The sequence below is a fragment of the Aeromonas lacus genome, from assembly GCF_000764665.1.
In the GTDB taxonomy this organism is placed as follows: domain Bacteria; phylum Pseudomonadota; class Gammaproteobacteria; order Enterobacterales; family Aeromonadaceae; genus Aeromonas; species Aeromonas lacus.
In genome coordinates, this window is the sequence record NZ_JRGM01000141.1 from 1 (window position 1) to 52,617 (window position 52,617).

Annotated in this window: 55 protein-coding genes and 1 pseudogene; 30 read left to right on the top strand and 26 right to left on the bottom strand. The window is 58.9% G+C overall.

The window, feature by feature from the left end; genetic code table 11:
* The first annotated feature begins 237 nt into the window (after positions 1–237).
* The 6 genes and pseudogenes from LG31_RS0113855 to LG31_RS0113880 all read left to right on the top strand — a co-directional run bounded on the left by LG31_RS0113855 (position 238) and on the right by LG31_RS0113880 (position 5,474).
* Complete coding sequence (locus tag LG31_RS0113855; RefSeq protein ID WP_033115049.1) at positions 238–1,926, top strand: DUF927 domain-containing protein; 1,689 nt, start codon at positions 238–240, stop codon at positions 1,924–1,926.
* A 62-nt stretch (positions 1,927–1,988) separates the two neighbouring features.
* Positions 1,989–2,237 carry a pyocin activator PrtN family protein gene (locus LG31_RS0113860; RefSeq protein ID WP_238567522.1) on the top strand — a complete coding sequence of 83 codons (249 nt, stop codon included), beginning with the start codon at positions 1,989–1,991 and terminating at the stop codon, positions 2,235–2,237.
* A gap of 133 nt (positions 2,238–2,370) precedes the next feature.
* Positions 2,371–3,755 (top strand): annotated as a pseudogene (locus LG31_RS0113865) (IS4 family transposase).
* Between the two features lie 573 nt (positions 3,756–4,328).
* On the top strand, positions 4,329–4,787 hold the full coding sequence (zur, locus tag LG31_RS20515; protein WP_041209211.1) for a zinc uptake transcriptional repressor Zur: 459 nt from the start codon (positions 4,329–4,331) through the stop codon (positions 4,785–4,787).
* Positions 4,777–5,238: a chemotaxis protein CheX gene (locus LG31_RS0113875; protein WP_033115052.1), complete on the top strand. Its 462-nt coding sequence runs from the start codon at positions 4,777–4,779 to the stop codon at positions 5,236–5,238. Before zur ends, LG31_RS0113875 begins: the two co-directional genes overlap by 11 nt.
* A 5-nt stretch (positions 5,239–5,243) precedes the next feature.
* A complete protein-coding gene (locus LG31_RS0113880; protein WP_033115053.1) occupies positions 5,244–5,474 on the top strand; it encodes a hypothetical protein in 231 nt (76 codons plus the stop codon).
* Between the two features lie 78 nt (positions 5,475–5,552).
* Here the strand turns inward: LG31_RS0113880 and brnQ (LG31_RS0113885) are convergent, their stop codons facing one another.
* The 3 genes from brnQ (LG31_RS0113885) to LG31_RS0113895 form a co-directional block, all read right to left on the bottom strand.
* Positions 5,553–6,830 (bottom strand): branched-chain amino acid transport system II carrier protein, encoded by a 1,278-nt coding sequence (gene brnQ / locus LG31_RS0113885; RefSeq protein WP_050513468.1) that lies wholly within the window; start codon positions 6,828–6,830, stop codon positions 5,553–5,555.
* A 379-nt stretch (positions 6,831–7,209) separates the two neighbouring features.
* The gene (brnQ, locus tag LG31_RS0113890) at positions 7,210–8,517 is read right to left on the bottom strand and encodes a branched-chain amino acid transport system II carrier protein (RefSeq protein ID WP_033115055.1); all 1,308 of its coding nucleotides are present in this window, start codon (positions 8,515–8,517) and stop codon (positions 7,210–7,212) included.
* Between the two features lie 190 nt (positions 8,518–8,707).
* On the bottom strand, positions 8,708–9,418 hold the full coding sequence (locus LG31_RS0113895; RefSeq protein ID WP_033115056.1) for a tRNA1(Val) (adenine(37)-N6)-methyltransferase: 711 nt from the start codon (positions 9,416–9,418) through the stop codon (positions 8,708–8,710).
* A gap of 118 nt (positions 9,419–9,536) precedes the next feature.
* On the opposite strand from LG31_RS0113895, the gene srmB reads away from it, so the two are divergent.
* Positions 9,537–10,760 (top strand): ATP-dependent RNA helicase SrmB, encoded by a 1,224-nt coding sequence (srmB, locus tag LG31_RS0113900; RefSeq protein WP_033115057.1) that lies wholly within the window; start codon positions 9,537–9,539, stop codon positions 10,758–10,760.
* Positions 10,761–11,046: 286 nt separating this feature from the next.
* Here srmB and LG31_RS0113905 read toward each other — a convergent pair whose 3' ends face one another.
* The 4 genes from LG31_RS0113905 to rnr form a co-directional block, all read right to left on the bottom strand.
* Positions 11,047–11,502, bottom strand: a complete 456-nt coding sequence (locus LG31_RS0113905; protein WP_033115058.1) for a GNAT family N-acetyltransferase — start codon at positions 11,500–11,502, stop codon at positions 11,047–11,049.
* Positions 11,503–11,691: 189 nt separating this feature from the next.
* Positions 11,692–12,264: a Crp/Fnr family transcriptional regulator gene (locus tag LG31_RS0113910; RefSeq protein ID WP_033115059.1), complete on the bottom strand. Its 573-nt coding sequence runs from the start codon at positions 12,262–12,264 to the stop codon at positions 11,692–11,694.
* A gap of 2 nt (positions 12,265–12,266) precedes the next feature.
* Positions 12,267–13,016, bottom strand: coding sequence for a 23S rRNA (guanosine(2251)-2'-O)-methyltransferase RlmB (gene rlmB, locus LG31_RS0113915; protein ID WP_033115060.1), 750 nt, complete (start codon positions 13,014–13,016; stop codon positions 12,267–12,269).
* Entirely contained in the window at positions 13,013–15,412 is a 2,400-nt protein-coding gene (gene rnr, locus LG31_RS0113920) for a ribonuclease R (RefSeq protein ID WP_033115061.1), read from the bottom strand. The genes rlmB and rnr overlap by 4 nt, the downstream gene beginning before the upstream one ends.
* Before the next feature lie 134 nt (positions 15,413–15,546).
* On the opposite strand from rnr, the gene LG31_RS0113925 reads away from it, so the two are divergent.
* On the top strand, positions 15,547–16,569 hold the full coding sequence (locus tag LG31_RS0113925; protein ID WP_033115062.1) for a GGDEF domain-containing protein: 1,023 nt from the start codon (positions 15,547–15,549) through the stop codon (positions 16,567–16,569).
* 121 nt (positions 16,570–16,690) lie between these two features.
* On the opposite strand, the gene ompA is transcribed toward LG31_RS0113925, so the two are convergent.
* Positions 16,691–17,734: a porin OmpA gene (gene ompA / locus LG31_RS0113930; RefSeq protein WP_033115063.1), complete on the bottom strand. Its 1,044-nt coding sequence runs from the start codon at positions 17,732–17,734 to the stop codon at positions 16,691–16,693.
* A 254-nt stretch (positions 17,735–17,988) separates the two neighbouring features.
* Positions 17,989–19,011: an SGNH/GDSL hydrolase family protein gene (locus LG31_RS0113935; RefSeq protein ID WP_033115064.1), complete on the bottom strand. Its 1,023-nt coding sequence runs from the start codon at positions 19,009–19,011 to the stop codon at positions 17,989–17,991.
* Between the two features lie 335 nt (positions 19,012–19,346).
* Between LG31_RS0113935 and LG31_RS0113940 the strand changes: the two genes are divergently transcribed.
* Positions 19,347–19,733 carry a YgiW/YdeI family stress tolerance OB fold protein gene (locus LG31_RS0113940; protein WP_033115065.1) on the top strand — a complete coding sequence of 129 codons (387 nt, stop codon included), beginning with the start codon at positions 19,347–19,349 and terminating at the stop codon, positions 19,731–19,733.
* An 88-nt stretch (positions 19,734–19,821) separates the two neighbouring features.
* Here LG31_RS0113940 and mltC read toward each other — a convergent pair whose 3' ends face one another.
* The 3 genes from mltC to mutY form a co-directional block, all read right to left on the bottom strand.
* Positions 19,822–20,925 carry a membrane-bound lytic murein transglycosylase MltC gene (gene mltC / locus LG31_RS0113945; RefSeq protein WP_033115098.1) on the bottom strand — a complete coding sequence of 368 codons (1,104 nt, stop codon included), beginning with the start codon at positions 20,923–20,925 and terminating at the stop codon, positions 19,822–19,824.
* A 115-nt stretch (positions 20,926–21,040) separates the two neighbouring features.
* Positions 21,041–21,313 (bottom strand): oxidative damage protection protein, encoded by a 273-nt coding sequence (locus LG31_RS0113950; protein ID WP_005343152.1) that lies wholly within the window; start codon positions 21,311–21,313, stop codon positions 21,041–21,043.
* A gap of 8 nt (positions 21,314–21,321) precedes the next feature.
* Positions 21,322–22,374, bottom strand: a complete 1,053-nt coding sequence (mutY, locus tag LG31_RS0113955; RefSeq protein ID WP_033115066.1) for an A/G-specific adenine glycosylase — start codon at positions 22,372–22,374, stop codon at positions 21,322–21,324.
* A gap of 248 nt (positions 22,375–22,622) precedes the next feature.
* On the opposite strand from mutY, the gene LG31_RS0113960 reads away from it, so the two are divergent.
* A complete protein-coding gene (locus LG31_RS0113960; protein WP_033115067.1) occupies positions 22,623–23,861 on the top strand; it encodes a multifunctional CCA addition/repair protein in 1,239 nt (412 codons plus the stop codon).
* 119 nt (positions 23,862–23,980) lie between these two features.
* On the opposite strand, the gene LG31_RS0113965 is transcribed toward LG31_RS0113960, so the two are convergent.
* Together LG31_RS0113965 and LG31_RS0113970 are read right to left on the bottom strand one after the other, a co-directional pair.
* Positions 23,981–25,579: a BCCT family transporter gene (locus LG31_RS0113965; RefSeq protein WP_033115068.1), complete on the bottom strand. Its 1,599-nt coding sequence runs from the start codon at positions 25,577–25,579 to the stop codon at positions 23,981–23,983.
* 9 nt (positions 25,580–25,588) lie between these two features.
* Positions 25,589–26,116, bottom strand: coding sequence for a hypothetical protein (locus LG31_RS0113970; RefSeq protein ID WP_033115069.1), 528 nt, complete (start codon positions 26,114–26,116; stop codon positions 25,589–25,591).
* A 158-nt stretch (positions 26,117–26,274) separates the two neighbouring features.
* Here LG31_RS0113970 and LG31_RS0113975 point away from each other — a divergent pair, with 158 nt between their 5' ends.
* Positions 26,275–26,754: a MarR family winged helix-turn-helix transcriptional regulator gene (locus LG31_RS0113975; RefSeq protein ID WP_033115099.1), complete on the top strand. Its 480-nt coding sequence runs from the start codon at positions 26,275–26,277 to the stop codon at positions 26,752–26,754.
* Between the two features lie 46 nt (positions 26,755–26,800).
* Here the strand turns inward: LG31_RS0113975 and LG31_RS0113980 are convergent, their stop codons facing one another.
* On the bottom strand, positions 26,801–27,382 hold the full coding sequence (locus LG31_RS0113980) for a YjaG family protein (protein WP_033115070.1): 582 nt from the start codon (positions 27,380–27,382) through the stop codon (positions 26,801–26,803).
* 162 nt (positions 27,383–27,544) lie between these two features.
* Here LG31_RS0113980 and LG31_RS0113985 point away from each other — a divergent pair, with 162 nt between their 5' ends.
* The gene (locus LG31_RS0113985) at positions 27,545–28,489 is read left to right on the top strand and encodes a D-2-hydroxyacid dehydrogenase (protein WP_033115071.1); all 945 of its coding nucleotides are present in this window, start codon (positions 27,545–27,547) and stop codon (positions 28,487–28,489) included.
* Between the two features lie 73 nt (positions 28,490–28,562).
* Here the strand turns inward: LG31_RS0113985 and mepM are convergent, their stop codons facing one another.
* On the bottom strand, positions 28,563–29,900 hold the full coding sequence (gene mepM, locus LG31_RS0113990) for a murein DD-endopeptidase MepM (RefSeq protein ID WP_033115072.1): 1,338 nt from the start codon (positions 29,898–29,900) through the stop codon (positions 28,563–28,565).
* A 259-nt stretch (positions 29,901–30,159) separates the two neighbouring features.
* On the opposite strand from mepM, the gene LG31_RS0113995 reads away from it, so the two are divergent.
* Positions 30,160–31,455, top strand: coding sequence for a LapD/MoxY N-terminal periplasmic domain-containing protein (locus LG31_RS0113995; protein WP_033115073.1), 1,296 nt, complete (start codon positions 30,160–30,162; stop codon positions 31,453–31,455).
* Positions 31,452–32,393, top strand: a complete 942-nt coding sequence (locus LG31_RS0114000) for a TAXI family TRAP transporter solute-binding subunit (protein ID WP_033115074.1) — start codon at positions 31,452–31,454, stop codon at positions 32,391–32,393. Before LG31_RS0113995 ends, LG31_RS0114000 begins: the two co-directional genes overlap by 4 nt.
* On the opposite strand, the gene LG31_RS0114005 is transcribed toward LG31_RS0114000, so the two are convergent.
* Together LG31_RS0114005 and znuA are read right to left on the bottom strand one after the other, a co-directional pair.
* Positions 32,388–33,062, bottom strand: coding sequence for a transglutaminase-like cysteine peptidase (locus tag LG31_RS0114005; protein WP_033115075.1), 675 nt, complete (start codon positions 33,060–33,062; stop codon positions 32,388–32,390). The two genes, LG31_RS0114000 and LG31_RS0114005, sit on opposite strands and share 6 nt — an antisense overlap.
* A 76-nt stretch (positions 33,063–33,138) precedes the next feature.
* Positions 33,139–34,059, bottom strand: coding sequence for a zinc ABC transporter substrate-binding protein ZnuA (gene znuA, locus LG31_RS0114010; protein ID WP_033115076.1), 921 nt, complete (start codon positions 34,057–34,059; stop codon positions 33,139–33,141).
* A 96-nt stretch (positions 34,060–34,155) separates the two neighbouring features.
* Between znuA and znuC the strand changes: the two genes are divergently transcribed.
* Entirely contained in the window at positions 34,156–34,932 is a 777-nt protein-coding gene (gene znuC, locus LG31_RS0114015; RefSeq protein WP_033115077.1) for a zinc ABC transporter ATP-binding protein ZnuC, read from the top strand.
* A 21-nt stretch (positions 34,933–34,953) separates the two neighbouring features.
* Positions 34,954–35,733, top strand: a complete 780-nt coding sequence (gene znuB, locus LG31_RS0114020) for a zinc ABC transporter permease subunit ZnuB (RefSeq protein WP_033115078.1) — start codon at positions 34,954–34,956, stop codon at positions 35,731–35,733.
* Between the two features lie 7 nt (positions 35,734–35,740).
* On the opposite strand, the gene LG31_RS0114025 is transcribed toward znuB, so the two are convergent.
* Positions 35,741–36,631, bottom strand: a complete 891-nt coding sequence (locus tag LG31_RS0114025) for a LysR substrate-binding domain-containing protein (RefSeq protein WP_033115079.1) — start codon at positions 36,629–36,631, stop codon at positions 35,741–35,743.
* A gap of 91 nt (positions 36,632–36,722) precedes the next feature.
* On the opposite strand from LG31_RS0114025, the gene LG31_RS0114030 reads away from it, so the two are divergent.
* On the top strand, positions 36,723–37,580 hold the full coding sequence (locus tag LG31_RS0114030; RefSeq protein ID WP_033115080.1) for a DMT family transporter: 858 nt from the start codon (positions 36,723–36,725) through the stop codon (positions 37,578–37,580).
* Between the two features lie 3 nt (positions 37,581–37,583).
* Here LG31_RS0114030 and LG31_RS0114035 read toward each other — a convergent pair whose 3' ends face one another.
* Positions 37,584–38,171 carry a uracil-DNA glycosylase family protein gene (locus tag LG31_RS0114035; protein ID WP_033115081.1) on the bottom strand — a complete coding sequence of 196 codons (588 nt, stop codon included), beginning with the start codon at positions 38,169–38,171 and terminating at the stop codon, positions 37,584–37,586.
* A 102-nt stretch (positions 38,172–38,273) separates the two neighbouring features.
* On the opposite strand from LG31_RS0114035, the gene rarD reads away from it, so the two are divergent.
* Positions 38,274–39,164, top strand: coding sequence for an EamA family transporter RarD (gene rarD / locus LG31_RS0114040; RefSeq protein ID WP_033115082.1), 891 nt, complete (start codon positions 38,274–38,276; stop codon positions 39,162–39,164).
* Here the strand turns inward: rarD and LG31_RS0114045 are convergent.
* The gene (locus LG31_RS0114045) at positions 39,146–39,886 is read right to left on the bottom strand and encodes a substrate-binding periplasmic protein (protein WP_033115083.1); all 741 of its coding nucleotides are present in this window, start codon (positions 39,884–39,886) and stop codon (positions 39,146–39,148) included. The two genes, rarD and LG31_RS0114045, sit on opposite strands and share 19 nt — an antisense overlap.
* A gap of 44 nt (positions 39,887–39,930) precedes the next feature.
* Here LG31_RS0114045 and LG31_RS0114050 point away from each other — a divergent pair, with 44 nt between their 5' ends.
* On the top strand, positions 39,931–40,278 hold the full coding sequence (locus tag LG31_RS0114050) for a GIY-YIG nuclease family protein (RefSeq protein WP_033115084.1): 348 nt from the start codon (positions 39,931–39,933) through the stop codon (positions 40,276–40,278).
* An 84-nt stretch (positions 40,279–40,362) separates the two neighbouring features.
* On the opposite strand, the gene pspG is transcribed toward LG31_RS0114050, so the two are convergent.
* The 4 genes from pspG to LG31_RS0114075 all read right to left on the bottom strand — a co-directional run bounded on the left by pspG (position 40,363) and on the right by LG31_RS0114075 (position 42,437).
* A complete protein-coding gene (gene pspG, locus LG31_RS0114055) occupies positions 40,363–40,581 on the bottom strand; it encodes an envelope stress response protein PspG (RefSeq protein ID WP_033115085.1) in 219 nt (72 codons plus the stop codon).
* Between the two features lie 45 nt (positions 40,582–40,626).
* On the bottom strand, positions 40,627–40,833 hold the full coding sequence (locus tag LG31_RS0114060) for a PspC domain-containing protein (protein WP_033115086.1): 207 nt from the start codon (positions 40,831–40,833) through the stop codon (positions 40,627–40,629).
* 2 nt (positions 40,834–40,835) lie between these two features.
* The gene (pspA, locus tag LG31_RS0114065; RefSeq protein WP_033115087.1) at positions 40,836–41,498 is read right to left on the bottom strand and encodes a phage shock protein PspA; all 663 of its coding nucleotides are present in this window, start codon (positions 41,496–41,498) and stop codon (positions 40,836–40,838) included.
* Between the two features lie 210 nt (positions 41,499–41,708).
* On the bottom strand, positions 41,709–42,437 hold the full coding sequence (locus LG31_RS0114075; protein WP_033115089.1) for a 1-acylglycerol-3-phosphate O-acyltransferase: 729 nt from the start codon (positions 42,435–42,437) through the stop codon (positions 41,709–41,711).
* 186 nt (positions 42,438–42,623) lie between these two features.
* Here LG31_RS0114075 and LG31_RS0114080 point away from each other — a divergent pair, with 186 nt between their 5' ends.
* Genes LG31_RS0114080 through LG31_RS0114095 form a run of 4 tightly spaced genes read left to right on the top strand, consistent with a single transcriptional unit; the run spans position 42,624 to position 46,367 of the window.
* On the top strand, positions 42,624–43,001 hold the full coding sequence (locus LG31_RS0114080) for a hypothetical protein (RefSeq protein ID WP_033115100.1): 378 nt from the start codon (positions 42,624–42,626) through the stop codon (positions 42,999–43,001).
* A 51-nt stretch (positions 43,002–43,052) separates the two neighbouring features.
* Positions 43,053–45,095: a protein-disulfide reductase DsbD family protein gene (locus LG31_RS0114085; protein WP_033115090.1), complete on the top strand. Its 2,043-nt coding sequence runs from the start codon at positions 43,053–43,055 to the stop codon at positions 45,093–45,095.
* 9 nt (positions 45,096–45,104) lie between these two features.
* On the top strand, positions 45,105–45,848 hold the full coding sequence (locus LG31_RS0114090; protein ID WP_033115091.1) for a DsbA family protein: 744 nt from the start codon (positions 45,105–45,107) through the stop codon (positions 45,846–45,848).
* A gap of 3 nt (positions 45,849–45,851) precedes the next feature.
* The gene (locus LG31_RS0114095; protein ID WP_033115092.1) at positions 45,852–46,367 is read left to right on the top strand and encodes a protein disulfide oxidoreductase; all 516 of its coding nucleotides are present in this window, start codon (positions 45,852–45,854) and stop codon (positions 46,365–46,367) included.
* Positions 46,368–46,429: 62 nt separating this feature from the next.
* On the opposite strand, the gene LG31_RS0114100 is transcribed toward LG31_RS0114095, so the two are convergent.
* Positions 46,430–47,254: a LysR family transcriptional regulator gene (locus LG31_RS0114100; RefSeq protein ID WP_033115093.1), complete on the bottom strand. Its 825-nt coding sequence runs from the start codon at positions 47,252–47,254 to the stop codon at positions 46,430–46,432.
* Positions 47,255–47,384: 130 nt separating this feature from the next.
* Here LG31_RS0114100 and LG31_RS0114105 point away from each other — a divergent pair, with 130 nt between their 5' ends.
* The 7 genes from LG31_RS0114105 (at position 47,385) to LG31_RS20520 (ending at position 52,436) form a co-directional block, all read left to right on the top strand.
* Entirely contained in the window at positions 47,385–48,263 is an 879-nt protein-coding gene (locus LG31_RS0114105; RefSeq protein ID WP_033115094.1) for an NAD(P)-dependent oxidoreductase, read from the top strand.
* Entirely contained in the window at positions 48,260–49,012 is a 753-nt protein-coding gene (locus LG31_RS0114110; RefSeq protein WP_033115095.1) for an SDR family NAD(P)-dependent oxidoreductase, read from the top strand. The genes LG31_RS0114105 and LG31_RS0114110 overlap by 4 nt, the downstream gene beginning before the upstream one ends.
* A 280-nt stretch (positions 49,013–49,292) precedes the next feature.
* Complete coding sequence (gene atcJ, locus LG31_RS0114115) at positions 49,293–49,577, top strand: cold adaptation protein ActJcold adaptation protein ActJ (protein WP_005343121.1); 285 nt, start codon at positions 49,293–49,295, stop codon at positions 49,575–49,577.
* A 23-nt stretch (positions 49,578–49,600) separates the two neighbouring features.
* Complete coding sequence (atcA, locus tag LG31_RS0114120; RefSeq protein ID WP_033115096.1) at positions 49,601–50,143, top strand: cold adaptation protein AtcA; 543 nt, start codon at positions 49,601–49,603, stop codon at positions 50,141–50,143.
* 12 nt (positions 50,144–50,155) lie between these two features.
* Positions 50,156–50,923, top strand: coding sequence for a cold adaptation protein AtcB (gene atcB, locus LG31_RS0114125; RefSeq protein ID WP_005335887.1), 768 nt, complete (start codon positions 50,156–50,158; stop codon positions 50,921–50,923).
* 11 nt (positions 50,924–50,934) lie between these two features.
* The gene (gene atcC / locus LG31_RS0114130; RefSeq protein WP_033115097.1) at positions 50,935–51,837 is read left to right on the top strand and encodes a cold adaptation protein AtcC; all 903 of its coding nucleotides are present in this window, start codon (positions 50,935–50,937) and stop codon (positions 51,835–51,837) included.
* Between the two features lie 215 nt (positions 51,838–52,052).
* Complete coding sequence (locus tag LG31_RS20520) at positions 52,053–52,436, top strand: hypothetical protein (protein WP_084059633.1); 384 nt, start codon at positions 52,053–52,055, stop codon at positions 52,434–52,436.
* Positions 52,437–52,617 lie beyond the last annotated feature (181 nt).

Consider the following 52,617-nt stretch of genomic DNA (forward strand, 5'->3'; position numbering starts at 1 on the left):
GAATACATCTGCCTACACATGAAAAGTCCGGAGGATGTATGACTGAAACAAACAATAGAAAATTTCCCGCGAGAGCTAAGTTCGCTGAACAGCCCCCCCTTTCATATTCGACAGTACATCGACGTGTAAAACCAGGAATCCTCCCAGCCACCATCAGATTATGTCTCACCGGACATTCAATAAGATTCACGTTGCTTAGCATTCAACTACACCTGAAAAACATTTGAGGAGGGGGATATGGAATTTCGATTACTGCCGGATGGATTGGAGTTCAAGGAATCGGAGCGCTGGGTCAAACTCGGGGGTTATATCAACGTACTGGCTCGAACCAGCTCTTCAGATCATAGACACAGCTACGGAATTTTACTCGAGTGGAAGAACCGAGATGATGTTCAGTTGCAAGATATCGCCCTCATTCGAGACCTGCAGGGTGATAAAAGCAGTCAGGTTCTGGAAATGTTGCTCGATTCTGGCTATCAACTGGAGCAGAGCCCCCTTGCTTGGCCACGTATACGGCGCTATCTATTCAATGAAACCCAACGTGCAGAACCAGCAACATGCGCTGAACGAACCGGCTGGTATGCTGAAGCCTTTGTTACCCCTGGCTGGAGTACCCCTAGGAGTAACGCAAAATTGTATTTTGCGTGCAGAGGATTAAATATGGGTCTGCGGCAATCTGGTACACATGAACAGTGGAAGGAGGAGATTGGCAAACTTTGTATTGGTAATCCGATGTTAATTTTTTGCTGTGGCGTGGCTCTAAGTGCTCCACTGCTGAACAGCTCTGGAGTTGAGAACCTAATATTCCATCTCTATAACCACTCGGAATCGGGCAAACCAATAGCTCTGAATGTTGCTGCATCGCTTTTAGGCGATGAGTCGCTAATCCGGACTTGGCAGAGGGCTGCTCACAGCCTATCTGCAGCCGCAGTAATGCACCACGATATTCCACTACTCCTGAATGAACTATCTCAGGCCAAGGCAGAAGATGTAGGTACTGCCGTTAACTCGATTTGTAGCGGTAGCCCCAAGCCAAGAGTAAACGAAGAATCAGACAGTTTTGCCATAGGTGAGCATTGGCGGACCATAGCTTTATCCAGTGGAGATGTGACTTTGACTGAGCACATGGCCCAGCTAGTTACAGCTCCATTTTCTGGACAACGAAACCGAGTGGTTGAGATCCCTGTAACAGGTCCGCTCGGTATATTTGATCGACTCCATGGATTCAAACACCCAAGCCTCTTGGCTGATGAGTTGCAACGACGCTGCAAGAAATACCACGGCTCGTTATTCCAGTTATGGGTAGATAGATTGGTCAGCTACGAAGAGCTTGAGCTGGAGCGCAAGGTATCACAACATCTTTCATATCGTTGTGACCAAATTAGAAAAGATGCAGAGCGGCTACTTGGCTACCCCGTCAGTCCGCAAGTTATGCGAGTAATTCAGCAGTTTGCCTTAGTTCAGGCAGCGCTGATCACGGCCAATCATTTCGAGCTGTTGCCCTGGCAAGAACATCACTCCGAGGATGCAGTTAACTATTGTTTCAATCTCTGGCTAAAAAACCGTGGTCATGGCCTAGATACTGAAGATTATCGGTTGTTTAGCATGTTGAAAATGGCCATACCTGACTGGGGACCATACATTAGGACACTGGATAGTCGACTGAACTCTAGTGTTGGCTACAGCAGAACATATCAGGGAGAGTTGCAATGGTTGATCAAACCTGATGTGCTGAAACAAGTATTAGATTTGCGCCCTCATTATCGCTCACAGATACAGCGCCTAATAACAAAAAACTGGTTTCAATTCAACGACTTTGAAAGGTTCACTCTCAATATTGTTCGCGAGAAAAAAACAGCTCCCTATTTTGCCATCTGGCCAGAACGAATCAAAAAAGACCTAGCTGCATTGGGGGTGATTGAATGAATGTTCCTGTTTTCCCTGCACCACTAACCCTGTTGTGAGGTAGCAGCATGCAGACTGTTTTTATGCTTTTAGCACAATACGAGAAACCCATCGTACCGCTTAAAGAGATCTGTAGTGAGTACTTTGGTCTGTCATATCAAACAGCCAGACAGCGGGCAAATGCCGGGATGCTCCCCATTCCAACGTTCCGAACGAGCCAAAAGAGCGACTATCTTGTGCACCTGAATGACCTGGCCAGCTATATAGATCAGCAGAGAGAGAAAGAAGTTCGCAGGTTAACCGCGATCACAAAGATGGAGGCTCGAAGATAATCTTCTGGATGGGAAAGCCCGCTAGTCGCCTGTCTCTTATACAAAAATCCCCAAGCATCGCTTGGGGATTTTTTTGAACTTCTCTCCCATTCTGTGATCTGAACCTTTCATCGCTCTCTTCCCTGGTTCTAACATGCCCTTCACTCAACCGGCTCTCTGGGCGCAGGCACAGTTTGGTCACGCCAACCTTAACGACCCAAGACGCACCAGAAGACTGGTTGCCCTCGCCACTGCCCTTGCTCACCAACCAGGAGATTGCGTGTCACACCTTCCCCTCTCACCTGCTGATATGGAAGGCGCATACCGCTTCATTCGCAGCCCACATGTCAGTGCCGAGGCCATTGCCAACGCTGGCTTTGCCGTCACCGCCGCCCATGCCAGAGACCATTCCCTCTTGTTGGCACTGGAAGACACCACCGCTCTCACCTTCCATCATACCAGCGTCAAAGACCAGCTGGGCCACACCAACCAGGGCAGCAGTCGCGCCCTGCTGGCTCACTCCGTACTGCTGTTCGCGCCGCACGAGCGCAAGGTGGTGGGTTTGGCCGCCCGGCAAATCTGGACCCGGGATGTCAGCAAGCGAGGGCAGAGTCGACAACACGCCACCCGCCCCTATCAGGAGAAAGAGAGCTACAAATGGGAGCAAACCGCCAAAACACTCGCCACCCGGCTTGGCAGCACCCTGGCCAACGTTATCTCGGTCTGTGACCAGGAAGCGGATATCTACGAATATCTGCACTACAAGCAGAAAAATAATCAGCGCTTCGTGGTGCGCTCGATGCAAAGCTGCTGTATCAACGAGCACGACAACAAGCTCTACGACTATGCCAGGCAGTGCCAATCCGCGGGCTCCCGGGTGGTCAAGATACCCCAGCGGGTTGGCAGAAAAGCCAGAGAGGCCGTGCTCGACATCAAGTTTGCCAGGGTCACCCTGAAGGCCCGGCCAACAAGCGTAGCGAGCCGGATATTCCGCTCTACTACGTGGGATGCATCGAGCAGAGCGATGCAGCAGACCGGCTGGAGTGGCATCTGCTGACCAGTGAAGCGGTGACAAGCCCCGAGCAGGCCAGCGAGATTATCGGCTACTACGAGCGGCGCTGGCTCATCGAGGATTATCACAAGGTGTGGAAGAGTGCGGGCACGCGGGTCGAGGCGTTGAGGATGCAGAGCCGGGAGAACCTGACGCGTATGAGCGTCATCCTGGCCTTTATCGCGGTACGGTTGCTGCAGTTGCGATTTATCAAAGAGGAGCCTGCTGCGCAGGGAGAGAGCTGCAAAGGACTGCTGGGCACAAAGAGCTGGCAGCTGCTGTGGTTGAAGATGGAGAAGAGAGCCCTGCCGAATGAAGCCCCCGACATGGCGTGGGCGTACAAGAGCCTGGCGATACTGGGGGGCTGGAAGGACACCAAGCGCACGGGGCGAGCCTCGATAGCGGTGTTATGGGAGGGCTGGTTTAGGTTACAGGCTCTCCTTGAAGGCTATGAGCTGGCACTGTCTCTTGAGCATCAACAGTTGTGATCAAGAGACAGCCAAATTGGTCCCTTTTTTCATTCTGCTCTTTGTCTGTGGTCTGGGTCAGTTTATAGATGCTCCTACCTGCACAGCAAACAGCTCAAGAAAGACATATAGGCAGCACATTATGAGGATACAGCAACCCATGCTTCCTCCTCTTCACCCTTAAGGGCTGGATTGAGTATACTCAAATAGTCACCACTACCAACATAACATGTTGATAAAAGTGACTTTTGTATTTAAAGAACAATGTTGTTGGGACATATTCGCAAAGTAGACGAGAAGAGCAGAAAGACTTGAGAACAACACCTGTTTAAAGCCATTTTGGCAACCGCCTGCCCCATATCTGCCCCATGGAAATTGAAGCCCACGCCTGATAAGGGCTAGAAAAAGAATCTCACCAATCCAGCATGGGGGCGATGGAAAAACGCTGCGCCTGCATAAAAATCATCCGGGTTGGCTAAAGAAAGGGGCGGATTTTATCACAACGTGAAGCAGCCCCAGAAAATGAATTTTGTCGCCGCGCCATGCGAGGCCCTGTGATAGTATCCAGCTAATAGAAAGGGCAATTGCGCGATCATGAATCAAGACCAACTTTTACAACGAGCCGAGCGACTCTGTGTACAGCGAGGGATCCGCTTCACCCCGACCCGACGTCAGGTATTTCGCCTGCTGGCGGCACATGGCAACGCCATCAGCGCCTATGATTTGTTGGCCCAACTGCAGCAAACGGAAGCCAACGCCAAGCCGCCAACCGTCTACCGGGCACTCGATTTTCTGCTCGAACAGGGCTTTGCCCACAAGGTGGAATCGCTGAACGCATTTATCTTCTGCTGCCACTTCGATCACGCTCACCCGATGCAGTTGCTCATCTGCGATGACTGCGGCGAGGTGGTCGAGCTGCACGACACTGCGATCGATAGCGCGTTTTCCGAGCAGGCCCATCTGCATGGTTTTACTATTACCAATAAGACGATAGAGGCACATGGCCAATGTGCTCGCTGTACGCCCACTGTAGGAAGTCATCATGAAGGCTGATTTTGTAAATCCGTTCCTGCTCTCTCTGCTCAATGTGCTCTCTACCATGGCACAGCTGGAACTCAAACCGGGCAAACCGAAACGCAAGATGGACGAGCTGGCTCGCGGCGATGTCTCAGGCCTGATCGGCATGGTCGGCCCGCAGACCCGTGGCTCGCTCTCCATCAGCTTCGAAAAAGGGCTGGCGCTGGAGATCATGCGCCGCATGCTGGGGGAAGCTCCTGCCACCATCAATGAAGAGGTGACCGACATGGTGGGCGAGATCACCAACATGGTGACCGGCGGCGCCAAGCGGATGCTGGGCGAGAAGGGCTATGAATTTGACATGGCCACTCCGGTCATCGTCTCCGGCCCCAACCACACCATCACTCACCGCGCCGATGGCACCAAGATCATGATGCCTTTCGAATCTGATTTTGGTCGTGCCACCATCGAAATCTGCTTCGAGTAGTCACGATGTGGACTGCCTTGAAGTGGTTCTTTATCTGCTGGGCGTTGCTGCTGATCCTCTCTGATATCCATATCAGCACCTCCCTCTACAAATACGAAGACAATCGGGTGGTCATCAACTTCCCCCGCTGGCAAGCCAAAGCGCCGTGGGGCACCTTCGAATGGCACGCCGGGCGCGTTCAGACCCACTGGTACGGTCTGGATGGCAAACCCAAGCCGGAAGGTCCGCGCATCTAGTTCGCCTGCTCGAAGACCAATACTAAGAGGCCAGCATCAGCTGGCCTCTTTTGTTATGCGGACGGGTGAGTCACCTGTTTACGCTGCCTCGGCAGCCAGACCTCCGGCCGGCCGCACCAGCATGCCAAGCACACAGGCCAGCAGGGTTGGCATCAGCCAGGCGAGCCCCTTGTCAAACAGCGGCAGGAAGGCAAACGCCTCCATCTTCATGCCGGCAGCACCCAGCCCATCGAGACAGCCAAACAGGAAGGCCACCGCCAGCACGCAGCGAAACGTCAGGCGAGGACGACCAAAATAGCCCTTGAGGAAGGTGACCAGCACCAGCGCGATAGCGACCGGATAGATGGCCACCAGCACCGGAATGGAGAGACCGATCAACTCGCTCAAACCCACATTGGCCACCAGCGCGCAGAGCGCCCCCAGCAGCATGACCCAGTTGCGATAGGCCCAGCCCGTCAGGCCGTGGAAGTAGTCGGCACCAGCACAGAGCAGGCCAACCGCGCTGGTAAAGCAGGCCAGGGTGATGATGGCGGCCAGAATGAACTGACCCGGCTGGCCAAACAGGCTCAACACATAGGCGTTGACGATGGTGCCGCCATTGCTGATATCACTAGCGACGCCTTCAGCACTGTTGCCCAGATGAAAGAGCGAGATATAGACAGCCGACAGCCCGACCGCCGAGATCAAACCCGCGATGGTCAGATATTTGAACTGGCTGCGGTAATCCTCAATCCCCTTCTGGCGTAGCAAACCGATGATGAGGGCACCGAACATCAGGGATGCCAGGGTATCCATGGTGTTGTACCCCTCCAGCATGCCTTTGGTCAGGGCAGCGTCTATGTACTCGCCGCTGGCATCGGGCATGGAGCCCTGCGGCGCCATAAAGACCCCGACCGCCAGAATGAGCAGCATCACCATCAGCGCCGGCGTCAGGTACTTGCCGACCGCATCGAGCAGCTTGCCGCGATCGAGCGCCACCAGGATTACCAGCGCAAAGAAGCTCAGGGTATAGAGCAGCAGCCCCGCATGGCCGGCATCGCCGAGCCAGGGCTTGAGCCCCATCTCGTAGGCAACCAGACCGGTGCGGGGAATGGCGAACGCGGGCCCCATGATGATGTAGATGGCGATGGCCAGCGCAGTGGCGACGCCTGCCGGCAAATAGCGGGTCAGCTCGGTCCAGCCACCGGCACCACGCCCGGAGCTGCCCTTGGCCACCGCAATCAGAGTGATCAGCGGCAGCCCCACCGCCGTCAGCAGAAAACCGCACATGGCGGCGACCAGATGCTCACCGGCCATAAAACCGGCCAGCGGCGGAAAAATGATATTGCCTGCCCCCAAGTAGAAGGCGAACGTCATAAACCCCAATCCGAATACGTCGGACAACTTCAATGATTTCGTCAAACCCAACCTCATCTGCCTTATCAGCTTGTTCTTGTTGATTACACCCACTGCCTGGCAGATAACCTGACAACCATATGCTCGCTTCCCGCTCTCCCCGAGAATCGGATGAGGAGCGCCATCCTGAGCATAAAGAAGAGATATTTGATCTCAATCACACATTAATATCTTGAAACAATTTACTTGGCCAGAATTAATCACTGAATGGTCATCGCAGGGAAGTCGCAAAAGAGCGGGAGAGAGAAAGGAGGCCGCAGAGCATCCGGCATAAGTGCAGGAATTAACAAACAAAAGAGCCTGCACAAGGCAGGCTCTTTGGTCAGAGAGAGGGAAACTATCAGGCAGCTTCGGCGGCCAGCTTCTCGGCCGGGCGAACCACCATCCCTACCACGCAGGCCAGCAGGGTCGGCATCAGCCAGGCAAGGCCCTTGTCAAACAGCGGCAGGAAGGCAAACGCATCCATCTTCATGCCGGCAGCACCCAGACCATCCAGGCAGCCGAACAGGAAAGCCACCACCAGCACGGCGCGGAACACCAGACGCGGGCGACCGAAGTAACCCTTCAGGAAGGTGACCAGCACCAGCGCCACGGCAACCGGATAGATGGCAACCAGCACCGGAATGGAGAGGCTGATGAGCTGGCTCAGACCCACGTTGGCCACCACGGCGCAGATAACGCCCAGCAGCACGACCAGCTTCTTGTAAGCCATGCCGGTCAGATTGTGGAAGAAGTCGGAGCAGGCAGAGATCAGACCCACGGCAGTGGTGAAGCAAGCCAGAGTAATGATGGCTGCCAGAATGAACTGACCCGGCTGACCAAACAGGCTCAGCACATAGGCGTTGACGATGGCGCCGCCATTGCTGACATCGGTCGCCACGCCTGCAGCAGTGTTGCCCAGCTCGAACAGGGAGATGTAGACCACGGAGAGACCGATGGCCGAGATCAGGCCGGCAATGGCCAGATACTTGAACTGGCTCTGGTAGTCATTAATCCCTTTCTGGCGCAGCAGGTCGACGATCAGGGCACCGAACATCAGGGAAGCCAGGGTATCCATGGTGTTGTAGCCTTCCAGGATCCCTTTCACAAACGGGCTGTTCTGATAGTCACCGGCAGACTCCGGCATGGTGCCCTGCGGCGCCACGAATACCCCGATCGCCAGGGTCAGCAGCAGCAGCATCAGCACCGGAGTCAGGTATTTGCCGATGGCGTCCATCAGCTTGCCCTGATTCATGGAGACCAGCACGGCCACCCCGAAGAAGAGCACAGTGTAGGCAGCCAGACCCGCCTGACCCATATCGCCGATAAAGGGCTTGAGACCCATCTCGTAGGCCACCAGACCGGTACGGGGAGCCGCAAAGGCCGGGCCGATGATGATGTAGATGGCAACCGCCAGTGCAGTGGCTACGCCCGCAGGCAGCAGCTTGGTCATGCCAGCCCAGCCGTTACCGGCCTTGGCGACAGCAATGATGGTGATGAGCGGCAGGCCCACAGCGGTAACCAGAAAACCCAGCATCGCCAGAGAGAGGTGTTCGCCAGCCATGTAACCAGCGAGCGGCGGGAAGATGATGTTACCGGCGCCCAGGTAGAAGGCGAAGGTCATGAACCCCAATCCGAGAACGTCGGACAACGTGAGTGATTTCTTCAAGTTCAACCTCGTCTGTCTTGTAAATTATTGCTTGTTATAGTTTTTATCGGTCATTGACCAGTTTGTTCATATGGGTAAAAAAAAGAGCCCCGCTTGATTTTTCATCGCGACCAGTGGTTTTGGCTGGTCTGGAGCGGGTGCTCGATCTGGAACCAGCATAATGGCATGAAAAAATAGTTCAAGACGAAATTTACATCTTCAAATAGAAGGGGCTGGTCAGTTGGATATATCTGTCGGAATAGGCTCCATCAGCAGAATGGATCACAATATCCCCCCTTTCACACCTGTTTAATCCTCTGCCAAGTCGCAATAAAACACGATTTGCCTCTTTACCCTCTCTGGTGATAACAGCTGTATAACAAATGCCATGCAGATCATAATCCGCCGAGATGCATAAAATTTCATCAGCCATTGCCGTCGGCAGCACCAGTGCCACCTCGCCATTCGGAGCCAGCAGTCGGTCGCAGGCAGCCAGCAGCGCATGGCTGTCGAGGGCGCCGGTATGGCGAGCCATCGCCCGAGCCGGGTCGCTGAATGACTGGCCTGCCACGAAGTAAGGGGGATTGGAGACAATCAGATCGTAAGGGTCGGCCTGATACCCCTGCACCGCGCTTTCGATGATGGCCACGCGATCAGCCCAGGGGGAGGCAGCGACGTTCTCTCTGGCCTGGATCACTGCATCACTATCCAGCTCCACCCCGTCGATCTGGCAGTCAGATCTGCTGCGCTGGGCCAGCATCAGGGCGATGAGGCCGCTGCCGGAGCCGATATCGAGCACCCGTCGCGCCTGTTCGACCGGGGCCCAGGCACCGAGCAGGATGCCGTCGGTGCCCACCTTCATGGCGCAGCGATCGTGATTGATATGGAACTGTTTGAAGGTAAAACCGCGACTACGCCCCATCTGGCCCCCGTCATCTGCAAAAATGGTTGGCGATTATAGCGACTAAGCCACACTCGCCATAGGAGCCGACGAGATAATCGCCTATAATCTGCCGTTTCCTTAATGACCGAGTATTGCCATGAGCCAGTCCTTTGATGATTTCGACCTGCACCCTGCCCTCAACCGGGCTTTGGCCGAGATGGGATTCACCCGCCCCACTACCATCCAGCAGATGGTACTGGAGCCAGCCCTGGACGGCCGCGATATTCTGGCATCCGCTCCGACCGGTACCGGCAAGACCGCCTCTTTCCTGCTGCCGGCGCTCCAGCACCTGCTGGACTTCCCGCGCCGCAAGCCGGGCCCCTGCCGCATGCTGATCCTGACCCCGACCCGCGAGCTGGCGCTGCAGGTCACAGCCCACGCCAAGGCGCTGGCGGCCCACACCAACCTCAGCATCGAAACCATCATCGGCGGCGTCAGCCATGAAGAGCAGCTGCCTGCCCTGACCAAAACCACCGACATCGTGGTGGCCACCCCGGGCCGTCTGCTCGAGTACATCGAGAAAGAGGAGTTCGAGAGCCACGACATCGAGGTGCTGGTGCTGGATGAAGCGGACCGCATGCTGGACATGGGCTTCATCAAGGATGTGAACCGCATCGTGGCAGAGGCGCGCTACCGCAAGCACACCATGCTCTTCTCCGCCACTCTGGAAGGGGCTGGCCTTGAGAAGTTCGCCAGCGAAATCCTCAACGATCCGGTGGAGCTGCACGCCGAGCCGCCGCGCAGCGAGCGTCGCCCCATCACCCAGTGGATCCATCTGGCCGATGACGCCACCCACAAGCTGGCGCTGCTGACCCATATCCTGAAAAACCCGGAGACCCAGAAGGCGATCATCTTCGTCAAGACCCGCGAGCGTCTGGCGGAGCTCTCCGGCCAGCTGCAGGCGGCAGGCATCTCCTGCGCCTGGATCCGTGGCGAGATGGAGCAGAGCAAGCGTATCGAGTCGATCCGCAAGTTCCACGAAGGTGAAGTGCCCTTCCTGATCGCCACCGACGTCGCCGCCCGCGGCATCGACCTGCCGAACGTCAGCCATGTCATCAACTACGACATGCCCTACGGCGCCGATGTCTACGTCCACCGGATCGGCCGTACCGGTCGCGCCGGCAACCGTGGCTGCGCCATCAGCCTGGTGGAAGCCCACGACATGGCGATGGTCGCCAAGATCGAACGCTACACCGAGGAGCGCCTCAAGCGCCGGGTGATCGACGAGCTGCGCCCGAAACACAAAGAAGCGCGGGTACCGGTGAAGAAGAAAAAGCCGGTCGACAAGAAGAAGTCCGCCAAGAAGAAAAAGAAGAAGTGATCGCCTAGCGATAAAGAGAAGGGCCATCCCGCGGGATGGCCCTTCTGCATTCTATGTATCTGGCCAATCGGAGCTGTATTGCTCCGGGCTCGCCACCGCCGTTGCAGGGCTATTTGCAGCCAGAACGACTCACTATAAATTTAATTTATGGGTTTTAGCTGAATGACCTAACCAAAACTTATAGTGAACCTCATCCGATCATCAGGGCATCAATCTGCCCGTCAGACGCCCTGTCGGGCCATCGCCCGATCCGGGCAACGAATCCCCCCTGAATGCAGCCGGCCTGTCAGGCCACCGTCTTGCGCATACCGATATGGGGGATATCGTCCTCGACATATCCCTCCCCTTCAGCCACAAAACCGTGCTGGCCATAGAAGCCCTGCAGATGGGCCTGCGCCCCCAGCCAGATGCTGTGGGTCGGCCAGCGTGCCTCGCACGCCTTGACCGCCTCGCCGATCAGCTGGTGACCGAGACCACCGCCGCGCGCCTTGGGTGAAGTCACCACCCGACCGATGGCGGCACCGCTCTCATCGCCGATGCCGGGCGCCATGATCCGCGCATAGGCGGCCAGCAGCTCGCCCTGATAGCCGAGCAGGTGCCAGACCCCTTCGCGGCGATCGAGCCCGTCCAGATCCTGAAAGGGGCAGGTCTGCTCCACCACGAACACCTCGGCCCGCAGCGCCAGCAACTCATACAACTCGTCAGTGGTCAGTTCAGACCAGGGTTTCAGGATCCAGTTCATCGGCAACTCCTTATCAGTTCGGCCTGCCAGCATAATCGTGGCGCCAGTGCCCTGCATTAACCTTTGTTAAGTTCTTTCAGCCGTTTGCGAATGCGGCTCAGGCTGACTGGCTGGCGTGATGCCGAGATGGACTGTATGAAAGGTCTGAAATCTGGTGGCCACACTGCCCCTCATGGCGCATCGGCGACACTACTCCTTGTTAAGCGCTTTCAACCGCTTGCGAATGCGACTAAGACTGATGGGAGTAATGCCGAGATAGGCGGCGATCTGGTGGTCGGGCACTCTGGCATCGAGTGCGGGAAAGCTGTCGAGAAAGTGCTGGTAGCGCGCCTGCGGGCTGCCGGTCAGCAGCAACTGCTCCTTCTCCTCCTTGATACGCAGCTGCACCTCCAGCAGGTGCTGGTACCAGCGCGGCCAGCCGGGCAGCTGGCGCAAGTCGGCCAGACTGAACAGCTGCAGACGGCAGGGCTCCAGCGCCTCCACGCTGTAGCGGGCAGGCTCGCCACTGAGCAGGTGGTGAAAGTCGAGAAACTCGTCCCCCTCCCAGTAGAACTCCTTGATGTACTCGCGGCCATCCTCCAGCACCAGCTTGGCCCGCAGCAGCCCCTGCTCCACCCTGACCAGCAGATCCGGGCTGTCGCCGGCGTGCCATAGGCAGCTTTTCGGGCTGAGGGTCAGCGGGCGGGCAAAAGAGAGGAGGCGCGCGGCCTCCTCTCTATCTGCAACCTGCGCCCAATCGAAGGGGGGTCTGTCAGTCAGCATGATTAACCGCGACGCTGACGCACGGCTTCAAACAGGCAGACGCCGGTCGCTACCGAGACGTTGAGGCTGGATACCGCCCCCGCCATCGGGATGCTCACCAGCTCGTCGCAGTGCTCGCGGGTCAGACGGCGCATCCCCTTGCCCTCGGCGCCCATCACCAGCGCCATCGGGCCGGTCAGTTTGGCCTGATAGAGGTCGTGATCGGCCTCGCCAGCAGTGCCGACGATCCAGACGCCGCGTTCCTGCAGCTCGCGCAGGGTGCGAGCCAGGTTGGTAACCTGGATCAGCGGCACCACTTCAGCGGCGCCACAAGCGACCTTGCGCACGATCGGGGTCAGGCCGGTGGCCTTGTCCCGCGGCACGATCACCGCGTGCACCCCGGCGGCATCGGCGCTGCGCAGGCAGGCGCCGAGGTTGTGCGGGTCAGTCACGCCATCCAGCACCAGCAGGAAGGGCTGGCTCTGTTGTGCCGCCAGCTCGTCCAGCAGGCTGGCCAGATCGTGCTCGGCGAGCTTCGGCGCTTCGATCACCTTGGCCATGATGCCCTGATGATTGTTGCCTTCCGCTTTGTCATCAAGGGTCTTGCGGTTCACGTTCTGCACCTTGAGGCCGAGGGATTCCAGCTCGGCCAGCAGGGGTTGCAGCCGGTCGTCATCCCGCCCCTTGAGGGCCCACACTTCGATGAAACGCTCGGGAGTGCGCTCCAGCAGCGCGGTAACAGCGTGAATGCCGTAGATCAGTTCAGTACTCATTTAGTGCTCTTGGCCTTATCGCGAGCTTTTTTGCCCGGTCGTCTGTTGCTGGGTTTGGCACGGCCACCCTTGGCGGGTTTGCCGCTATCCTTGCCATCTTTCTCTTTGCGCTTTTCGTGGCGCTCGGCGCTCTTGGCCTTCTCTTTCTTGATCTCGGCCTGCTTGCGCGCCATCTCTTTGGCGTTCTTGCCGGTGGCCTTGAGGGGCTCTTCCACCATCACGAAGTCGATCTTGCGATCGTCCAGATTGACGCCCATCACCTTGACCCGCACCTTGTCACCCAGACGGTAACGGCGGCGGAAGTTCTCGCCAATCAGCTGCTGGTGCAGCGGGTCGAACTGGTAGTAGTCGTTGGTGAGGGTACTGACGTGCACCAGACCGTCGATGTGGATCTCGGCCAGACGCACGAAGAAGCCAAAGCCGGTGACGCTGGCGATGACGCCGTCGAACTCGTCACCCACGTGATCCAGCATGTACTCGCACTTGAGCCAGTCGGCCACATCGCGAGTGGCATCGTCGGCACGGCGCTCGGTCATGGAGCAGTGCTCGCCCATCGGATCCACTTCTTCCAGCTGGTAGTGGTAACCACCGCTCGGAGTCCACTTGTGGCGCAGGTTGGCCTGCTGCTCTTTGGCGGTCTGATACTTGATCGCGCGGTGCAGGATCAGGTCGGGGTAGCGACGGATCGGCGAGGTGAAGTGAGCGTAGGACTTCAGGGCCAGACCGAAGTGACCGATGTTGTCGGCCTGATAGATGGCCTGACGCATGGAGCGCAGCAGCATGGTGGAGAGCAGCTCCGCATCGGGGCGCCCTTCAAACTTGGCAGCCAGCTCGGCGAAGTCCTTCGGCTCGGGCTCAAGACCGCCCTTGAGCTCCAGACCGAGTTCGGCCAGGAAGTCACGGAAACCGGTCAGACGCTCTTCACCCGGACGGTCGTGCACCCGGAACAGGGCGGCAGCTTCGTTCTTCTCGATGTAACGGGCGGCAGCCACGTTCGCCTGGATCATGCACTCTTCGATGATCTTGTGGGCGTCGTTGCGCACCAGCGGCACGATGCGGTCGATCTTGCGCTGGGCGTTGAAGATGAAGCGGGTCTCCTCGCTCTCGAACTCCACCGCGCCGCGCTGATGACGGGCATGCTTGAGCGCCTTGTAGAGGTTGTTGAGCTCCTCGATATGGCCCACCAGCGGGTCATACTGCTGACGCAGCTTGGGATCCCCGTCGAGGATCGCCGCCACCTTGGTGTAGGTCAGACGGGCGTGGGAGTTCATTACCGCTTCGTAGAACTTGTAGCCGGACATACGGCCAGAGGCGGAGATGGTCATCTCGCACACCATGCAGAGGCGGTCAACCTGCGGGTTGAGCGAGCAGAGGCCGTTGGAGAGCACCTCCGGCAGCATGGGCACCACGAACTCGGGGAAGTAGACCGAGTTGCCACGCTGATAGGCTTCGGTGTCGAGGGCTGTGCCCGGCTTCACATAGGCGGAAACGTCGGCAATGGCAACCCACAGGCGCCAGCCACCGCCACGTTTGGCTTCGCAGAAAACGGCGTCATCGAAGTCGCGGGCATCTTCCCCGTCGATGGTGACCAGCGGCAGAGCACGCAGGTCGATACGACCCTCTTTCGCCTTCTCCGGCACCTGCTCGCCGAGACCGGCAACCTCTTTGGTCACCTCTTCCGGCCAGGTGTGCGGAATGCCGTGGGTACGCAGGGCGATTTCGATCTCCATGCCGGGCGCCATGTTCTCACCCAGCACCTCCAGCACGGTACCGACCGCGTTGAAGCGGGCAGTGGCGCGCTGGTTAATGCGCACGACCACGACCTGGCTCTGGCGAGCCCCCTTGTTCTCCCCTTCCGGGATGATGATGTCCTGACCAATGCGGCTGTCATCCGGCACCACGAAACCGACGCCGTTCTCGACGAAGTAACGGCCGACGATATCCGCCTCGCGGGATTTGAGCAGACGCACCAGACGCGCTTCCTGACGCCCCTTGCGGTCGATTTCGGTCGGCTGCACCAGCGCATAGTCGCCGTGCATCAGACGCTGCATTTCACGGTTGTTCAGATACAGATCCGGGCCACCACCCTCGGGACGCAGGAAACCGAAGCCATCCTTGTGGCCGAGTACATAGCCTTTCACCAGATTCAAGCGATCCGGCAGGGCGTAACACTGGTTGCGCGTGAAGACCAGCTGTCCATCGCGCTCCATGGCACGCAGACGGCGACGCAGGGCTTCCAGTGGCTCTTCATCGGTCAGCTTGAGAACCTGGGCCAGCTCTTCCCGTGACATGGGTTTTTCGTGGCCCTTGATGAGGTCGAGGATCATCTCGCGACTGGCGATGGGATTCTCGTATTTTTCGGCCTCGCGTTCGAGGAAAGGATCTTTTTGAGACATAAGCAGGCCTTAGGGTAGGTGGTAACGGTGCCATTATATCGGAGGGGGGGGCGAATGGCATCCATCGACTGCCTTTTGGCCAATCTCTCTGTCATACTATCTTCAGTTCGCTGGCATGATGAGACACAGAACTCATGAGTAAGGACACATTTGCCCAATCTGCCGCCTATCTCAAGCAGGCAGTTCCCCTGATGATCAAGTACCAGATCCCCACGACGCCGGATAACTATCACCTCTGGTACAACTACGTTGCGGCCAGCATGCCCGAGCTCAATCAGGCGATCGATCAGGCGGTCAAGCTGCAGGGCACCTGCTCCCTCACCACCTGCGAGCGCCTCTATCACCAATATCTGGCGGCTCAGGACGAGAAGCAGATGGAGGCGATGAAGCTCAACCTCGCCGCCATGGCAAACGAGCTGGGCCACTCCATGCAGGATGCCATCTCGGATACCGGCATGTTTCAGGAGATGCTCGACAAGAGCTTCGACAAGCTGAGCCGTATCGACGACGAAGGCTTCAGTCTGGAAGACACCATGGGGATCCTGCGTGATCTGGTGCGCGAGTCGCGGGATGTGCGCATGTCGACCATGCACTTTCGCAACCAGCTCAGCAATGCCGAGAAGGAGATCAAGGAGTTGCGGGCTGCACTCAACGAGACCCGCAAACTGGCCAACGAGGATGCCCTCACCAGCCTGCTCAACCGACGTGCCTTTGATCTCGAACTGGAGAGCCTGATCCGCAGCCAGCAGCCCTTCTCACTGATCCTTGCCGACATCGACCGCTTCAAGAACTTCAACGACGAATATGGTCACCTGCTTGGCGATCAGGTGCTGCGCGCCTTCAGCAAGCGGCTGCGCGATGCCTGCAAGGAGGGCGTGACTGCCTATCGGCTGGGTGGCGAAGAGTTCGCCATGCTGGTGCCCCATCGCAATCTGGCGCTGACCAGACAGATGGCTGAGAGCATGCGCCGCGCCATCGAACGGATGTCGATTCTGGATCGCAAGTCAGGCCGACGCATCGATCACATCACCGCCTCGTTCGGCGTGGGCGAGTTCAACGGTCAGGAGAGTGCCGACTGTCTGGTCGAACGAACCGACAAGCTGCTCTACAAGGCCAAAGAGCTGGGCCGTAACAGGGTCATGCCACTCCCCTCCTGAGAGCCGTCGAATTGCCGGATCTTCCCCAATAGAAAAGCCAGTCAGGTCACTGACTGGCTTTTCTTCATCCCTTCCCAGTGCCGCCAGGGTTTCCGGAACCAAGGCGGCACCAATCAGACGATTACTGTTGGGCCTCTGTGACCCCTTCCACTTTCACTTCGACACGGCGATCCGGAGCCAGGCAGACGATCAGCTCGCGCTTGGACTTGCTGACGCAGCTGTCGCCGGTAACCGGGGAAGCCTTGCCACGCCCTTCCACATTGACCTTGCTGGCCGGGATCCCTTTGCCAACCAGATAGTTGGCAACGGTCTGGGCACGCTGCTCGGAGAGCTTCTGGTTGTAGGAGTCAGAGCCAATGCGGTCGGTGTAACCGATCACGGTAGCGACGCCATCCTTCGGACGCGCAGACTCAATCTGGCTGTAGAGGTTGTCCAGAGCCTCGCTGGCTTTCGGTTTCAGCGTTGCCTTGTTGAAGTCAAACAGCACGTCGGAGCTCAGGGTGAACTGCTTCTCGACAATAACAGGCTCGGGTGCTGGTGCCGGCGCAGGAGCAGGTGCGGCAACCACAGGAGCAACCTGACCGAAGCGATAGACAGCACCCAGCGAGAGCAGGCCGTTGTCCATACGCAGACCGGTGTCGTCACGGCTGCCATACGGAGTGGAATATTGATACTCGAGGCGAGCAGCCCAGTCGCGGTTGAAGGCATATTCAGCACCCAGAGCACCTACGACAACAAAGCGGCTGTCATCCTTGAAGACATCGCTCTTGGCATCCGCCCAGCCATAACCACCACCAACGCGGCCATAGAGATCCAAGCTATCGGTCACCGGGAAGCCCAGTTTGAGGGTCAACTGCGCCAGCTGTGCAGTGACTTCATCACTGAATGCTGCCCCGCTTTTCACCGCATCGTATTTATATTTACCCAGGTAGTCATAGCCCAGCTCGATCCCCAAGTTCTTGTTGACCTGATAGCCACCAAACACACCGGCGCCCAGAGCATCATTGGTCTCATTGCCAAGAGTCAAAGCGTTGCTTTCATCAATGCCATAGAAGTTAGACCAGCCCAGTTTGGCACCGCCATACCAGGTGTTGTCCTGACCGGCCGCCTGTGCGTTGGCAGCGAGCAAACCGGTAACCAGTAAGGTAATCAATGATTTTTTCATGTCTTAGCCTCTGCAACTTTATGTAGGAGGAGGTTGATTGATATCACCTCGTCTTATAGGCGCAATCGCACAAACACGATCGCAGCATATCAACGTTAGCCTATTTTCAAGTATCTGATATCAATTAACAAATAACACTTTAACTCAATGACATCACAAAAACAGCAACAAATGTCTGTTATTTGACCAAGAAAGGGATGAATGCATCATTCTGCGGGGAAACGGGCCAGCCTGTCGCTGGCCCGGAAGGGGTGTTACTGACGGATGAACTCGTAGTTCTGCTCGATAAAATCGGCCACACGCTGACCCAGAACTTTATGCACGGTACGAGTCGGGTGCACCTGATCCCAAAACATGTTGCCCTCGCAATTGGCCGTCATTGCCGCCCGCATCAACTCGGGGCTGACAACTGCCTGCGCCAGGATCGGGTTGCTCACAATGGCAAGCTGCTCCGGCAGCGTCAGCGCCGCCGCTTTCGGCATCTTGGCAAAGGGCTTCCAGACATAGCCACCGCCGTAGCAGGCATGTTCGATATCGCTGAGCCCGAACTGCTGCGGGTCGCGCACCATCTCGTCAAACTGCTTGTCTACTTCGAACAGCTTCACGATGCCAAGAGGGGCAAGCTCGTTGGTGAGCGCCTGCAAACGCTGGTTATGGTATTTGGCCACATGACGCACCTTGTCGACCACCTTCATGCTGTGAGCCGACGGGGTCTGCCCCAGATCAGGAATGTTGAACAGCAGTATCTGTTTGGCCCCATTTAAAACCAGATTATTCGCGGCGGCCTGAATGGTGGCGACCACCCGATCCGCATCCTTCTCCTTGTTCCAGCCATAGGCCAGATAGTCGTTGGCCCCTACCCAAATCACCACCAGATCATCGGGGCGGAACTTGTCTTTTTTCAGAAACTGTTTGATCTCGTACTCAAGGTTGTTGATCACCTGATACTTGGGATCCCAGGACCAGAAGCCAAGCCAGCCATTCAGGGGGCCAAGGTGGTTATAGGCCACCGCAGTGGCACCGCCTTCAGCCTCGTTGGCCAGCTTAAGCCCCAGGAAATGCTCTTGTTGCAACACTTCCAGCCAGACTGGCCCATTACTGAAACGCCCCTTGAAATAGGGGGGACTGGAGGGTAGATACCCTTTCATCTTCTGGTACATTTTGCCGGTATCGGAGAGGCTGTCGCCAAACATCACGATACGGGAAAAGGCAGGACGCTCGACCGCCTGAACGGTCAATGCCATCAACCCCAATAAACAAACAAGCCACTTTTTCATTTTGTTATTCTCATTGTTCGGCAAGGGTTACCCCTGCTCGCTTTCCTCGAACGGAGATCTCTTTGGGAAGAGACAGATCTCCACTGACGCCTGATCAAGACGACAGATTAGCGATCTGGCTAAACCTTCACCTACCCTTTCGCGCAATAGAATCGATTGCGCTCACAAAACATGTGCTCTCTTCTCCCATTTTTAACCCGCTTCGAGTCCGGTCGCTGTCGAAAAAAGCGCGCATTTTTTGATTTATCACCTTCTCGCAAATAAAACGGATGCTTTCACGCTTGTTTCACGCCCCCCTCTGCACAATGCCCCCATCCCAACGACAGGAGTATGAAATGAACAAAGCAAGCGCAGCCATTATCGGAATGTTGACCCTGATGTCCGTATCCTCTTTCGCCATGGCGGCCTACACGGGCCCGATGGAGCAGAACAAGGTCTCCGTGGCGCAACTCAAGGATCTGGCCGATGACAGCTGGGCCACGCTGGAGGGCAAGCTGGTCAAGCACCTCGGCGGTGAAAACTACCTGTTCCGCGACGAGAGCGGCGAAGTAGAGGTCGAAGTGGACGAGAAGGTATGGCGCGGCACCGAGGTCGGACCGGACGACCTGATCCGCATCCGTGGCGAGGTGGACCACAGCTGGAACAAGACCGAGCTTGATGTGGAAAGCCTGGAGAAGGTGGGCGCGGCGCCCAAGGCCAAAGGTGGCTTCATCGCCAAGTAAGGCCGGGATTACCCCTGACTGACCAGACGTAAAAAAGGGCGCTGTTGAAAGCGCCCTTTTTCATTTTCCGTTCTACCGCTGCGACCCGTTAACCGGAACGGCTGGCAAATGTTCGCTTGAACCCCTTCTCGGCCTGATTGACCTTGTAGAGATAGCGACGCGCCTCCGCCTTGGGATGCTGCTCGGTCAGCACCTGATACACCGCCTCGGGTGAGAGCTGGTTGATCATGCCGGGCGCCGCCTTGCGATCGCTGGAGAAGGTGTTGAGCACCCCGCCAGCCCCGCCGTTATAGGCGGAGATCACCGCATAGCGACGAGATTGGGGATCCTGAATATCCGACAGATAGACGGTCTGCAGCAGATGCAGATAAGCCGTCCCGACATCGATGTTGTAGGCCGGATTGAACAGGTCTTCCCGGGTCGGTTGACCGCTCTTGCCCTTGACCCGCACGTAGACATCACGCCCAGCCGTCGCCGGGATCACCTGCATCAGGCCGTAGGCATTGGCATGGCTCACCGCATAGGGGTTGAAACTGCTCTCGGTCTTGATCACCGCATAGATCAGACTTTCAGAGACCCCGTATTTGCGGGAGGCTTCACGGATCAGGCTGGCGTACTTGTAGCCCCGTCTGTCTTCGTGGTTGGCCACCATGGGGATATCAACGAAAAAGATGGTGCGAATACCAAGGGTACGCTTCTTCATCGCCGTGTTGAGCAGGTAGTCGGCGTAACGTTCGGCACGCCAGGATGCCCGAATGGGCTGACGCTGATTGTCCACCACCTGGCCATAAAGAAAAGGCTCACCGCCGGGCATGATCTCGCGGTCGGAGTAAAGATCCACTTCGGCCGGATCGTCCGGTGTCAGCAGGGTCTCGACAATGGCGCGACGCAGGTGAGCACGGGGATCTATGCCAGATACCGTCTCGACCATGATATGGCCACTGGAGAAGTCGATGTGGGCACGGCTCTTGTACTGATCCGTGTATTTGACGTAGTCATACTTGCCCGCAAACAGCGCCTCTCGTCCCCATATTTCGTTCACGTTATGGGAGAGCGCACTGATCATGTGTTCGAAGCCGCGGATGTCCTTGCCGTTGACGAGATCGTCATCCTCATTCCCGCTGGGCTTGGGAGAAGATGAACAGGCAGAGAGAAACAGCAGGGTGCACAGCAGCCAGAAAATTCGGCCCATAGGATCCTCAAACAGGGCGGCAGTGCCGCCCATCATTCATATGCCGCGAGTAAACAAGGGGAGGCTGACCACCTTTGGCTCCACTCCCCGCTCACAGGTACTACAGCTCGATTGCTTACTGGCTGGGAGGGGTATAACCCTCGATCTGCACTTCACCCGCGTCAAACAGGTAGCTGACCATCTCTTTTTCCAGCAACTGACGATGCTCAAGATTCATCATATTGAGCTTTTTTTCGTTGATCAGCATCACCTGCTTCTTCTGCCACTCGGCCCAGGCTTCCTTGCTGATGTTGTCAAAAATCCGCTTGCCGAGTTCACCCGGGTAGAGTTGAAAATCCAGGCCCGGGCCCTCTTTTTTCAGGCGTTGGCAAAATACAGTACGGCTCATGTTGACCTCTATGGTTGTAGCTCCGGATAGGCGAGCAGACGGGCCGTGGCGGCCGCCAGCCCCACCTCGGCAGGATGGCGTAAGTTATACCAGAGTCGGTTATCTGCTTCCATGAGGCGCAGCGCTGGCGCCGCCTCAATCTCGATCAGCAGCGGCTGGATATCGAGGTGGAAGTGACTGAATGTATGGCGAAAACCGGCCAGTTCCCGATAACCGTGATGACTCAGGCCAAGGGACGCCAGCAGACCCTCCACTTCCGCCTGCGAGGCGACCTGCGGGAAGCAGTAGAGCCCACCCCAGATCCCCTGCGGCGGTCGCTTCTCCAACAGCAGTTCGTCGCCATGACGGATCAGCAGCATGATGCCATCTCGGGCCGGAATGCTCTTCTTCGGCTTGCTGTTGGGATAGGCAGTCGGGTTGCCTTGCGACAGCCCCTGGCAATCGGCCCGCACCGGGCAACGCTCGCAAGCAGGCTTGCTGCGGGTGCAGATCGTTGCCCCGATATCCATCATCGCCTGATTGTATTGCGCCACACCCAGCTTGGGCGTGAGCCGGATGGCGATCTCCCACAGCTCGTTCTCCACCTGTTTTTGGCCGGGCCAGCCCGGTAGCGCCAGCCAGCGGGTGAGTACCCGCTTTACGTTGCCATCAAGAATGGCGTGAGGCTGACCGAGGGAGAGCGACAGCACAGCACCGGCGGTTGAACGACCAATGCCCGGCAGCGCCATCACCTCGTCAAAGCGCTCGGGAAAGAGGCCGTGATGGTGATCGCGGATCTGCTGGGCCGCCTTGTGCAGGTTGCGGGCACGGGCGTAGTAGCCAAGCCCGGTCCAGTGGTGCAGCACCTCATCGACGGGGGCATCGGCCAGCGCCACCACATCGGGAAAGCACGCCATAAAACGCTGGTAATAGGGGATCACGGTAGCGACCTGAGTCTGCTGCAGCATTATCTCCGAGACCCAGACCCGGTAAGGAGTCTTCGCCTGCTGCCAGGGCAGGCTCTTGCGGCCATGAAGCTCGTACCACTCCAGAACCCGGCTTGCGAAGGTTGATTGATTCACGTTGTTCTCATGTCGTTGATATAAAGGGAACTCTGCGGTTCCTTCGGCTCATTTTGGCTGTTCGGTAGTAAAGCAATTGCGCAATACAGAGCCAGCCATCTGGAGCGGCAGGGTACGGCCTCGTCACGCCCAAGTCAAAGCTCTGCTGACACACTCGATTACCCCACATTTTCCCGGTCACGGCCGGGCAGCAATGCAGTAACAAAGACGATATACTCGGCCCCACGATTGTTGATGGGAGAGATGGTTTGCAGACTTATCTGGTTGGGGGCGCAGTGCGGGATCGCCTGCTGGGATTGCCGCAGGGCGACAGGGATTATCTGGTGGTCGGCGCCACCGTGGAGCAGATGCTGGCGCTGGGCTTTACCCAGGTCGGTCGCGACTTTCCTGTCTTCCTCCACCCCAAAACCCAGCAGGAGTACGCCCTCGCCCGCACCGAACGCAAACAGGGTCAGGGCTACACCGGTTTTGTCTGCCATGCCGCCCCCGACGTGACGCTGGAGCAGGATCTGTTGCGCCGGGATCTCACCATCAACGCCATCGCCGAGGATGATCAGGGCCAGCTCCATGATCCCTACGGTGGCATCAAGGATTTGGAAAAACGGCTGCTGCGCCACGTCTCCCCCGCCTTTGCCGAAGACCCGCTGCGCATCCTGCGGGTCGCCCGCTTCGCCGCCCGCTTCCACGCCCAGGGCTTTGTCATCGCGCCAGAGACCCTCGCCCTGATGAGCAAAATGACAGCGGCTGGCGAGCTGGCCCACCTCACGCCGGAGCGAGTCTGGAAGGAGCTGGAAAAAGTGCTGCTGGGGCCAACCCCACAGATCTTCTTCGAGGTGCTGCGCCAGTGTGGCGCCCTCAAGGCACTCTTCCCCGAGATCGATGCCCTGTTCGGCGTCCCCGCCCCGGCCAAGTGGCACCCGGAGATCGACACCGGCATCCACACCCTGATGGTACTGGAGCAGGCGTGCCGGATCTCCCCGGAATTGACCGTCCGCTTTGCCGCCCTCTGCCACGACCTTGGCAAGGGAGTAACCCCCAAGGAGTTCTGGCCCAGCCATCACGGACACGGCCAGAAGGGGCTGCCGCTTATTCGCGCCCTGTGCGAGCGGTTCAGGGTACCCAATGAGTGCCGGGATCTGGCGCTGCTGGTGAGCGATTTGCACACCCACATCCACATCGCCTTTGAGCTCAAGCCCGCTACCCTGCTCAAGGTGTTCGACAAGGCTGATGCCTGGCGCCGCCCCGAGCGCTTTGCCCAGCTGCTGGATGCCTGCCGCGCCGACTTCCATGGCCGCACCGGTTTCGAGGAGAGGGTCTACGCCGAGCCGGACTACGTGGCCGAAGCGTTGGCAGCCGCCCAGGCAGTGCCGGTAAAAGAGATAGTGGCTGCCGGTTACAAGGGGGAAGAGATCAAGGAGCAGCTCGCCAAAAAGCGGACCGATGCCATCAGCCGCATCAAGGATGAGTGGACCTTTATCGAAGAGTAACCTCGGCCCCATAACAGACGGCCGCCCTGATGATGAGCTCCGCAAGGAGGGCATCGCCAGGGCGGCCGTTTTGCATCCAGGTTTACCTGTGACAGGGCGTTAACCCCCTGCTGATACCGTTATGCCGGACCAATTCGCTCCATCAGGCTCATATGGGATGAGCCATCGTGGCGCTTGAGGTTCTGGCGATACTCGAACTGGCGCTGGCTCTCCTGCTTGAGCCCCAGCATCAGCGAATAGCACATCGCCAGCATGATCACCGAGAAGGGCAGCGCGGCTATGATGCTGGCAGCCTGCAAGGCTGCCAAGCCGCCTGAGACCAGCAGGATGGCGGCAACCAGCCCCTGTCCCAGCCCCCATACGGCACGGTGCAGTACCGGCGGCTCCTGATCACCGATGGAGAGCAGGGTCGTAATCACCAGCGTGCCCGAGTCACTGGAGGTGATGAAATAGGTGCAGATAAGCAGGGTCAGCACGGCCTTGGCAATCCAGCCGAAGGTCTCCCAGTGCAGCAGCTCGACCGTCTTGTAGAGGGCCAGCGTCACATCCTGATTGACCGCCGCGACCACGCCGCCACCGCCAAACAGCTCCAGATTCATCGCCGTACCGCCAAACACGGTCAGCCAGAACATGCCGAGCAGCGAGGGAACCAACAAGACACCGAGCACGAACTCGCGGATGGTGCGCCCCTTGGAGATGCGGGCGATAAACATGCCGACAAACGGCGCCCAGGCAATCCACCAGCCCCAGTAAAACGCCGTCCAGCTCGACTGCCAGGCCGAGGTGCCATTGGCTTCGGTGTTGGTCCAGAAGCTCAGCTTGACGATGTTCTGCAGGTAATCACCGATGTTCTGCACGTAGGCGTTGAGGATATAGGTGGTCGGCCCCAGCACCAGAAAGAGCGCGAGCACGAACACGCTCAACCAGATATTGAGCTCGGAGAGGATCTTCACCCCGCGCCCGACCCCGGAGACCGCCGAGAGGGTGGCGATCAGGCTGATGCCACCAATCAGCCAAAGCTGGTTCGTTTGCGATACTTCCATGCCAAACATCTGGTTGAGGCCGGTGTTCATCTGGGAGACCCCTAGACCGAGGGAAGTCGCCACCCCGAACACGGTGCCGAACACCGCCAGTACATCGGCCGCATGGCCCCAAAAACCGTAGATGCGCTCGCCGAGGATGGGGTAAAGCACAGAGCGGATCGCCAGCGGCAACTTGCGGCGATAACTGAAAAAGGCCAGCGACAGGCCGACGATCACATAGATTGCCCAGGGGTGCAGACCCCAATGGAAGAAGGTAAGGCGCATGGCGATCTGGGCCGCTTCCGGGGTCATCCCTTCGGTAATAAAAGGGTTGCCCTGCAGGTGGTTCATCGGCTCGGCGATGCTCCAGAACACCAGCCCGATCCCCATGCCCGCGCTAAAGAGCATGGCGAACCAGGCAAAGTAGCCGAACTCCGGTACCTGGTCGTCGTCGCCCAGCCGGATGTTGCCGAAGCGGCTGAACATCAGGTAGACGGCGAAGAACAGGAACAGGGCGACCACCAGAATGTAGTACCACTTGAACCCGGCAATAATCTGATCCTTGGCTCCGACAAACCAGCTGGCGGCGGTCTCGGGGACAAAGACCCCGAACAGCAGAAACAGGGTGATGACGGTCAACGCCGTCATGGCCATGGTGGGGTTGAGGCCTTTAAATAGCCCTTTGCTTGCTCTCATCCAGCCTCCTTAGTCGTTGTTGAAAAACTCTTCGCCCACGTGATCACCGGCGCCACCGATGGCGCGATAGACCAGCTTGCCGGCCGCTTGTTCACGGTGATCCACCAGAGTGACCGAAGGCTGACCGTTCACTGCATGGCGCTTGCCGAGGAAGATGGCCATGGGCACCCCCAGATTGGAGACACCGCTGGTGATCCAGAGGCGATTGAAGTCGTAGGAGCCGCCGATGAACTCCAGCTGAGCCAGACCGGTATCGAGGCCGGTCAGATAGAAGTTCATGGCGCTTTCGTCAGGAAAGAGGTGCACCAGCACATAGGCGTAGCGCAATTCGTTTACCAACTCCTTTAGGTTGAAAGTACCTGTCTCGCTACAGGAGAGCGGCAGTTCGCCATCGTAGTGGTGAACCTTGAGGTTGTTCGGGTCTTCATCGTAGGCGGGCTGATAGCGGACAAAGGCTGATGTATCAGGCAGTTCATAGCGAACTCGCACGACTTTCAGGCCGCTGGCCAGGGTCTTGATATCCAGTTCATTGGTCATGTTTACTCCTCTCTTGTCAGGTTAAACAGCGCAAAGAGGGGCTAAACTAACACAAAATTAATTTGAACATAAACCATTTGAGCAATAACTATATTGACCTTTTTATCTGCCGGGAGCAGAATTTCCCCCCTTTCAACCCGACTTCCTACTCCGAAACCATGGAAAAACATGATGAAGTGCTGGTAGCGCTGCGCCAGATCATTCGTGCCATCGACATGCACTCCAAGCGCTTGATCAAGGAGGCGGGTCTCACCTCGCCACAACTCTTGCTGCTCAAAGGAATTGATGAGCTGGGCCAGATCTCCATGCGCCAGCTAGCCGACCACACCAACATGAGTCAGGCCACCGCCACCACCATCATGGATCGCCTCGAGAGCCGCCAGCTGGTGCAGCGCGTTCGCAGCGAGACCGACAAGCGCAAGGTACACGCGACTCTGACCGATGCCGGACGCGCCCTGCTGGCCGAGGCGCCGACGCCACTACAAGAGAGCTTTATCCAGCGTTTTCAATCTCTTGAAACCTGGGAGCAAACCCTGCTGCTCTCTTCCCTGCAGCGTATCTCCGCCATGATGAATGCCGATGGAATCGATGCCGCCCCGGTGTTGAGCGTCCGCCCCCTGACCGCCGAGCAGGCATAAAAAAAGCTCCCGAAACGGGAGCTTTTTTAGTGATGGGCGCCAGCGATTACTCTTCCAGGCTGATCCCGATGTTGGAGACGCCATCCTGAGCGGCAAAGGCCTTGATGGCCAGAATGCGGTCGCTGTCGCGCTCATGGGCAACCCGCTTGAGCAGCTCGACCTGAAACTCCAGCTCGGCTTCCATGTATTCGTGCTCGTAGAGCTCCTCTTCGGTCAGATCCCGCTCTTCCATCATCTCGATAAAACCGGCAACGGTACCGACGGAGGCATGACTGGCATCGTTGGCTTCTTCGCCGACCCGGCAGATCACCGAGTTGTAGGCACAGCCCAGCGCCACGCAGGCATCCAGTGCCGGATAGGCACCGTAGGATTCAAACTTGCGGGGATCCGGAATATGGGCTTCGAACTCTTCGAGAATGGCACCCAGATTGACCCGGGAACCCTTGACGGTCAGGTAGTTCCACATCTGATCCAGCGCATGCCGGAAGGCGTCTGCATTGCCAAAGCCGGAGGCCTGACTGAACAGGGCATAGTTGGGGTACATGCGCTCTGCCAGCGCCAGGGTGTAGACGGTCTGTTGCCAAGGCTGTAGCTCGGCCAGTCGCTTATAAAACTTGTCACCAAACACTGGAGTCGGATCCTCTGCAAAATGTGGGGCAGATTGTAGCCCACGAGGGGCGCGGCGAAAACGAAAAAGCGCCCTGGTCGGCTATGTTGCGCTGGCAACTCGGGTAAGATGGGACGAGAGCGGCATCTTGTCGCGCCGCAAATTCTGATAAGGAACAAGAGTATGAGCCAACGTACCCTTCTTTTGCTCAGCCAGGATAATGCTCACTACGAGCGTCTGCTCAAGGCCGCCAATCTCCCCCATCTGCGCATTCTGCGGGCCGATAACCAGAGCGATGCCGAGAAGCTGATCGGCGAAGCCCATATTCTGATGGCAGAACCGGCCCGTGCCAAACCGCTCCTCCCCAAGGCGGGAAAACTCAAATGGTTCCAGTCTACCTATGCCGGAGTGGACGTACTGCTCGACCCGGACAGCCGGCGCGACTACCAGCTTACCAACGTGCGCGGCATCTTTGGCCCGCTGATGAGCGAATATGTCTTTGGCCATCTGCTCAGCCTGATGCGACAAATTCCTCTCTATCGGGAACAGCAGAGGCAGCGCCTCTGGCAGAGCCACCCCTATCAGGGACTCAAGGGGAAAACCATGCTGATCCTTGGCACCGGCAGCATTGGCCAGCATATCGCCCAGACCGGCAAGCACTTTGGCATGAAGGTGCTTGGCATCAGCCGCAGTGGCCGGGAGCGAGCCAGCTTTGATCAGGTTTACCAGCTGCCGGCGCTCAACAAGATCCTGGCGCAGGCCGATGTCATCGTCAGCGTGCTGCCGGCGACCCGCGATACACGCCACCTCTTCAATGCCGCCCGCTTCGAGTTCTGCAAACCGGGCGCCATCCTGTTCAACGTGGGACGCGGCAATGCCGTTCACTCCGGCGATCTGCTCACAGCACTGCGAACCGGCAAGCTGGCAATGGCGGTGCTGGATGTGTTCGAACAGGAGCCACTGCCCGCCGACAGCCCGTTGTGGGGGCAACCCAACCTCATCGTTACCCCTCACAACAGCGCCTACAGCTTCCCCGAGGATGTGGCCCAGATCTTCGTGCGCAACTATATCCGCTTCATCGACGGCCAGCCCCTCGATGGCAAAATAGACTTCGACAAGGGCTACTAACTCCTGATTTCGCATGCAAAAAGGCCCCGCCAATCTGGCGGGGCCTTTTCATTTCAGGCTGTGACTACAGGTATCAACCTGCGGCCAGCTCCTTGCGGTAGCCCTTCACCTTGGCCAGGAACTGACGACGCTCCTTGCCGCTGAGCGGTTCGGCCATCGGCAGCTTGGCAGTCATGGCGTTGACCGGGCGGTTGTTGATGCGCAGCTCATAGTGGAGGTGAGCACCGGTCGAGCGACCTGTGTTGCCGGAGAGGCCGATCTTGTCGCCCATCTTGACCCGCTGACCCGGTTTGACCAGCAGCTTGCTCAGGTGCAGATAACGGGTCGACAGGGTGCGACCATGCTTGATGACGATATAGGTACCTGCCAGCGGGTGGCTGGTTGCCTTCTGGACGACACCGTCACCGGTCGCCAGCACCGGAGTACCGACCGGCACTGCAAAGTCGGTACCCTCGTGAGGACGCACCATTCCGGTTACCGGATGTTTACGCGCCGGGTTGAAGTTGGAGCTGATCCGGTAGCGGCTGTGGGTCGGATAGCGACGGAAGCCACGCTCCAGACTGTTGCCCTGACCGTCGTAATAGTTGCCGTCATCGGAGAGCCAGGCCGATACCGTCTGGCCCTGGCTGGTCACTTCCACACCCAGCAGCTGGCTGTTGCCGGTGCTCTTGCCCTCGACGGTCTCCTGGCGTACCAGCACCTTGAATTTGTCACCCTTTTTCAGGTCCTGGGCAAAGTTCATTCGCCACTGGAACAGGTTGGCAATCTTCTGGATATGGTTGGCCGGAATACCGGCATTGCGGGCGCTGACATAGAAGCTGCCATTAATCACGCCATCGTAACGCTGCGGCTGCCAATCCACCTTCTCGTTGATCATCGAGGCGGTATAGGTGTCGTCGGTACGCGCCATCACCAGCGTCTGCTTGATGTTCAGGCGGATCTTGAGCTGTTGCAGGATGTTGTCCTGATCGATCAGCAGCTCGATGGTCTGACCCGGTTTGAGCCGCGCCAGATAGTTCTTGTTGTCCGCATCCAGCACCTTGTAGAGGGTGGTGGTCGAGAGCCCCAGATTGTTGAAGATGGCGGTCAGATTCTCACCATTGCGCACCCGGTAATCCTGCCACTGCGGCGCGGTATCGACCGGAATATCATCGTCCGGCGTGGCGGGATCAACCAGTTCGTGATCGGGGATGTCGTTAAAGTCGGTGTTGTTTTCGTTGGTTGCCGTACCAGCGGTATCAATCGGCAACTCCAAACGCAGGGGCCGCTCCAGAATGTCGCCCGGGGCCGGCAGCAATGCCACTGCTGACAGGGTCATCGCCGTCAGCATCACCATTGCGTAAAAGTGTTTGCGGGGAACCGGTGGTTCCCAATTGGCAGCCTGTGCTACCAAGGGACGGAGACGTTTCATCCGCTATCCTGTCTTTATATCTGAAGAGTGTGAGTTGCGATGTGGTAGTACCAAATCCGCATAAAACTGTCTGTTTGACAAAAAACGATACAAATAGTTCATCGCAATCTGCATGAACTTCACATTTTATGCATAACCTGCCCGGATGGGCAGAAATGATCGTCTTTTTTAACCATTTTTTCCTATTTTTAAGAACCGGCTCGCCATCGAGCCAGAATAAAAACCGCAAATGTTGCAATAACTTTTCCATGGAGTGGGGATGACGTTATCAAAACTATTGAGCAGGATAATCCTCATCCTGTTTCTTATCGGTGCCATCCTGCTGTTTGTGCTGGAAATCACCACAGTCCGCCAATCCATCATCGACCAGATGTCCGCTAATCTGGAGACTGCCGTCACCGCTCTGGGTCTGGTGCTGCAAGGCACTTTACTCAACGATGACAAGGTGCTGGCCGAAACCATCGTCAATGCCATGTTCGATGGCGGCTTCGTCAGCTCGGTCAGGTTGGTCGACCCGGACGGACAACTGCTGTTCCAGAAGGTTTTCCAGGCTACCCAGCAAAACGTGCCAGGCTGGCTTCCCTCGGTTATCGGCATGCCACCGGTCAAGATTGAGCAAGAACTGACCGACGGTTGGCGCATGCTCGGTACCCTGACACTGGAAGGTCACAGCGGCTACGCCTACCAGCACCTGTGGAATGCCATCAGTCGTATTGGACTGGCACTGCTGGGTGGACTGGTTGTCTTTACTCTGGTGATCTCCCTGGTCAGCCAACGGCTGCTAAGGCCGCTGGAACAGATCAACCAGCAGTTGATCCGGGTCCGCAAGCACCAGTTCAACAGCGCCCTCCCTACCCCCTGGCTGCAGGATCTCAAAGAGGTGGTGCTCTCCATCAATCAGCTGGTCTCCGAGCGCAAGCGGGATCTGCTCCAGCAACGCCTAAAAATCACTCAGATGGGCAAGCAACTGCGCTCATCCGCAGCGCAGCCCTTGCAAGGGCTGACCGACACCCGTGGCGGTTACCTGCAGACCTTCGTCTCGACACAGGGCGAGATCGCCCTCTACCAACGCTTCCTGCCATACCCGGCACTCACCGCCAACAGCGAACTGACGACCATTCAAGCGGTTCTGGAACAGTGGTTGCAGCACCATGTTGAAGGTATCTCGCTACCACTCTCCCTGCTCCACCACCCGCAATGGCAAGCCATAGCCCTGCAGCTGACCCAGGGAAGAGGCAAGACACTCGACTGGCGCTGGGATGTCACCGCTTTCCCGGCTGAGGGTGAGTCGATATTGACCCGCTTGCAGGAGCAGGGGGTCGAGCTGGCGTTTAGCGCTATTCCGCTCAATACGGAGACCTTCAATCAACTCGATCCCCTCAATCCTGTCTTTGTCTGCTGCCAGCTGAGCGAGGAGCCGCTCTACTGGCATCTCCTCTCGCAAACCATGCATGCGGCTGGTTACACCCTGTTGGCCGAGGCGGGCACTGGCAGCGACATCGACAAGTTGCGCACCTGGGGAGTTGATGGTTATGCCAGGGAGGCACAATCATGAAAAAGCTGACTATCTTGCTGATGCTGTTCGGCCAAGCCGGAGCAATGGCCGCACCAGCCACCATAGCAACAGGCAGTGAACAGGGGATCTACTATCAGGTCACCAGCGAATTCTGCCGGCTGGCACACAAGACAGACCCACAGATCAGCTGTGCGCTGCAGGCAACCTCCGGTTCGATGGAAAACCTGCAGCGGCTGCGGAGCGGTGAAAGCCGCTACGCCATGGTGCAGTCTGACTGGCTCTATCAGGCCCGTCAGGGCAGCAGCCCTTTCGCCAACGCCGCACAAACTGGCCTGCGCGCGCTGTTCGCGACCCACGCCGAACCCTTTACCATAGTGATCCGGGCCGACGGCGACATCACGTCACTGGAACAGCTCAAGCTCGCCCCCATCGATATGGGGCTGAAAGGCTCCGGTACCCGCCAGACCGCACTGGCCCTTTTCAACTTGCTGGGCGCCAAGGGGCAGGATCTCGACCTGAAAAGCATGGCCAATGCAGCCGAGGCGCTCTGCAGCAAACAGATCGATGCCTATGGACTGGTAATGGGACATCCCAACAGGATCGTGCTCGATACCGCCAAGCGGTGTGCCATCCGATTTCTGCCGGTCGATGGCGCTCTGCGTGACCAGCTGATCAAGGGAGTCAGGTATTACCAGCGCAGCCAGGTGCCCGCGCGCATCTATCCGGGCAATCTGAAAGCCACCCCCACCTTTGCCATCGCAGCCACTCTGGTGACCAATGCAACCACTCCGGAAGAAGAGGTCTATAACCTGACTCGCGCCATGCTGGCACAGCAGACCAAGTTCAACGAGCAGACTTATGGCTACGCCAACATGTTCCATCAGGCACGCAACAAAACCGGCCCGGTGCTGAGCATTGAGCAGCATCCGGGCGCAGCACGTTATTTTGCCGAGTTGAAAGCCGCCGGAAAATTATAACTGGCGGCGGGGGGAACGCAGCTGCTCGCTGGAAAACCGGGTCTTCATCGACGTCCACTGCGCCAGCCTGTCGGCACTGCCTGCCAGTGTTCCCTCACGGCGAGACTTCATGATCCAGATGCTCTTGGCATCGAAGCTGTAGACAGGGATAAGGTCTGTACGCTGGCTGCCGGGCAGAATGCGGCTGTTGATGTTGTCGAGTACCAGCGGATCAGATTTTGGGGTAGCGAAATAGAGCGTCACCATGTGGAACTGGTTGTAACGCACCGCCTTGACGTAAGCCAGCCTCAGTTTCTTTTCCGGCACCCCCAGCTCCATCAGGGTGTAGTACTTGGAGATGCTGTAATCCTCGCAGTCGCCACCGCGTGCGCCGATAAACTCCAGCGGATTGGCCCAATAATCCTCGGCCCCCCACAGTCTGGGATCATCGCTGTAGGTCAAGTTATTGAAGTAGTGATTTACCAGCTCGATCTTCTGCTGATCCGTAGTACCAGCTCTGGGCGTCAGCAGGCGGGAAAACGCCTCGGCGCGCTGAATGGCACGCCCGCCGTAGACTTCCTGCAACTTCTCCCGCAGCTCGGGGCTGGCGATATATTCAGACAGGCGGGAAGCCTGCACGCCGGCACAACCGAGTGCTAGCATGCAGGTGGGGATTAACAGCCATTTCATACCGGACACTCCATGTCAGATGCTGGAGGTCAGTATAGTCCCAGCCAACAGAGAGCTGACTCTTCGAGTCCCTGCATCAACGGCACTGGGCAAAGGCGCTGGCCAGCTGATCCATGAACTGGGGATAACCATCCGGACCGAGCGGAACCTGCTCACCCACCTCATCCAGCAGCAGCACTCTGGCACCGGTATTGCGGGCAACCGACTCGATCACCGCTGGCGAGAATTGCGGCTCGGCATAGATGCAGCTTGCCTGCTTCTCCTCCAGCGCCTTGCGGATCTCGACCAGTGTTTTTGCTCCCGGCCGGCGCTCCGGACTGACGGTAAAGTGGCCCTTGGAACTCATGCCGTAGTGGCGCTCCCAGTAGCCATACGCCTCGTGGAAGACAAAGTACCCCTTCTGGTTCACCGCCTTCATCTGGCCGGCAATCACCTTGTCCTTGGCATCTACCTTGGCATCAAATGCCGCGAGGTTGGCGTCATAGCGAGCCTGATTGGCCGGATCCAGCTTGCCCACTTCGCTTGCGATCGCCTTGGCAATCACCTTGGCCTGCGTCGGGCCAAGCCAGATATGGGGGTCGATCCCTTCATGATGATGACCTTCATGCCCTTCATCGCCATGTTCATTAGCCGCATGGTCATCGTGTTGATGGCCATCATGGCTATCCTTGGTCGCGTAGTTGAACAGCGGCATACCCGGCACCTGGGTCAGGGTTAGAGCATGGGGATGGTTGGCCAGCGGTTTGGCCATAAAACCTTCCAGCTCGGGGCCGACCCACACCACCAGACCAGCACCGTTGATGCTGCGAATATCGGAGGGACGCAGGGAAAAGTCGTGGGGAGAAGCGCCGGTCGGCAGCAATACCTTGGGCTCGCTCACCCCGTCAGTGATCGCCGCGGCAATAAAGCCGAGGGGCTTGATGGTGGTCAGCACCTCCACGGCACGAACAGGCAAACTCACCGCCAGCAGGGCAGTGAAAAAAGCAATAATTCTCATTGGTGAATCTCGTCAGCGGGTGATTTTGTGATAATATAACAGCTTCTATTTTTTGTTATATTATAACTCTCACTGGCTGTAAACCCCGGAGCTGTCATGACCCAACTGGTAGAGCTGAAAGAGGTCTGTCTTTCGTTCGATGGACGCTCAGTGCTCGACAAGGTCTCCTTTACCCTCAATAAAGGCAAAATCACCACGCTAGTCGGCCCCAACGGGGCGGGCAAGAGCACCCTGAGCAAACTGGTATTGGGTCTGCTCACCCCGGATTCCGGCCAGATCATCCGCAGCCACGATCTGAGAGTCGGCTATGTACCCCAGCGCCTCTATCTGGATCCCACCCTTCCGCTCACCGTGCGCCGCTTTCTGCAGCTGGGCAAGAACAGCCGCCTTTCCATCGAGGAAGCGCTGGTTCGGGTTGGTGCAGAGGGATTGCTGGAGAACCGGATGCAAAAACTCTCCGGTGGCGAGATGCAGCGGGTACTGCTGGCGCGCGCTCTGCTGGTTAAACCCGAACTACTGGTGCTGGACGAGCCGGTGCAGGGGGTGGATATCAACGGCCAGATCGAGCTTTACGCCCTCATTGGCCAGCTCGCCGCCGAATTCAATTGCGCCGTGCTGATGGTATCCCACGACCTGCATCTGGTGATGGCCAGCACCCACGAGGTGATCTGCCTCAATCGCCATGTATGCTGCCATGGTGAACCGGAAAGCGTGGCTCGCCATCCCGAATTTGCCCGCCTGTTCGGGCGACCGGAGCAGGAGGTGCTGGCGGTCTATACCCACCATCACCACTGCGACGGCGAACACCATCATCATGAACCGCAGGCCCCCATCATCCGCCTGCCTTCTCGCAACAACGCTCACAGCAAATAGCCCAAGCAACAGGACATTCAAGTGGACAGCTTTCTGTTATACGCCCTCGCGGCCGGTCTCGGCATCGCCCTGCTGGCCGGCCCTCTCGGCAGCTTCGTGGTATGGCGCAAGATGGCCTATTTTGGCGATACCCTCTCCCACGCCTGTCTGTTCGGCATCGCGCTTGGCATCCTGCTGCAGGTGGACCTCACCCTAGCGGTAGTGGTCTGCTGCCTTGCCATGGCGATGCTGCTGGTGATCATGAGCCGCAACCAGCAGGTGGCAACCGATACCCTGCTCGGGATTCTGGCCCACAGCGCCCTGTCCCTCGGTCTGGTTACCTTGAGTTTTATGGATAACGTGCGGGTAGATCTGATGGCCTACCTGTTTGGCGATCTGCTCTCGGTACAACCGATGGATCTGCTCTGGATCTACGGCGGTGGCGCGCTGGTACTGCTCACCCTGTGGCGGTTGTGGGATCCCCTGCTCTCCATGACCATCTCGGAAGAGCTGGCGCGGGTAGAGGGGATCCGGGTCGATGTGCTGCGCTGCGTGCTGATGCTGCTGATTGGGTTGGTGATCGCCGTAGCAATGAAGTTTGTCGGGGCGCTGATCATCACCTCCTTGCTGATCATCCCCGCCGCTACCGCCCGCCGTTTCAGCCAGACGCCGGAGCAGATGGCCGGCTTTGCCGCGCTGATCGGCTGCCTCGCCGTGCTGGGTGGATTGACCCTATCCTGGTATCAGGACACCCCGGCCGGACCCTCGGTGGTTGTCTGCGCCACCAGCCTGTTTGTCCTGAGCCAGTTCAAGAAGGCTTGATGCCGCGCTAGAGAGGCATGCTCTGGCGTGTCTCCATCATCAGCCACTGGCGCAACCGGCTGATGGCGGGCTCATGGGCCCGCGAGCGCTTGCAGGTAAAGTAGAAGGCATCCCCCGTCTCCAGCTGGTGAACCGGCAAGGCCACCAGCTGGGGATCATCGGGCCGCAGCATGTAATCATTCACGAATGCCACCCCCTGATCCCAGGCCGCCGCCTCCATCGCCAGCAGCACATGGCTAAAGTGGTGCATCCGCGCCTCGTCAGGGATCACCAAGCCACCCGCCTTGGCCCAGCGCTGCCAATCCTCCCCCCGCGCCTTGTAGATGGACTGTACCGAGAGCAGCGGCAGTTGCCAGATGGCGTCCGGCCACTCCCCCTCCACCTGCTGCAACAAACGGCGGCTGCAGACCGGAAAGAGCCGCTCCTGATAGATAAGGTCGTGGCAGTAGCCCCGCCCGTGGGGTGAGACTGTGATAAAACAGTCCGCCACCCGATCGGAGAGCTCTGGATCTTCCGCCACCATCTCCAGACTCAAATCCAGCTCGGGATAGAGCTGGCGCAATCCGGCCAACCGCGGGATCAACCACTTCACCGCAAACGAGCTGTAAACCGCGAGGCGCAACCGCATCTCGCCGCCCCCGCGCAGCTGCTCGCTGCTCTGGGCAATCTGGCCGAGCCCGGCAGCAATCCCCTCGAAATAGCTCTCGCCCTGCGTCGTCAACGAGAGCAGCCGCCCCTGACGCAGCAGCAACCGCTCCCCCAGAAAATCCTCCAGCAGGCGGATCTGGTGGCTGACCGCACTCTGGCTGACGTTCAGTTCAAGAGCGGCGCGAGAGAAGCTGAGCAGCCGGGCCACCACCTCGAAATATTGCACCGCACGCAGGGGGGGAAGCTTCATTATCTAAATATCTCATGGATGGTCATTTTTTATCATTTTACTGGATATCAACCGGCACGCTACCCTCCCCTCATCTGAAGTGGGAGGTGGTATGAATGCAGTGGGGATCGGCATCATTTATCTGGTGCTGGGCAATATGGTGGCGGTTTTTTCCGATGCGCTGGTCAAGGTACTGGAGCCGGATCAGCCCATCTTCCAGTTTGTCTTTTTCCGCCAGGTTTCTGCAGCCCTCCTGCTGATGCCCTGGCTGCTCTGGTCATGGCGCCGCAACCCGCCGGTGGCCATCAAGTGGCACCTGCTGCGGGCCCATATCTGGGCGGTCGGTGTCTGCCTGATGGTGGTCGCCCTCACCCGCTTGCCGCTCGCCACTGCCAACGCCCTCTTCTATGCCGCGCCCCTGATGATGGTGCCGCTGGCAGTGTGGATGGCAGGAGAGGCGATCTCGCGCCAGAAGGTGCTGACCGCAGTCATCGGGTTTATCGGGGTACTGATCGTGCTGCGCCCGACCGAAGTGAACTGGGCCGCACTGGCGGCGCTCGGAGTGGCGCTGTCGATGGCGCTCAACAATCTGTTGATCAAGCGCATCCCGCTCAAGCAGCCCATCGCCCAGACCCTATTTTTCACCAACGTGCTGAGCATGCCCTTCATTCTCGCGCTGGCCTGGTGGGAAGGGGGCGACTGGCAGTGGCAGATGTGGTGGCCCGCCTTTGGCTCCTCGGCGCTGATCATGGTCTATGCGGGATTGTGCGTGGTGGCCTATCGCAAGGCGGAAGCGAGCAAGATCGCCTCGGCGGAATATACCGGACTACTGATGGCCGTCGCCATCGGGGTATGGCTGTTTGACGAGCAGCCGGGTCTGCCGCTGCTGCTGGGCTGTATCTGCATCGTCCTGCCGCTTATCGCCATGGCGCGCAGCAAGCCAAAGCCGCTGGCCGAGCCAGCGCTCTAATACTTAGGGTCGTTTCAGCAAAGGGGCGACCCTTTGCTGCAGATGAGGGATGACCTCCTGCTCGAACCAGGGATTCTTCCTGAGCCAGAGGGTGTTGCGCGGGGAGGGATGCGGCAGCGGCAGCCAGCCGGGGCTATAGTCAGCCCAGCTGCGCACCGTCTCGGTCAGCGATCCCTTGGCCGCCCCCCGCAGGTAATAGGCTTGCGCATACTGGCCGATTAGCAGGGTCAACTCGATATTGGGCAGCAGCATCAGCACCTTGTCGTGCCAGGCAGGCGCGCACTCGGGTCTGGGCGGCAGGTCGCCCGACTTGCCCTTGCCGGGATAACAGAGCCCCATCGGCATAATCGCAATGCGTGATTCGTCGTAGAAGGTGGGTTTATCGACCCCGAGCCAGTGGCGCAAGCGATCGCCAGAGAGGTCATCCCACGGGATACCGCTGGCATGCACGCGAGTGCCAGGCGCCTGACCGATGATCAGCAGGCGGGCACTCTCGGCCCCGCGGATCACCGGACGCGGCCCCAGCGGTAGATGTGCCTCGCACAGACGGCAGGCACGGATCTCTTCAAACAGGCTATCCAGTCGACTCATGAGCGCGATAGTAACAGAGTTTTCCACCAGATCTCGCTTGTGAAAGGGGTGGCCTCTATTTATTATTCACCGATAGATGTTTAATTTAATAAACAGGTAGAGATGAAAAACTGGCTAGGCACGGGCACGGCGACCCTCTCCTTCATCCTCTGGGGGATGCTGCCGCTCTATTATCAGTTCATGCCCGAGGTCAACATGTGGGAGCTCATCTCCCACCGAGTGCTCTGGTCGGTTATCCTGCTTGGCGGCCTGTTTCTGCTGCTTGGCCACAAGGTTCCCTGGGCACGGCTGCGCAGCGAGCCGCGCCAGCTGGGCCTCATTCTGCTGGCCGGCCCGGTCATGTCGATCAGCTGGTGCATGTTCACCTGGTGCCTCACTACCGGGCAAGTGCTGACCACCAGCCTCGCCTTCTTTATGACCCCGCTGTTCAATATCGTATTCGCCGTTATCTTCCTCAAAGAGCGACTCACCCCGCAAAAGCATCTGGCGGTCGCCCTGGCGCTGGCGGGTCTCGCCTACATGCTCTTCTGCTACGGCCAGCTCCCCTGGTTCTCCCTCATCATGGGGGCCAACTTCGCCTGCTATGGCCTTATCAAGAAGAAGATCCACTACGACACCGGCTCCAGCCTCTATCTGGAAGCCATGGTGCAACTGCCCGTCGCGCTGATCATCATCGGCACGCTGGCGTGGCACGGGGAAGGGGCATTCGTGAACGGAGATCTGGCCGACAAACTGCTGCTGATGGGCAGTGCGCCCGCCACCCTGCTGCCAGTCGGGCTCTTCTGCTATGCAGTGGCGATAACTCGGATGAGCACGGTGGGGCTGCTGCAATATATCGAGCCCAGCCTCGCTTTCCTGCTCGCCATCTACTGGTTTGGTGAAACGCCGGATCCCATCAAAACGGTCGGCTTCGCCTTCGTCTGGGCGGGCTTGCTGGTAAGTCTGGTGCCGCTGCACCGCTTCAAGCGTCAGCCTCAGGGCGCACCGCGGTAGGACTCCAGAATCCGGTGCCAGGCGGGATCCCGATCCATCTGCTCGGCAATGTCGTTGAGCCGGGCATGAAGTTCGGCGCGGGACTTGGGCACCAGAATGTGGCGGGTATAGCTGGACTGGGCAAAGGGCGAGACAAACAGCTTGCCCTCATAGTCCGGGACGTGGGTGAAAAATGCGAGGGCCGAACCGGGCACCAGGGTCACATCGATGCGGCCGCGTACCAGCAGATCGAGATTGGTCTTCACCTTCTTGGCATCGTGGCGCTCCAGTTCGCCCCGGGCAGCAGCATCATCGATCCCCAGATAGCGATACCCCTCCACCCCGCCAAACACCATCCCCTTGAGGGAGTCAGGGCCACGATAGGTAACCGGATGCTGGCGGCTGGAGATGAGCTCGTTGGTGTCGCGCATGATAGGGAAAGTCCAGAGGTAGAGCTCGCGCTGGGGATCCCCGACCCAGGCCGGGTTGACCCAGGCGACCAGGCCATTGAAGGCAGGATCCGACATCTCCAGCGCCAGTCTGGCGCGATTGACCAGCCAGAGCTCGATCCTGGGTTCACCTCCCAGCCTTTCATTGAGATACTTCACCAGCTCGCTGCTCAAGCCGGCATTCACCCCGGTATTGAAAGGGGGATTCTGATGGTAATCATAGAGACGGATCGTCTCCCCCAGAGCCGGAACCGACAACAGCAACCACAACCAGAACCAGAACCAGACTCTCATCGCACCTCCTTGAGCTGCCTTTGAGTTTGGCACAGAGAATTTGAATGAGAGAACCCGCGACAACCACACCCGCGCCACTGCCCCCCGAATCCTCCTGCTGGTCAATCTATATGGTGCGTACCGCAGCCGGCCTGCTCTATACCGGGATCAGCACGGCGCCGGAGCGCCGCCTGCGCCAGCACCAGAGCGGCAAGGGCTCTCGCGCCCTGCGCGGCAAGGGGCCGCTGACACTGGTGTGGCAGCAGGAGGTAGGCGAGAAGGGGGCGGCCCTGCGCCTCGAATATCGCCTCAAGCAGCAGCCCAAGGCGTTCAAGGAGCAGCTCATCACCAGCCCCGCTCTCTGGTTGCCGTGGAGTCTGCGATGGCTCGCTCCCGGCAAAACCGAACTATAAAAGGCAAAGCCGGGCCATAAAAAAGGCCACCTCACGGGTGGCCGGGAAAAGGGAGTTCAGGGATAACGACACAACTTGCAACAATTACAGATAGGTATTGGTACGCCTGCTGCGGTGGCTGATAAGCCAGCAGACGGCCAGCACCAGCAGCAACCAAGGGGCCAGCTTGATGATCAGGGCAAGCATGCCGCTCAGCAGCCCCAGCAGCACAAACAGGCCACTCACCAGCAGCATGGCCACCAGGGTAAAACCGGTCAGCGCCATCACCAGCAACACTCCCAGCAATATGAAAAATTCCAGCATAACTTGCTCCTTACGGGCACTCTGTGCCGCCGGGCTGCCTTGCGGTCAATCCAGCCAGCGTTTCAATTCATAACGGGGCGGCATCACCAGCACCGCCAGCAGATAGGCAGCCAGTGCCAGCGGCGGCACCAGGATCAGGGCGAGCAGGGCCACCACTCGCACCGTCACTCTGGAGATCCCCAGCCGCTTGGCAATGCCGGCGCAAACGCCGGTCAACTTGCGATGGACAAGATCCTTGGGCCAGGGAGTCATGGTTATGCCTCCACCGTCTGACCCTTGAGACGGGCCAGCTCGCGCTCGATCTCGTCATTGAGCTCCAGCTCGCGGAACTGGGCTTCCAACGAGGGATTCTGCCCCAGCGTGGCAGCCTCCAACTGGGCTTCCAGCTGATCGACCCGGCCCTGAAAACCGTCAAAGCGGGCCATCAGCTCATGCATGCGCTGGTTGTCCACCTGAGCACGGGCACGAATGCGGCTGTGGGCGGTCTGCTCGCGCAGGGTCAGCATTTTTTGTTTCTCCCGCGCCTCGGTCAGCTTGGCAGCCAGCCGTTCGCTGTCGGCGGTGAGCTGGGCCAGCACCTCGGCAACCCGGGCCTTGTCCTGCTCCAGTTGCTCGAGTTTCCTGGCCTCGGCCAGCTTCTCGGTCAGCGCGGCGCGGGCAAGATCCTCGCGCCCCTTCTGGATGGCAAGCTCGGCCTTGGCCGACCACTCCAGGATCTGCACCTGCAACGCCTGCTGATGGCGCTCCAGCTGTTTTTGCTCGGCGATGACGCGAGCGGCCTGGGTGCGCATATCGACCTGCACCTGCTCCATCTCCTCGATCATCAGGCGCAGCATCTTCTCGGGCTCTTCACTCTTGTCGAGCAGGCTGTGCAGGTTGGCATTGATTACGTCGGTCAGGCGGCTGAACACGCTCATGGTCTGGCTCCTTGTGGATGGGATGGCTATCTCTTCCCATTGCATTACAAGAGCCGTGCCAAGAAAAATTATTGTTTTTTTACAGATGGATAGGGATTTAAAGAGGAAATTCAAGAAGGGTTTATTGGTGAAAATAGCCAACAATGTGGTGATTTTTACCAACAAAAAAGGGAGCCCGTGGCTCCCTTTTCAATGCAGTTATGATGGCGTTCAGGCTGCGTGATGGCGACCCAGCTTGCCATCCAGCTCGGCCAGCTTGGCCTCCATCCGGGCGCGGCACACCTCGGATAGCTCGCGAATGCCGGCGGCACCGTGCTCCTTGCTGCAGACCGGAGCCATCACCTCCAGCAGCACCTCGCCGTTATCCCAGCGGTTGAGATCGATCTGGCCGAAGTAGCTGGAGCAGACGATAGGCACTACCGGCACTTCAGCCTGCACGGCGGTATGGAAAGCGCCCGCCTTGAACGGCAGCAGACCACGCCCCTGCGAGCGGGTGCCTTCCGGGAACATCCAGATAGAGGTGCCGCGCGCCTTGATGCGCTCCACCACCTGACCAATGGTGCCGATAGCACGGGAGCGGTTGGAGCGGTCGATCAACACGTTGCCGGAGAGCCAGAAGATGAGGCCGAAGAAAGGCAGCCACAGCAGGCTCTTCTTGCCGACTGCGACCACGCCGGGCTGCACCGCACCGGTCACGGTGAAGATGTCGTAGTTGCTCTGGTGGTTGCAGACATAGACCGCAGGCCCGACCGATTTCACCTCGTCGGCCACCGTCACCTTGACCCGGACCCCGATCAGCGGGCAGACCGCGTGATACATGCGGGCAAAGACATAGACGTTGTTGGGGTGGCGCGGACGAACCAGACAGAGCAGCAGGCCGAACAGGAACCAGAAGATGAGCAGCAGACCAAGCAGCAGCACACGGGCAATTTTGAGCATCGAACACCTCGAATTTTAACTCGGCGCAGTATACTGATCCCCCTTTTAGCGAACAAGCGTTCGCCAAACAGAACCGACCACACGGCGCCATGCTGTCGCCCGCCTCAGCGCTCATAAAACGGCCGGCAACTTGCCCCACCCGCCATTGGCCGTTAGGATGTGACCATCTTGATGAACGGGGCGAGCATGATTCACCAACAACGCGTGGCGAAACGACTCCTGCTGCTGGTCTGCCTGCTGGTGCTCAATTGCGCGGCCCAGCCGCTGGCCAGGCTGGCACTGCTCGATCATGCCCTCACCTGTCAGGCCCTGCCCGTTCAGAGCATCGATGATGAGCAGAACGACGGCAAGCCTGTCAGCCCGCAGCCCACCAGCTGCCAGCTCAATGGCAAATGGCTGAGCGCCGCCACCCTGCTCTGCGTCGAACAACTCTTCTTTGCCGTCGCCCTGCTGATTGCCCTGCTGGCACCGCTCTGGCGCTATACCCCTCCCTTACCACCGCCAAGGGTTATCTCACCACCCGAGCGGCGACTTCACCTCACGCTCTGTGTCTGGCGGGAATGATTCCGGCCTTTTTCCATTCGCCGTTACTCATTTTTTTGCGAGACCAGACAGATGACAAACTTTTTCAAGGCAGCCCTGCTGATGGCCTGCCTGCTGTGGCAATCCACGGGATTGGCCAGCGATACGGGCTGGCTCACCAGCCCCCAGAACGATCACGCCAAGGTCAGGCTGCAAGCCGACCGCAGCGCCCCTGACCACACCCGCATCCTGCTCGACGTAGCCCTCGAGTCCGGCTGGAAGACCTACTGGCACAGCCCGGGCGAAGGGGGCATTGCCCCCCAGATCCTGTGGGATGAACCGGTTGGTGACTTCCAGTGGCGCTGGCCCGCTCCGCACCACTTCGAGGTGGCTGGGCTCAGCACTCAGGGTTATCAGGGGGAAGTGCGCTTCCCCCTGAGCCTCAACTATCCCGCCGGGCAATCGCTCAAGGGCACCTTGCGCCTCTCCACCTGCAGCAACGTCTGCATCCTGACCGATTTCCCCTTCACCCTCGCGGTGGATGGCGCCACCCCGGCCAACTTCGACTTTGCCTGGGCGAAGGCGATGAGTACCCTGCCCCAGCCGCTAACCGCAGAGACCCGGGTCGAGCTTGGTTATCAGCACAACCAGCTGCAACTGCGCGCCGAGCGGGCAGAGGGCTGGCAATCGCCTGCCCTCTTTATCGATGCGCTGGAAGGCGCCGAGTTTGGCAAACCGGCGCTTGAGGTCGAGGGCAACACCCTGATTGCCCGGGTGCCGGTGAGCGACGGCTGGCAGGGGGATGCGCCGGATCTGCGCGGCCAATCCCTCGGCCTGCTGCTCACCAGTGGCGAACAGGCGTGGCAGGGCAAGGGGACGATCGGCGCGCCGATCGCGCTGCCCAACCAAAGCCATTCGCTGTTCTGGTTGCTGGGGGCGGCGCTGCTCGGCGGCCTTATCCTCAACCTGATGCCCTGCGTGCTGCCGGTGCTGGCGCTCAAGCTGGGATCTGTGCTGCAACATCAACAGCGTGAACAGGGAACGGTGCGCAAGCAGTTCCTTGCCGCCAGCGCCGGGATCATCGCCTCCTTCTGGGTGCTGGCGGCCATGAGCAGTCTGCTGCGCGCCACGCAAGGGGCCGTCGGCTGGGGCATCCAGTTCCAGAGCGCCGGTTTTATCGGCTTTATGGTGCTTGTCACCCTGCTGTTTTGCGCTAACCTGCTGGGGCTGTTCGAAATCCGTCTGCCGAGCAACCTCAACACCCGCCTCGCCACCAGCGGCGGCAATGGCCTCGGCGGCCACTTTCTGCAGGGAAGTTTCGCCACTCTGCTGGCGACCCCCTGCTCGGCCCCCTTCCTCGGCACTGCAGTGGCCTTTGCGCTGGCGGCGCCCCTTGGCCAGCTCTGGCTTATCTTCACAGCTTTGGGGATTGGCATGAGTCTTCCCTGGCTGCTGGTGGCGGCTCTGCCGCGGCTCGCCCTCTGGCTGCCCAAGCCGGGTCGCTGGATGGGGCGCCTGCGCATCCTGCTCGGCCTGATGATGCTGGGCTCCAGCCTCTGGCTGGCGAGCCTGCTTGGCAACCATCTGGGCAACATGCAGGTTTATTGGCTGATGACAGCCATGCTGCTGGCACTGCTGATTGGCATCGTCTGGCGTTATGGCATGCGCGGCTTCACGCTGGCCCTCTCCCTCTCGACGCTTGTCGGCGCTGCCCTGCTGCTGGGGGGCGCCTTCACAGCGCAGGGGTCGGGCAACGTCGACCGGGTGGTCTGGCAGCCCCTCTCTGAACGCGCCATCACCGATGCACTTGCCCAGAACAAACGGGTCTTTATCGATGTCACCGCCGACTGGTGCGTTACCTGCAAGGCCAACAAATACAACGTGTTGCTGCGCGATGAGGTGCAAACCGCCCTCTCGACCCCCGATGTGGTGGCCCTGCGCGGCGACTGGAGCAAACCAAGCGACACCATCGCCGCCTTCCTGCGTAAGCGGGGCGCGGCTGCGGTTCCCTTCAACCAGATTTACGGCCCGGAGTTGCCGCAGGGGGTCACGCTGTCACCCCTGCTCGACAAGGACGATCTGCTGACCACATTGCACAAGGCTGGCCTGCTTCAGGCTGGCACCACCCGATTTTAAGGAGTAACCATGAAACCGACTCTGAGCGCCCTGACCCTGCTGGCCTCCCTTTCCGCAGCCCTGCTGGCTCCGGCCCTGCACGCCGCCCCCTTCACCCCTGAGCAGGAGGCCCGCATCAAAGAGCTGATCCGCGAGACCCTGATCGCCAACCCCAAGATCCTCGACGAGGCAGCTGAATCCTGGGAGAAGCAGAACGCGGCGGCCCAGCAGGCGCAGCTTGGCAACTTCATCAAGGGCAACAAGGATGTACTGTTCAACAGCCCCACCAGCCCGCGCCTCGGCGCCAGAAACCCCAAGCTGACGCTGGTACTGTTCACCGACTACAACTGCCCCTACTGCAAGCAGTTCGATCCCCAGCTGACCAAGCTGCTCAAGGCCTATCCGGACGATCTGGGGCTGGTGATCAAGCTGCTGCCGTTCAAGGGGCAGACCTCTGCCAAGGCAGCCCAATACAGCCTGACCCTGTGGCAGCAGGATCCGGCCCGCTTCCTCGCCCTGCATGACAAGCTGATGAGCAAGCAGGGGATGCTGACCGAGGCGGATATCAACAAGGCGCTGGCCGCCACCGGCAACGTGGCGCTCAAGCCCGCGCCCAAGGCGACCGAAGAGCTGCGCAACAGCCTGCGCATCGGCACCATTCTGGGGGTGCAGGGCACACCGGCGACCCTGATCGGTAACCAGCTGGTGCCGGGCGCCATCCCCTATGAGGAGCTGGAGCAGCTGGTTAAGACAGAACTGGCCAAGCTGGGGTAAGGGATGACCACCAACCCTCAACCCCGCTGGCGACGCTGGAGCAAGGAGGCACTCTGGCTGCTGTTGCTGGCGCTGGTCATCTCGACCCTGCTGGATCTGTGGCGCAGCCCGACCCTGCCAGAGGGGGCGATGAGCGCCCCCGTCACCCTGCAGGACGGCAGCAGCACGGATCTCGCTACCTTAAGTCAGAACAAGCCGCTGCTGGTCTACTACTGGGCCAGCTGGTGCGGGGTGTGCCGTTTCACTACTCCGACCGTGCAGCAGCTCTGGCAAGAGGGTGAAAACGTGCTGACGGTGGCGCTGCGCTCCGGCAATTCGGAGCAGTTAGGCAAGGGGATGAGCAAGAAGGGGCTCACCTTCCCGACCCACAACGACGAATCGGGAGCGCTGGCCGCCAAGTGGCAGGTGGGAGTCACCCCGACTTTTCTGGTCATCAAGGATGGCAAGCTGGTGAGCAGCACCACTGGCTGGAGCTCGAAGTGGGGCTTGCAGCTGCGGCTCTGGTGGGCGTCGCTCTAGCCACGCAACATCGTTGCCTTCAACAGGGCCATCCCACCGGATGGCCCTTTTTTATGCCGATATCAGGCGGGGAGCTGCATCCCGCGCACCTGATCCAGCAAGGCGCTCACCGCCGCCGAGCGCAACGCATCGGGGGCGTAGCAGAGCCCTACCCGCCGCTTGAAGGAAGAGGCCGCCAGCTCGGCGACGGTACAGCCGGGCGGACAAAGCAAACGGGGCAGCCAAGCGATCCCCGCCCCGGCGGCCACCATAGTCGCCGCCAATCGCAGCGACCCTGCCCGCCGTGGATAGAGGGGTGCCTGATTTCCAAGGATGGCGATCAGCCGCAGGTGGGAGTCGTGACGCGGGCAGGTAACCCAGGGCTGGTCCGCCAACGCCACCGGGGCGAGCGCCCCCTTGCCTGCCAGTGGGTGATCCGGCGGCAGCACCAGTACGAACTCCTCCTCCAGCAGGGGGATAAAGAGCTCGTCGCCACAGCGCAGGGATTCGCACCCCAGCCGCACATCGCCACAACAGCCCTCCTCCAGGGTCAGCAGGATCTCCTCGTGGGCAAGTGCCCCGTTGACCAGCGCCCCCACCACGCCATCCCCCAAATCCGCCTCAATTCCCACCGTCACCTCCAGACAGGGAGAGGTTTCACGAAACTCGCGGGCGAGGGAGTCGGTGTCGGCGATCAGCCGCTTGGCGCGGGGATAGAGCCGGTGCGCCGCTTCGGTCCCCTCCACCCCGCGCGCCTGCCGCACAAACAGGGTCACCCCCAGCTCATCCTCCAGCGTCTTGATAGTGGTGGAGAGGGTGGGCTGGGTAATGAAGAGGCGGGTGGCCGCCGCCGTGATGTTGCGCTCCTCGAAGACAGCCACAAACGCACGCAGGGTTCGCACATCCATAGAATTCACCTATATCAGACAGTCATAAAAGCCATTTTTCACGGCGACACTAGGCAAATATAATGGCTTACCTGCCACAAGGCATCCCAATTTTCTATATCAACGACTATCAACACAGTCAGGAGCCATCATGCGCCATCTCTCTGTCATCGGCCTCGGAGCCATGGGCTCCGCCCTCGCCACCACTCTGATCAAGGCGGGCCATCCGGTCACCGTCTGGAATCGCAGCGCCGCCAAGGCCGCACCGCTGCAAGCGCTGGGTGCGACACTCGCCCCCTCGGTTGGCGAAGCCATCGCTGCAAGCGATATCACCCTTGTCTGCGTCGATAACTACGCCGTCAGCCAGCAGTTGCTGGATGAGGCAAGCGATGCGGTGGCGGGCAAGCTGCTGGTGCAGCTCTCCACCGGCAGCCCGCAGGGGGCCAGAGCGCTGGAGAGCTGGAGCCACGCCCGCGGCGCCCGCTATCTCGATGGCGCCATCCTCTGCTTCCCGGATCAGATCGGCACTACCGATTCCAGCATCATCTGCTCGGGGGCCAGCGCCGCCTTTAGCGAGGCCGAACCGCTGCTGCGCCTGCTCGCCCCTACCCTAGACCATGTGGCCGAGGCGGTGGGCGCCGCTGCGGCGCAAGATTGCGCCGTCGCCGCCTACTTTGCCGGTGGTCTGCTCGGTGCCCTGCACGGTGCGCTGATCTGCGAGGCGGAAGGGCTGCCGGTAGCCAAGGTGTGCGCCCAGTTCAGCGAGCTGTCGCCGATCTTGGGGGGCGATGTGGCCCACCTTGGCAAGACGCTGGCGAGCGGCGATTTCGATCACCCCTACGCCAGCCTGAAAACCTGGAGCGCCGCAATCAGCCGCCTCGCCGGTCATGCCACCGACGCCGGGATCGACAGCCGTTTCCCGCGCTTTGCCGCCGATCTGTTTGAGGAAGGTGTGGCACAAGGATTTGGCCAGCAAGAGGTCTCGGCCCTCATCAAGGTGCTGCGGGCGCGCAATGGAGCGGCGCAATGAACGAGCTGACCAACCAACCCCAAATTGCACTGGTCACCGGCGCCGCTGGCGGGATTGGCCGCCAGCTCTGCATCGGGCTGGCCGAGGCGGGCTATCGGGTGATTGCCACCGATCTGGCTCCTCACGCTTTCGACCATCCCGAGATCCACTTTCATTCCCTCGACTTGCGCGATGAGCAGGGGATTGAGCGGCTCTTTACCGAGGTTCGCGCACAACATGGCGGCATCCACTTGCTGATCAACAACGGCGCCATCAGCAAGTTCCACACCCGCTTCGAGGATCTGAGCGCAGCCCAGTTCGATCAGGTGATGACGGTCAATGTGCGCGGCGCCATGCTCTGCGCCCGCGCCTTTGTGCAAGCCAACCGCGGTTTGCCCTATGGCCGCATCATCAATATCGCCTCCACCCGCTGGCAGCAGAACGAGCCGGGTTGGGATGCCTATGGCGCCTCCAAGGGGGCGCTGGTCGCCCTCACCCAGTCCCTCGCCAACTCGCTGGCCGACTACCCCATCACAGTCAATGCCATCAGTCCGGGCTGGATCCAGGCGGAGGATTACCACACCCTGACCGAGGCGGATCACCGCCAGCACCCGAGTGGCCGGGTCGGTCGCCCCGACGACATCACCCGCGCCTGCCTCTTTCTGGCGGATCCTCGCAACGACTTTATCAACGGTGCCAATCTGGTGGTCGATGGCGGGATGAGCAAGAAGATGATCTACCACACCTCCGCCTCCTTCTGGGAGGAGTAACCCCTGCGGCGGCAGCCTCTCTTCGGCATGCCGCCCACTCCTTTCCTGCCCGTTTTTTCATCGCTTTTGCCCCGCCGCCCTTGCACTGACCTGACCGACTGGCAACAATAGGCTCTCAACTGACCCCTCTTCATTTCGCCCGTTAATTGATCGCCCAACTCATCGCGTTGGCGGGCTGTTTCCGTTAAAATGACGGGTTTTTGCCGTGCCTGGTTTGCCAATCCCCACCATCAGGCACTCGCAGCGTGAATCCTATGATGCCAGTGATGCAGGATCTGCCATGAACAACTACTTTCGGGTGCTGGGCGTCAAGTCCAACGCCAGCGAAAACGACATCAAGAAAGCCTATCGTCGGCTGTCGAACCAGTACCACCCCGACAAGCTGCACGGGGCCAGTGAAGAAGAGAAAGAGCAGGCAGCCATCAAGCTGCACCAGGTAAAGCAGGCCTATGAAGTGCTGTCCGATCCGAAACAGCGGGCCGCCTTTATCAAGGATTTCAACAACGTCATCGTGACCGACCCCGCCTCCGCCATGCAGGAGATGTGGGATCAGTTCTACCCCTGAAACAGCAGGCAGAAAGAGCAACTATGCAAAAGAGATGGGACCAGGCGCGGCTCAAGTCGCTGCAAAGCGATGCCAGCGAAAACATCGAATCCTACCGGGATCAGGACGACCCCAAGGGGCTGGAACAGTTCACCGATCAGATGAAGAGCCTGCTGCTGGCCGATATGAGCATGCTGGAGTTTATGCCCGAGTATCTGCCGCTGGCCCTCTATGGCCGGGTGCAGTTCCCGGCCAAGGCCAAGTCGCAGTGGAACAAGTGGCTCACCAGCGGCGAGCAGCCGAGCTGGGATGAGTTCAAGGTGAGCGTCGGCTTCAACAACGCCGCCCTGCCGCTGGTCAAGGCGGTGCGGGCCCAGAGCGAAGATCAGCTGATGGAAGCCTGCGCCGTGCTGTTCCTGCTCGACAACCCGCTGCCACGCGGCAGCCACCGCGGTGGTGACGACTATGAGCTGCGCGACGAAGAAGATGAAGACGGGGAAGATGCCGACGCCGACTACCATGGTGGCAGTGACCGCTATGGTGATGACGACGGCGATCAGGATATGTACGACGAAGTCCGTTTCTAATTGGGGCAAGGCATGAGCAACAGTCTGATAGAAATTACCGCCATCGAGATCAAAGAGCTGGCCGTTATCGAGCCGAAGCAGGCCAGCGAGAAGTTCGAGCTGATCGCCAAGACCATGTCTGACGACCAACTGGCAGAAGTGATTGAAAACATAGATATCGTTACCCTGACCCAGATCAACGGCCAGCACGACATCTCCTTCCCCTCCATCATCTCCGAGCTGATGACCCCGGAGCGGATCCGCGACATCGTCTGCCAGCAGCCGCTCTACTGGGAAGAGGCGATCAAGAACAACGCCGACGAGCTGCAACAGCACACCTTCGACTTCCTCAACTACCTGATCCGCACCCAGGATAGCGAAGCCAAGCAGCGCGAGATCCTCGAGTGCGTGGCCGAAGATCCGGCCGGTCTCTTCTACCTCGCCATCCCCTTTATCGAGTTCTATCGCGGCGATCGCTATGAAGAGGACGAAGGCTATCGCGACGTGCTGCACGCCGAAGAGGAAGATCTCGAAGAGTCCCTGCGCTACAGCGAGCGCCAGCAGAGCGAGGATGTCCACGACTACGCGCTGGATGACCCGAGAAGCCTGTTGATGCTCATTCGCGAGCTGGCCCCCGAGGTGGAGAAAGCCATCAAGGCGCTGCTGCGCAACGAGCACTCCACCTGGGACGGCATCATCAACAAGTTTGCCGCCGAGCTGGTGATGCAGGCCAAAGAGAAGAACAAGGTCGAGGAAGACGAGTACGGCGACGTCGACGACATGTTCAGCTTTCTGGATTAAGGAGCCCATTCATGCAGTTAGTCATTCGCGATGCCAACCAGGGCCCCTTTCTGACCCAGGTGCTGCGCTTTGGCCGCGACAATGAACGTTTGAGCGAACAACAGCTGGCCGCCATCAAGGGCAAGGCGGTGCTGATGAGCCTCAAATTCGCCGACAAGTACTACAACAAGTACAAGATGCACCTGCTGGAGCAGGCCGCCCACGACGTCATCGGCGTGGTGAGCCTCGGCCTGCAGGAGCTCTCGGCGCGGGATCCGGCCAAGGCGCTGGCGCTGCTGCAGGCGCCGGAAGGCCCCATCAAGCCGTTCCAGAAGGGCTGGTCGATGCTCATCACCGTCAGCCCCAAGCAGGCTGGCAACAGCCTCTACGGTGATGTGGATGCCCGCCTGCTGGACAAGATCTCGAGCCCGCCCGATGTGGAGGAGTGGCAAGGGTGGCAGGAGTACGAGAAGGCGCTGACCGAGCACAACAAGAGCCGCCTGATGGCACTCATCGACCAGCACTTCTTCGCCTGCGAGAGCGACCACCCCACCATGGAGGACAAGCTGGCCGAAGCGCTGCTCTACCGCATCCTCTGCGGCAAGGGCAGTGGCGCCGCTCCGCTCAAGGTGAAGCAGGATCTCAAGCGCAAACTGGCGCGGGAGATTGAGCTCGACGAGGGCTGGTATGACACCGACTACCTCGCCGCCCAGCTCGCCCTGATGCTGAGCGCGCTGCCCGCCGACATGGCCGCCGCCCTGCGTCAGGAGCTGAGCCCGGGCTTTGTGCCCAACCTGCTGCACACCCTCGGCTTTGTGCGCCAGTACCAGCTGCTGCAAAAAGAGAACGCCTCGCCGGAGAAGCTCGACAACATCGAGATGCGCGCCGGTCTCAAGCACCCGCTGCTCGGCTGGCCGCTCTACCACAACTTCTAGGCCGCCCTTCGCCGCCTCTTTTGTTGCCCCCAATGTGGGATAACCCAACGCCCGGCCCGCCGGGCGTTGTTCTATCTACGTCATCAGCCCCCACGATTGACGTAACAAATTGGGATGCAACCAGTTTAGATGGCTTCATTCAAACCTTGTTCGCAGCTATACTGCGCCCCTGATTCAGGGCTGAATAAACCGGTCATAATACAGGTCAGATTTTTATGCTGCTGCCACTTTTAATGCTTATCAGCGCCAATACTCCGCTACTGTCAGATACCCGCCTTTATCGAGAAGTTGCCAATAATTGTAAAAATGTAGATTTGGAAAATTGGCAACATCCGACCAGAAAGGTATTACTGGAACGAGGCGTTATATTAAAAAAAGTCGAGTTATGTAACGATGGTAAATATCCAATCTATCATGTTCGACTCCCGTATGACCCGGCTGGGCAGACTCAAGATTATTTCAACCCACTCTATGTGGCCATGTACGGAGCCAACGGAAAATGGCCATATGCCATGGTCGATGAGGAAGGAACCATTGTCTATATGACCTATCGGAAAGGTTCTATTATCACACCGGACTACGAGCTGTTCTCACCATAATCAGACTTTATCTCTGATGAAAATAATCAAAGTATGCAAAGGCAATATATTTTCATAAAAGATACCATCACGATCCCCAGCCACAAAATGCTCTGATTAGTATATTATCTGGCTATTTTAAGTCACCTATCTGTCGAAACTAATCTGTATCTCGTTATTACAACAAGAATATATATTAGCC

Coding starts and splice junctions, on each gene's coding strand:
- LG31_RS0114105 (WP_033115094.1), top strand. CDS start 47,385: ATGCGCCATCTCTCTGTCATCGGCCTCGGAGCCATGGGCTCCGCCCTC.
- LG31_RS0114000 (WP_033115074.1), top strand. CDS start 31,452: ATGAAAAAGCTGACTATCTTGCTGATGCTGTTCGGCCAAGCCGGAGCA.
- LG31_RS0113895 (WP_033115056.1), bottom strand. CDS start 9,418: ATGGGGCGTAGTCGCGGTTTTACCTTCAAACAGTTCCATATCAATCAC.
- rlmB (WP_033115060.1), bottom strand. CDS start 13,016: ATGAGTACTGAACTGATCTACGGCATTCACGCTGTTACCGCGCTGCTG.
- atcC (WP_033115097.1), top strand. CDS start 50,935: ATGCAGTTAGTCATTCGCGATGCCAACCAGGGCCCCTTTCTGACCCAG.
- LG31_RS0113925 (WP_033115062.1), top strand. CDS start 15,547: ATGAGTAAGGACACATTTGCCCAATCTGCCGCCTATCTCAAGCAGGCA.
- LG31_RS0113880 (WP_033115053.1), top strand. CDS start 5,244: ATGTGGACTGCCTTGAAGTGGTTCTTTATCTGCTGGGCGTTGCTGCTG.
- brnQ (WP_050513468.1), bottom strand. CDS start 6,830: ATGACGTTCGCCTTCTACTTGGGGGCAGGCAATATCATTTTTCCGCCG.
- LG31_RS0114090 (WP_033115091.1), top strand. CDS start 45,105: ATGAAACCGACTCTGAGCGCCCTGACCCTGCTGGCCTCCCTTTCCGCA.
- LG31_RS0113875 (WP_033115052.1), top strand. CDS start 4,777: ATGAAGGCTGATTTTGTAAATCCGTTCCTGCTCTCTCTGCTCAATGTG.
- LG31_RS0113985 (WP_033115071.1), top strand. CDS start 27,545: ATGAGCCAACGTACCCTTCTTTTGCTCAGCCAGGATAATGCTCACTAC.
- LG31_RS0114045 (WP_033115083.1), bottom strand. CDS start 39,886: ATGAGAGTCTGGTTCTGGTTCTGGTTGTGGTTGCTGTTGTCGGTTCCG.
- LG31_RS0113995 (WP_033115073.1), top strand. CDS start 30,160: ATGACGTTATCAAAACTATTGAGCAGGATAATCCTCATCCTGTTTCTT.
- znuA (WP_033115076.1), bottom strand. CDS start 34,059: ATGAGAATTATTGCTTTTTTCACTGCCCTGCTGGCGGTGAGTTTGCCT.
- LG31_RS0113935 (WP_033115064.1), bottom strand. CDS start 19,011: ATGAAAAAGTGGCTTGTTTGTTTATTGGGGTTGATGGCATTGACCGTT.
- LG31_RS0113940 (WP_033115065.1), top strand. CDS start 19,347: ATGAACAAAGCAAGCGCAGCCATTATCGGAATGTTGACCCTGATGTCC.
- srmB (WP_033115057.1), top strand. CDS start 9,537: ATGAGCCAGTCCTTTGATGATTTCGACCTGCACCCTGCCCTCAACCGG.
- LG31_RS0114095 (WP_033115092.1), top strand. CDS start 45,852: ATGACCACCAACCCTCAACCCCGCTGGCGACGCTGGAGCAAGGAGGCA.
- LG31_RS0113855 (WP_033115049.1), top strand. CDS start 238: ATGGAATTTCGATTACTGCCGGATGGATTGGAGTTCAAGGAATCGGAG.
- mepM (WP_033115072.1), bottom strand. CDS start 29,900: ATGAAACGTCTCCGTCCCTTGGTAGCACAGGCTGCCAATTGGGAACCA.
- LG31_RS0114005 (WP_033115075.1), bottom strand. CDS start 33,062: ATGAAATGGCTGTTAATCCCCACCTGCATGCTAGCACTCGGTTGTGCC.
- LG31_RS0113950 (WP_005343152.1), bottom strand. CDS start 21,313: ATGAGCCGTACTGTATTTTGCCAACGCCTGAAAAAAGAGGGCCCGGGC.
- LG31_RS0114085 (WP_033115090.1), top strand. CDS start 43,053: ATGACAAACTTTTTCAAGGCAGCCCTGCTGATGGCCTGCCTGCTGTGG.
- zur (WP_041209211.1), top strand. CDS start 4,329: ATGAATCAAGACCAACTTTTACAACGAGCCGAGCGACTCTGTGTACAG.
- LG31_RS0113905 (WP_033115058.1), bottom strand. CDS start 11,502: ATGAACTGGATCCTGAAACCCTGGTCTGAACTGACCACTGACGAGTTG.
- LG31_RS0114100 (WP_033115093.1), bottom strand. CDS start 47,254: ATGGATGTGCGAACCCTGCGTGCGTTTGTGGCTGTCTTCGAGGAGCGC.
- LG31_RS0114060 (WP_033115086.1), bottom strand. CDS start 40,833: ATGACTCCCTGGCCCAAGGATCTTGTCCATCGCAAGTTGACCGGCGTT.
- LG31_RS0114035 (WP_033115081.1), bottom strand. CDS start 38,171: ATGAGTCGACTGGATAGCCTGTTTGAAGAGATCCGTGCCTGCCGTCTG.
- LG31_RS0114080 (WP_033115100.1), top strand. CDS start 42,624: ATGATTCACCAACAACGCGTGGCGAAACGACTCCTGCTGCTGGTCTGC.
- atcJ (WP_005343121.1), top strand. CDS start 49,293: ATGAACAACTACTTTCGGGTGCTGGGCGTCAAGTCCAACGCCAGCGAA.
- znuC (WP_033115077.1), top strand. CDS start 34,156: ATGACCCAACTGGTAGAGCTGAAAGAGGTCTGTCTTTCGTTCGATGGA.
- ompA (WP_033115063.1), bottom strand. CDS start 17,734: ATGAAAAAATCATTGATTACCTTACTGGTTACCGGTTTGCTCGCTGCC.
- LG31_RS0114050 (WP_033115084.1), top strand. CDS start 39,931: ATGAGAGAACCCGCGACAACCACACCCGCGCCACTGCCCCCCGAATCC.
- LG31_RS0114075 (WP_033115089.1), bottom strand. CDS start 42,437: ATGCTCAAAATTGCCCGTGTGCTGCTGCTTGGTCTGCTGCTCATCTTC.
- LG31_RS0114110 (WP_033115095.1), top strand. CDS start 48,260: ATGAACGAGCTGACCAACCAACCCCAAATTGCACTGGTCACCGGCGCC.
- atcB (WP_005335887.1), top strand. CDS start 50,156: ATGAGCAACAGTCTGATAGAAATTACCGCCATCGAGATCAAAGAGCTG.
- LG31_RS0113970 (WP_033115069.1), bottom strand. CDS start 26,116: ATGACCAATGAACTGGATATCAAGACCCTGGCCAGCGGCCTGAAAGTC.
- mltC (WP_033115098.1), bottom strand. CDS start 20,925: ATGGGCCGAATTTTCTGGCTGCTGTGCACCCTGCTGTTTCTCTCTGCC.
- atcA (WP_033115096.1), top strand. CDS start 49,601: ATGCAAAAGAGATGGGACCAGGCGCGGCTCAAGTCGCTGCAAAGCGAT.
- LG31_RS0114025 (WP_033115079.1), bottom strand. CDS start 36,631: ATGAAGCTTCCCCCCCTGCGTGCGGTGCAATATTTCGAGGTGGTGGCC.
- rnr (WP_033115061.1), bottom strand. CDS start 15,412: ATGTCTCAAAAAGATCCTTTCCTCGAACGCGAGGCCGAAAAATACGAG.
- LG31_RS0113965 (WP_033115068.1), bottom strand. CDS start 25,579: ATGAGAGCAAGCAAAGGGCTATTTAAAGGCCTCAACCCCACCATGGCC.
- rarD (WP_033115082.1), top strand. CDS start 38,274: ATGAAAAACTGGCTAGGCACGGGCACGGCGACCCTCTCCTTCATCCTC.
- LG31_RS0113975 (WP_033115099.1), top strand. CDS start 26,275: ATGGAAAAACATGATGAAGTGCTGGTAGCGCTGCGCCAGATCATTCGT.
- pspA (WP_033115087.1), bottom strand. CDS start 41,498: ATGAGCGTGTTCAGCCGCCTGACCGACGTAATCAATGCCAACCTGCAC.
- LG31_RS20520 (WP_084059633.1), top strand. CDS start 52,053: ATGCTGCTGCCACTTTTAATGCTTATCAGCGCCAATACTCCGCTACTG.
- LG31_RS0114030 (WP_033115080.1), top strand. CDS start 36,723: ATGAATGCAGTGGGGATCGGCATCATTTATCTGGTGCTGGGCAATATG.
- LG31_RS0113860 (WP_238567522.1), top strand. CDS start 1,989: ATGCTTTTAGCACAATACGAGAAACCCATCGTACCGCTTAAAGAGATC.
- pspG (WP_033115085.1), bottom strand. CDS start 40,581: ATGCTGGAATTTTTCATATTGCTGGGAGTGTTGCTGGTGATGGCGCTG.
- LG31_RS0113910 (WP_033115059.1), bottom strand. CDS start 12,264: ATGCTGACTGACAGACCCCCCTTCGATTGGGCGCAGGTTGCAGATAGA.